The sequence below is a fragment of the Saccharothrix algeriensis genome (assembly GCF_016907655.1).
GTDB classification, from domain to species: domain Bacteria; phylum Actinomycetota; class Actinomycetes; order Mycobacteriales; family Pseudonocardiaceae; genus Actinosynnema; species Actinosynnema algeriense.
Window position 1 is genome coordinate 5,694,226 of record NZ_JAFBCL010000001.1, and the last position, 57,671, is coordinate 5,751,896.

The 57,671-nt window shown below is 68.7% G+C and carries 39 protein-coding genes, 1 tRNA gene and 2 CRISPR repeat arrays (2 of these 42 only partly in view); of the genes, 15 read left to right on the forward strand and 25 right to left on the reverse strand.

Annotated features, from left to right (window positions below; translation table 11 throughout):
• Positions 1-29, reverse strand: partial view of a hypothetical protein gene (locus JOE68_RS26025; protein WP_204844911.1) — the beginning only. The gene continues 202 nt to the left of window position 1, outside the view; 29 of the gene's 231 nt are visible here — the first part of the coding sequence; its start codon is at positions 27-29; its stop codon lies beyond the left edge, outside the window.
• A 32-nt stretch (positions 30-61) separates the two neighbouring features.
• Entirely contained in the window at positions 62-1,387 is a 1,326-nt protein-coding gene (locus tag JOE68_RS26030; RefSeq protein ID WP_204844912.1) for a M20/M25/M40 family metallo-hydrolase, read from the reverse strand.
• 160 nt (positions 1,388-1,547) lie between these two features.
• Here JOE68_RS26030 and JOE68_RS26035 point away from each other — a divergent pair, with 160 nt between their 5' ends.
• The 3 genes from JOE68_RS26035 (at position 1,548) to dnaE (ending at position 8,437) form a co-directional block, all read left to right on the forward strand.
• A complete protein-coding gene (locus tag JOE68_RS26035) occupies positions 1,548-3,836 on the forward strand; it encodes an Orn/Lys/Arg family decarboxylase (RefSeq protein WP_204844913.1) in 2,289 nt (762 codons plus the stop codon).
• Positions 3,837-3,897: 61 nt separating this feature from the next.
• Positions 3,898-4,740, forward strand: a complete 843-nt coding sequence (locus JOE68_RS26040) for a hypothetical protein (RefSeq protein WP_204844914.1) — start codon at positions 3,898-3,900, stop codon at positions 4,738-4,740.
• Between the two features lie 151 nt (positions 4,741-4,891).
• Positions 4,892-8,437: a DNA polymerase III subunit alpha gene (gene dnaE / locus JOE68_RS26045; protein WP_204844915.1), complete on the forward strand. Its 3,546-nt coding sequence runs from the start codon at positions 4,892-4,894 to the stop codon at positions 8,435-8,437.
• 273 nt (positions 8,438-8,710) lie between these two features.
• On the opposite strand, the gene JOE68_RS26050 is transcribed toward dnaE, so the two are convergent.
• A complete protein-coding gene (locus tag JOE68_RS26050) occupies positions 8,711-8,989 on the reverse strand; it encodes a hypothetical protein (protein WP_307819902.1) in 279 nt (92 codons plus the stop codon).
• Between the two features lie 454 nt (positions 8,990-9,443).
• The gene (locus JOE68_RS26055; RefSeq protein ID WP_204844917.1) at positions 9,444-11,072 is read right to left on the reverse strand and encodes a S8 family serine peptidase; all 1,629 of its coding nucleotides are present in this window, start codon (positions 11,070-11,072) and stop codon (positions 9,444-9,446) included.
• A 767-nt stretch (positions 11,073-11,839) separates the two neighbouring features.
• On the opposite strand from JOE68_RS26055, the gene JOE68_RS26060 reads away from it, so the two are divergent.
• Positions 11,840-11,922, forward strand: a tRNA-Leu gene (locus tag JOE68_RS26060).
• A gap of 340 nt (positions 11,923-12,262) precedes the next feature.
• Here the strand turns inward: JOE68_RS26060 and JOE68_RS31960 are convergent.
• Positions 12,263-12,514 (reverse strand): helix-turn-helix transcriptional regulator, encoded by a 252-nt coding sequence (locus JOE68_RS31960; protein ID WP_204844918.1) that lies wholly within the window; start codon positions 12,512-12,514, stop codon positions 12,263-12,265.
• A 134-nt stretch (positions 12,515-12,648) separates the two neighbouring features.
• Between JOE68_RS31960 and JOE68_RS26070 the strand changes: the two genes are divergently transcribed.
• Entirely contained in the window at positions 12,649-13,713 is a 1,065-nt protein-coding gene (locus tag JOE68_RS26070; protein WP_239562356.1) for a tyrosine-type recombinase/integrase, read from the forward strand.
• Positions 13,710-14,156 carry a hypothetical protein gene (locus tag JOE68_RS26075; protein WP_204844919.1) on the forward strand — a complete coding sequence of 149 codons (447 nt, stop codon included), beginning with the start codon at positions 13,710-13,712 and terminating at the stop codon, positions 14,154-14,156. Before JOE68_RS26070 ends, JOE68_RS26075 begins: the two co-directional genes overlap by 4 nt.
• A 135-nt stretch (positions 14,157-14,291) precedes the next feature.
• Here the strand turns inward: JOE68_RS26075 and JOE68_RS26080 are convergent, their stop codons facing one another.
• The 4 genes from JOE68_RS26080 to JOE68_RS26095 are packed head-to-tail and all read right to left on the reverse strand — an operon-like array spanning position 14,292 to position 21,829.
• Positions 14,292-15,347, reverse strand: coding sequence for a Wadjet anti-phage system protein JetD domain-containing protein (locus JOE68_RS26080; protein ID WP_204844920.1), 1,056 nt, complete (start codon positions 15,345-15,347; stop codon positions 14,292-14,294).
• A complete protein-coding gene (locus tag JOE68_RS26085) occupies positions 15,337-19,668 on the reverse strand; it encodes a coiled-coil domain-containing protein (RefSeq protein ID WP_204844921.1) in 4,332 nt (1,443 codons plus the stop codon). The genes JOE68_RS26080 and JOE68_RS26085 overlap by 11 nt, the downstream gene beginning before the upstream one ends.
• On the reverse strand, positions 19,668-20,402 hold the full coding sequence (locus JOE68_RS26090; RefSeq protein ID WP_204844922.1) for a hypothetical protein: 735 nt from the start codon (positions 20,400-20,402) through the stop codon (positions 19,668-19,670). The genes JOE68_RS26085 and JOE68_RS26090 overlap by 1 nt, the downstream gene beginning before the upstream one ends.
• Entirely contained in the window at positions 20,399-21,829 is a 1,431-nt protein-coding gene (locus JOE68_RS26095; RefSeq protein WP_204844923.1) for a hypothetical protein, read from the reverse strand. Before JOE68_RS26095 ends, JOE68_RS26090 begins: the two co-directional genes overlap by 4 nt.
• A gap of 355 nt (positions 21,830-22,184) precedes the next feature.
• On the opposite strand from JOE68_RS26095, the gene JOE68_RS26100 reads away from it, so the two are divergent.
• The 3 genes from JOE68_RS26100 (at position 22,185) to JOE68_RS26110 (ending at position 27,025) form a co-directional block, all read left to right on the forward strand.
• The gene (locus JOE68_RS26100; RefSeq protein WP_204844924.1) at positions 22,185-23,225 is read left to right on the forward strand and encodes a hypothetical protein; all 1,041 of its coding nucleotides are present in this window, start codon (positions 22,185-22,187) and stop codon (positions 23,223-23,225) included.
• A gap of 597 nt (positions 23,226-23,822) precedes the next feature.
• Entirely contained in the window at positions 23,823-26,543 is a 2,721-nt protein-coding gene (locus JOE68_RS26105) for a DUF4365 domain-containing protein (protein ID WP_204844925.1), read from the forward strand.
• A 287-nt stretch (positions 26,544-26,830) separates the two neighbouring features.
• On the forward strand, positions 26,831-27,025 hold the full coding sequence (locus tag JOE68_RS26110; RefSeq protein WP_204844926.1) for a hypothetical protein: 195 nt from the start codon (positions 26,831-26,833) through the stop codon (positions 27,023-27,025).
• A gap of 191 nt (positions 27,026-27,216) precedes the next feature.
• Here the strand turns inward: JOE68_RS26110 and JOE68_RS26115 are convergent, their stop codons facing one another.
• The 5 genes from JOE68_RS26115 to JOE68_RS26135 all read right to left on the reverse strand — a co-directional run bounded on the left by JOE68_RS26115 (position 27,217) and on the right by JOE68_RS26135 (position 32,061).
• Positions 27,217-29,022 carry a recombinase family protein gene (locus tag JOE68_RS26115; RefSeq protein ID WP_307819904.1) on the reverse strand — a complete coding sequence of 602 codons (1,806 nt, stop codon included), beginning with the start codon at positions 29,020-29,022 and terminating at the stop codon, positions 27,217-27,219.
• 138 nt (positions 29,023-29,160) lie between these two features.
• Positions 29,161-31,239 (reverse strand): cell division protein FtsK, encoded by a 2,079-nt coding sequence (locus JOE68_RS26120; RefSeq protein ID WP_204844928.1) that lies wholly within the window; start codon positions 31,237-31,239, stop codon positions 29,161-29,163.
• Positions 31,236-31,421 carry a hypothetical protein gene (locus tag JOE68_RS32480; RefSeq protein ID WP_346038683.1) on the reverse strand — a complete coding sequence of 62 codons (186 nt, stop codon included), beginning with the start codon at positions 31,419-31,421 and terminating at the stop codon, positions 31,236-31,238. Before JOE68_RS32480 ends, JOE68_RS26120 begins: the two co-directional genes overlap by 4 nt.
• A 128-nt stretch (positions 31,422-31,549) precedes the next feature.
• Positions 31,550-31,810 (reverse strand): WhiB family transcriptional regulator, encoded by a 261-nt coding sequence (locus JOE68_RS26130; protein ID WP_307819905.1) that lies wholly within the window; start codon positions 31,808-31,810, stop codon positions 31,550-31,552.
• Between the two features lie 65 nt (positions 31,811-31,875).
• Positions 31,876-32,061, reverse strand: a complete 186-nt coding sequence (locus tag JOE68_RS26135; protein WP_204844930.1) for a helix-turn-helix domain-containing protein — start codon at positions 32,059-32,061, stop codon at positions 31,876-31,878.
• Positions 32,062-32,217: 156 nt separating this feature from the next.
• Between JOE68_RS26135 and JOE68_RS26140 the strand changes: the two genes are divergently transcribed.
• From JOE68_RS26140 to JOE68_RS26150, 3 genes are all read left to right on the forward strand, one after another.
• Positions 32,218-32,601, forward strand: a complete 384-nt coding sequence (locus JOE68_RS26140) for a helix-turn-helix domain-containing protein (RefSeq protein ID WP_204844931.1) — start codon at positions 32,218-32,220, stop codon at positions 32,599-32,601.
• Between the two features lie 137 nt (positions 32,602-32,738).
• Positions 32,739-34,307 (forward strand): helix-turn-helix domain-containing protein, encoded by a 1,569-nt coding sequence (locus JOE68_RS26145; RefSeq protein WP_204844932.1) that lies wholly within the window; start codon positions 32,739-32,741, stop codon positions 34,305-34,307.
• Entirely contained in the window at positions 34,304-34,654 is a 351-nt protein-coding gene (locus tag JOE68_RS26150; RefSeq protein ID WP_307819906.1) for a signal peptidase I, read from the forward strand. The genes JOE68_RS26145 and JOE68_RS26150 overlap by 4 nt, the downstream gene beginning before the upstream one ends.
• On the opposite strand, the gene JOE68_RS26155 is transcribed toward JOE68_RS26150, so the two are convergent.
• On the reverse strand, positions 34,643-36,262 hold the full coding sequence (locus JOE68_RS26155; protein WP_239562358.1) for a transcriptional regulator: 1,620 nt from the start codon (positions 36,260-36,262) through the stop codon (positions 34,643-34,645). The two genes, JOE68_RS26150 and JOE68_RS26155, sit on opposite strands and share 12 nt — an antisense overlap.
• Positions 36,263-36,583: 321 nt before the next feature.
• The gene (locus JOE68_RS26160) at positions 36,584-36,967 is read right to left on the reverse strand and encodes a hypothetical protein (protein WP_204844934.1); all 384 of its coding nucleotides are present in this window, start codon (positions 36,965-36,967) and stop codon (positions 36,584-36,586) included.
• A gap of 600 nt (positions 36,968-37,567) precedes the next feature.
• Here JOE68_RS26160 and JOE68_RS26165 point away from each other — a divergent pair.
• From JOE68_RS26165 to JOE68_RS26175, 3 genes are all read left to right on the forward strand, one after another.
• Positions 37,568-39,349, forward strand: a complete 1,782-nt coding sequence (locus JOE68_RS26165; protein ID WP_204844935.1) for a GmrSD restriction endonuclease domain-containing protein — start codon at positions 37,568-37,570, stop codon at positions 39,347-39,349.
• A 359-nt stretch (positions 39,350-39,708) separates the two neighbouring features.
• Entirely contained in the window at positions 39,709-40,200 is a 492-nt protein-coding gene (locus JOE68_RS26170) for a winged helix-turn-helix domain-containing protein (RefSeq protein ID WP_204840485.1), read from the forward strand.
• Positions 40,179-40,790: a transposase gene (locus JOE68_RS26175; RefSeq protein WP_307819415.1), complete on the forward strand. Its 612-nt coding sequence runs from the start codon at positions 40,179-40,181 to the stop codon at positions 40,788-40,790. The genes JOE68_RS26170 and JOE68_RS26175 overlap by 22 nt, the downstream gene beginning before the upstream one ends.
• A 16-nt stretch (positions 40,791-40,806) precedes the next feature.
• Here JOE68_RS26175 and JOE68_RS26180 read toward each other — a convergent pair whose 3' ends face one another.
• The 9 genes from JOE68_RS26180 to cas3 form a co-directional block, all read right to left on the reverse strand.
• A complete protein-coding gene (locus JOE68_RS26180; protein WP_307819907.1) occupies positions 40,807-41,388 on the reverse strand; it encodes a recombinase family protein in 582 nt (193 codons plus the stop codon).
• Between the two features lie 131 nt (positions 41,389-41,519).
• A CRISPR array of direct repeats spans positions 41,520-43,618; the repeat unit is 28 nt; unit sequence GGACCACCCCCGCTCGCGCGGGGAAGAC.
• A 613-nt stretch (positions 43,619-44,231) separates the two neighbouring features.
• Entirely contained in the window at positions 44,232-44,591 is a 360-nt protein-coding gene (gene cas2e, locus JOE68_RS26185) for a type I-E CRISPR-associated endoribonuclease Cas2e (protein ID WP_204844936.1), read from the reverse strand.
• Complete coding sequence (gene cas1e / locus JOE68_RS26190; protein WP_204844937.1) at positions 44,588-45,571, reverse strand: type I-E CRISPR-associated endonuclease Cas1e; 984 nt, start codon at positions 45,569-45,571, stop codon at positions 44,588-44,590. The genes cas2e and cas1e overlap by 4 nt, the downstream gene beginning before the upstream one ends.
• 53 nt (positions 45,572-45,624) lie before the next feature.
• Entirely contained in the window at positions 45,625-46,290 is a 666-nt protein-coding gene (gene cas6e, locus JOE68_RS26195; RefSeq protein ID WP_204844938.1) for a type I-E CRISPR-associated protein Cas6/Cse3/CasE, read from the reverse strand.
• On the reverse strand, positions 46,290-47,024 hold the full coding sequence (gene cas5e, locus JOE68_RS26200) for a type I-E CRISPR-associated protein Cas5/CasD (protein ID WP_204844939.1): 735 nt from the start codon (positions 47,022-47,024) through the stop codon (positions 46,290-46,292). Before cas5e ends, cas6e begins: the two co-directional genes overlap by 1 nt.
• Positions 47,021-48,160 (reverse strand): type I-E CRISPR-associated protein Cas7/Cse4/CasC, encoded by a 1,140-nt coding sequence (cas7e, locus tag JOE68_RS26205; protein ID WP_204844940.1) that lies wholly within the window; start codon positions 48,158-48,160, stop codon positions 47,021-47,023. The genes cas5e and cas7e overlap by 4 nt, the downstream gene beginning before the upstream one ends.
• Positions 48,161-48,189: 29 nt before the next feature.
• Entirely contained in the window at positions 48,190-48,870 is a 681-nt protein-coding gene (gene casB / locus JOE68_RS26210; RefSeq protein WP_307819909.1) for a type I-E CRISPR-associated protein Cse2/CasB, read from the reverse strand.
• A complete protein-coding gene (gene casA / locus JOE68_RS26215) occupies positions 48,867-50,516 on the reverse strand; it encodes a type I-E CRISPR-associated protein Cse1/CasA (RefSeq protein ID WP_204844941.1) in 1,650 nt (549 codons plus the stop codon). Before casA ends, casB begins: the two co-directional genes overlap by 4 nt.
• On the reverse strand, positions 50,503-53,286 hold the full coding sequence (cas3, locus tag JOE68_RS26220) for a CRISPR-associated helicase Cas3' (RefSeq protein ID WP_275584950.1): 2,784 nt from the start codon (positions 53,284-53,286) through the stop codon (positions 50,503-50,505). The genes casA and cas3 overlap by 14 nt, the downstream gene beginning before the upstream one ends.
• 1,213 nt (positions 53,287-54,499) lie before the next feature.
• Positions 54,500-57,671: direct repeats of the CRISPR family, unit length 28 nt; unit sequence GGACCACCCCCGCTCGCGCGGGGAAGAC (it continues 824 nt past the right edge of the window).

The following is a 57,671-nucleotide window of genomic DNA, read 5'->3' on the forward strand; positions in this document are numbered from 1 at the left end:
TCCCGCCGCCGGGCCCCGCGTGCTCCCACGACCGGACCAGCCCCGGCGGCGCGGCGCGCGGTCAGGAGCTGCGCAGGAACCGGTCGAGCACGCGGACGCCGAAGCGCAGCGCGTCGACCGGCACCCGCTCGTCCACCCCGTGGAACAGCGCGGTGAAGTCCAGGTCGGCGGGCAGCTTCAGCGGCGCGAAGCCGAAGTTGCGGATGCCCAGCTGCTGGAAGGACTTCGCGTCCGTGCCGCCCGAGAGCATGTACGGCAGCACGCGCGCGCCCGGGTCCTCGGCCGTGATCGACGCCGTCATCGCGTCCACCAGCGCGCCGTCGAAGGTCGTCTCCACCGGCGGCAGCCCCAGCCACTCCCGCTCCACGTCCGGGCCGAGCAGCTCGGCCAGCTCGCGGTCGAACGCCTCCTCCCGGCCGGGCAGGATGCGGCAGTCCACGGTGGCCTCGGCGGTCGAGGGGATGACGTTGGCCTTGTAGCCGGCCGACAGCATGGTCGGGTTGGCGGTGTCGCGGATGGTCGCCCCGATCATCCGCGACAGCGCGCCCAGCTTGCCGATCGAGCCCTCCAGGTCGTCCTCGGGGAACTCCAGCCCGGTGATCTCCGAGACGCCCGCCAGGAACTCCCGCACCGACGGCGTGAGCACGACCGGGAACCGGTGCTGCCCCAGCCTGGTCACCGCCGCGGCCAGCTTCGCCACCGCGTTGTCGCGGTGGATCATCGACCCGTGCCCGGCGGTGCCGCGCACCCGCAGCTTGAGCCACCGGATGCCCTTCTCCGCGGTCTCCACCAGGTAGGCCCGCACGTCGTCCTTCAGCGTGATGGAGAACCCGCCCACCTCGCTGACCGCCTCGGTGACCCCCTCGAACAGCTCGGGCCGGTTGTCCACCAGCCACTTGGCCCCGTACACCCCGCCCGCCTCCTCGTCGGCGAGGAACGCGAAGACCAGGTCGCGCGGCGGCGTCACGCCGTCCCGCTTGAACCGCCGGGCCACGGCCAGCGTCATCGCGACCATGTCCTTCATGTCGACCGCGCCGCGGCCCCACACGTAGCCGTCCTGCACGGCCCCCGAGAACGGGTGCACCGACCACTCCGACGGGTCGGCCGGCACCACGTCCAGGTGACCGTGCACCAGCAGCGCGCCCCGCGAGGGGTCGGCGCCGGCCAGCCGCGCCACGACGTTGCCGCGGCCCTTGGCGCCGGACTCGACGTAGGTCGTCTCGTAGCCGACCTCGGCCAGCTTGTCCGCCACCCACTCGGCGGCGGCGCGCTCCCCGACCAGCGTCTCCGGATCCCCGGTGTTGGTCGTGTCGATCCTGATCAACTCACTGGCGAGGGCGACGACCTCGTCCTGCGCCACCCGGAGGCCCTCTTCGACGTTGCTCACCGGGCTTTCCTACCACTGCCGCCGGCCGGCGGGCCGCCCAGGCGCGCGCCGCGGCCCCCCGGGCCGCCGGCCCCGGTCATCCGTTCGATGCATCGACAACAGGGCCATTCGGACGCACAGTGTGTGTTCGTCCCATCCCGCGAGTGGCGAGGAGCCCGCCGTGGCGCGTTCGACGATCCTGGTGGCGGTGGACGACGAGGCGGACGGCTCGGTGCCGGCCGACCAGCTGCGGGCGCTGTGCGGGCGGCTGGGCGAGCAGGGGCACGCCGTGGCGCGGGCGCGCACCGCCCGCGACGCGCTCGCGCTGACCCAGTCCCGCGCCGACCTCGCCGCGGCGGTGGTCGGGTGGGACCTGGGCGCGGCCGACGGGCGCCGCCCCGCCGAGGAGGTGCTCAGGGCGCTGATGGCCCGGTTCACCCGGCTGCCGGTGTTCCTGGTGCCCACCGGCGACGCCGTGGACGAGGTGCCGCTGTGGGTCTCGGAGGTCGTCAGCGGGTACGTCTGGCTGCTGGAGGACACCCCGGACTTCATCGCGGGCCGCATCGGCTTCGCGGCCACCCGCTACCTCGACGAGGTCCTGCCGCCGTTCTTCCGGGAGCTGCGCCGCTTCGACGACACCCACGAGTACTCGTGGCACACCCCGGCGCACGCGGGCGGGGTCGCGTTCCTGAAGTCGCCGGTCGGCCGGGCCTTCTTCGACTACTACGGCGAGCGGCTGCTGCGCACCGACCTGTCGATCTCGGTCGGGGAGCTGGGCTCGCTGTTCGAGCACACCGGCCCGATCGGCGACGCCGAGCGCAACGCCGCCCGCGTCTTCGGCGCGGACGCGACCTACTTCGTGGTGCACGGCTGCTCGACGGCCGACCGGATGGTCTGCCACGCCAGCGTCGCCGCCGACGAGGTGGTGCTGGTCGACCGCAACTGCCACAAGGCGATCTACCACGGCCTGACCATCACCGGCGGCCGGCCGGTGTACCTGGTGCCCACGCGCAACGGCTACGGCCTGATGGGCCCGATCCCGCCCGCCGCCCTGGCCGCGGGCGCGGTCGCCGACGGCGTCCGCGCCAGCCCGCTGGCCCGCGGCGCGGTCGGCCCCGACCCGGTCTACGCGGTGATCACCAACTCCACCTACGACGGGCTGTGCTACGACGCCGTTCGGGTGGCCGAGCTGCTCGGCGCGAGCGTGCCGCGGCTGCACCTGGACGAGGCGTGGTTCGCCTACGCCCGGTTCAACCCGCTCTACGCGCGCCGGTACGGCATGTCGGTCGGCGAGGTGCCCGACGAGGTGCGGCCGACGGTGTTCTCCACCCAGTCCACGCACAAGCTGCTGGCCGCCCTGTCGCAGGGCTCCATGGTGCACGTCAAGAACTCGCCGCGCTCGCCGGTGGAGCACCGGCAGTTCAACGAGACGTTCATGATGCACGCGACGACCTCCCCGCTGTACCCGATGCTCGCCTCGCTCGACGTCGCGGCGGGCATGATGGACGGCCCCGCCGGGCGGTGGCTCACCGACGAGGCGATCACCGAGGCCGTCCGGTTCCGGCAGGCCGTCGCGCGGCTGGGCAGGCGGATCGCCGAGGCCGGCGACCGGCCCGACTGGTTCTTCGGCACCTGGCAGCCGGACGTGGTCACCGACCCGGCCACCGGGCGGGTCCACGCGTTCGCCGACGCGCCGCTGGACCTGCTGCGCACCGAGCCGACGTGCTGGCAGCTCGCGCCCGGCGCCGACTGGCACGGCTTCGACGGCCTGGCGGAGGGCTACTGCCTGCTCGACCCGATCAAGGTGACCATCACCTGCCCCGGCGCCGACGCCAGGGGCGCCCCGGCCGCCACCGGCATCCCGGCGCGCGTGCTGACCGCCTACCTGGAGACCCGCCGCATCGTCGTGGAGAAGACCGACGCCTACACCTGCCTGGTGCTGTTCTCGATGGGCATCACCAAGGGCAAGTGGGGCACCCTGCTGGACGCCCTGACGGACTTCAAGCTCCTCTACGACTCCGCCGCGCCGCTGGGCGAGGTGCTGCCCGCGCTGGTGCGCGCCCACCCGGACCGGTACGGGGGGCTGACCCTGCCCGAGCTGTGCGACCAGGTGCACGCCCAACTCAGCGGCGGTGACCTGGTCCCGCTGCTGGACGAGGCGTTCACCCACCCGCCGCACCCCGCGCTGACCCCGGGCCAGACCTACCAGCGCCTGATCCGCGGCGGCGCGGAACCGGTGCGGCTGGCCGACCTCGCCGACCGCGTGGTGGCCACGATGGTCGTCACCACGCCGCCCGGCATCCCGGTCCTCATGCCCGGCGAGTCGGCCGGCGCCGCCGACAGCGCGACCCTGCGCTACCTGCGTACGCTCGAGGCGTTCGACCGGCGGTTCCCCGGTTTCGCCAGCGAGACCCACGGCGTCACCCGGGACGCCGCGGGCGACTACTGGATCACCTGCCTGCGGCGGTAGCCGGCGGCGGGCGCCCGCCGCCGACCGGGAGGGCGCCCGGCCGGGGGAGTGGAGGTGCGCGATGGCCGGCAAGCGGGTGCTCGCCGCGGCGGCGGTGGGCGCGCTGCTCGCGGCGGGGTGCTCCGCCGAGCGCGGCCGACCGTCGCCCGCCCCGCCGTCGCAGGAGATCCGGGCCACCGACTTCGCCGACGCCGAGTGGCACGACGCGGTCTTCGGGACCACCGTCCGCCTGGTCGGCGGCCGGGCCGAGGTCGACCTCGACCCGGTGTTCTACCCCGGCGGCGTCTCGTGGCGGCTGCTCGACGCGCCCGCCTACACCGACATCGACGGCGACGGCGACGAGGACGCCGCGGTCGGCCTGCGCAGCGCGGGCGGGCAGACCGCCGCCACCAGCTGGTACCTGTGGCTGTGGCAGGACGGCCGCGCGGTGCAGGTGCGCCGCCCCGCCGTCTCGGTCTCGCGGTGCGAGGGGCCCATCGAGTCGGTGACGGCGAAACCCGGCGCCATCGGCGTCCGGCTGCTCGTCGCCGGGTCCCCGCAGGACACCTGCGCCAGCGGCGGCAGCGTGCCGGTCACCTTCGAGGTGGGCCTGCGCGACGGGTGGCCGGTGCGCACCAGCCCCGCGTTCGGCCCGGTCGAGACGTGCAACCCCCGCGACCTGACCACGGAGCTGACCCCGCCCGGCGAGGTGCAGCTGCGGGTGGCGGGCGACCCGTCGGCCCCCGCGGTCGCCGACCGCACCCGCTACCCCGCGGTGCTGGTCGACGACCTCGTGGTCAACCCCTACCGGCTGCCCGGCCGCAAGCCGACCGACTGGCACCTCGTGCTGGCCCTCCTGCCCGCCGACAGCGGCCCCCGCGAGGTGTGCGGCTGGGCGCACGTCGACGAGCTCCTGCCGCGCTGAGCGGTCCCGCCCCCGTGCCGCCCGGCGGCCTCTTCCCGGTCTGACAACCGGCGGTTGTGGGAAATGGGCGTGTCGGTTGTTGGACACGGCCGACCGGACTCGGGTCGAATGCCCGAGGAATCCGCGAGACCGTTCCGAGGGGAGTCGGCGATTGTCCTCGTTCGTCCACCTGCACGTCCACACCGAGTACTCGATGCTCGACGGCGCGGCCAAGGTCGCTCCGCTGTTCGCCGAGGTGGAACGCCTGGGCATGCCGGCGGTGGCGATGACCGACCACGGCAACGCGTACGGCGCGGACGATTTCTACCGGACCGCCGGGAAAACGGGCATCAAGCCGATCATCGGTATCGAGGCTTATGTCGCTCCGGGCAGCCGGACGCACCGGAAACCGGTTTTCTGGGGTCGGTCGAACCAGCGCGCGACGACCGACGAGGGAATCGGCGGGGACGTTTCCGGCGGCGGCGCGTACACCCACCTGACCATGCTCGCGCGGGACGCGACCGGCCTGCGCAACCTGTTCCGGCTGTCCTCGCTGGCCAGCCTGGAGGGCCACTACCGCAAGCCCCGGATGGACCGCGAGCTGATCGCCGCGCACGCCGAGGGCGTCATCGCCACCACCGGCTGCCCGTCCGGCGAGGTGCAGACCCGGCTGCGGCTCGGGCAGCGGGCCGAGGCGCTGCGCGCCGCCGCCGACTACCGCGACATCTTCGGCCCGGAGAACTTCTTCCTGGAGCTGATGGACCACGGCCTCGCCGTCGAGCGGTCGGTCCGCGACGGCCTGCTGGAGATCGGCGCCCGGCTGGGCCTGCGGCCGGTGGCGACCAACGACTCGCACTACGTCACCCGCGAGCAGGCCGACGCGCACGCCGCGCTGCTGTGCGTGCAGGCGGGCAAGACCCTCGACGACCCGACCCGGTTCAAGTTCGACGGCGAGGGCTACCACCTCAAGCCGGCCGAGGAGATGCGCGCCTACTGGGACGCGCAGGTGCCCGGCGCGGCGGACACGACGCTGCTGATCGCCGAGCGGGTCGAGTCCTACGCCGAGGTGTGGCGGCACCGCGACCGGATGCCGGTCCTCCGGGCGCCCGAGGGCCACGACGTGGACTCGTGGTTCCGCGAGCAGGTCCTGCGCGGCCTGGCGCGGCGGCTGCCCGGCGGCGTGCCAGGGGAGTACCTGAGCCGCGCCGAGTTCGAGGTCGACGTCATCGTGCGCAAGGGCTTCCCGGCCTACTTCCTGATCACCGCCGACCTGATGGACCACGCCCGGGAGGTCGGCATCCGCGTCGGGCCGGGCCGCGGGTCGGCGGCCGGGTCGCTGGTGGCCTACGCGCTGGGCATCACCAACCTCGACCCCATCGAGCACGGCCTGCTGTTCGAGCGCTTCCTCAACCCCGAGCGGGTCTCCATGCCCGACATCGACATGGACTTCGACGACCGGCGGCGCGGCGAGATGGTCCGCTACGCCACCGAGAAGTACGGCGCGGACCGGGTCGCGCAGGTCATCACGTTCGGCCGGATCAAGACCAAGGCGGCGATCAAGGACGCCGCGCGGGTGCACTTCGGGCAGTCCGGCTACGCGCTGGCCGACCGGATCTCCAAGGCGCTGCCGCCGCCCGTCGCGGCCAAGGACATCCCGCTGGCGGGCATCACCGACCCGGCCCACGAGCGCCACCCGGAAGCCGCCGAGGTCCGCGCGCTGATCGAGGCGGACCGGGACGTGGCCACGGTCCTCGACACCGCCCGCGGGCTGGAGGGCCTGGTGCGCAACGCGGGCGTGCACGCGTGCGCGGTCATCATGTCCTCCCAGCCGCTGATCGACGTGATCCCGCTGTGGCGGCGCGACGACGGCGCGGTGATCACCGGCTGGGACTACCCGTCGTGCGAGGCCATCGGCCTGCTCAAGATGGACTTCCTGGGGCTGCGCAACCTGACCGTCATCGGCGACGCCATCGACGACATCCACGCCAACCGCGGCGAGCGGGTCGACCTCGACGCGCTGGGCACCGACGACCCCGGGACCTACGAGCTGCTGGCGCGCGGCGACAGCCTCGGGGTGTTCCAGCTCGACGGCGGGGCCATGCGCGACCTGCTGCGCCGGATGCGCCCCACCGGCTTCGAGGACATCGTCGCGGTCAACGCGCTGTACCGGCCGGGCCCCATGGCGATGAACACCCACAACAACTACGCCGACCGCAAGAACGGCCGGCAGCCGGTCGAGCCGATCCACCCCGAGCTGGCCGAACCGCTGCGCGACATCCTGGCCGAGACCCACGGCCTGGTGGTGTACCAGGAGCAGATCATGCAGATCGCCCAGCGCGTCGCGGGCTTCTCCATGGGGCGCGCGGACGTGCTGCGCCGGGCCATGGGCAAGAAGAAGAAGGACGTGCTGGAGGAGGAGTTCGAGGGCTTCCGCGCCGGGATGCGCGCCAACGGCTTCTCCGACGGGGCCGTGCGCGCGCTGTGGGACACGGTCCTGCCGTTCGCCGGCTACGCGTTCAACAAGTCCCACGCGGCGGGCTACGCGCTGGTCGGCTACTGGACCGCCTACCTCAAGGCCAACTACCCGGCCGAGTACATGGCCGCGCTGCTGACCTCGGTGTCGGACAACAAGGACAAGTCCGCGGTGTACCTGTCCGAGTGCCGCGCGCTGGGCATCCGGGTCATGCCGCCGGACGTCAACGAGTCCTCGCTGCGGTTCTCGGCGGTCGGTGACGACATCCGCTTCGGGCTCGGCGCGGTGCGCAACGTCGGCGCGAACGTCGTCGACTCGATCATCGCGACCCGGGCGGCGAAGGGGGGCTACACCTCGTTCGCCGACTTCATCGAGAAGTCCGAGCTGGTGTGCTGCAACAAGCGCGCGGTCGAGTCGCTGATCAAGGCCGGCGCGTTCGACTCGTTCGGCCACCGCCGGCGCGCGCTGGCGGAGGTGCACGAGGAGGCCGTCGACGCGGTGGTGGGCCTCAAGCGCCGGCGGGCCACGGGCCAGTTCGACCTGTTCGGCGAGGCCGGTGACGCGACCGCCGGCGCGTCGCCGCTGGCCCACCTGCGGTTCGACGCCGAGGAGTGGCCGCGCGGGCAGCTGCTGGGGCTGGAGCGGGAGATGCTGGGCCTGTACGTGTCGGCGCACCCGCTGGACGGGGCCGACCGGCTGCTGCGCCGGCACGCGCCCAGGTCCATCGGGGCGCTGCTGGCCGACCCGCCGCGCGAGGGCGAGGTCGTGGTCGCCGGCATGGTGTCGGCGCTGGAGCGCCGGGTGAACAAGAGGGGCGAGCCCTGGGCCGTCGCGTCGGTCGAGGACCTGGACGCCTCGATCGAGGTGCTGTTCTTCCCGAAGACCTACGCGGCCCTGGCCGGCGGCCTGGCGGAGGACGCCGCGGTCGTGGTGCGCGGCCGGATCAACCGGCGGGAGGACAGGGTGTCGGTCTTCGCCGCCGACCTGACCCCGCTGGACGTGGCCGCCGCCGGGCCGGGGGAACCCCCGCTGGTGCTGGAGCTGGACGCGGCGGAGGTGGACCGGGACGTGGTGGTGGAGCTGCGCACGGCGTTGCAGGCCCACCGGGGCCCGTCACCGGTGCGCATCGAGCTGCGCCACGGGCTGCGCCGCACCGCGCTGGCGGTGGACGACTTCCCGGTGTCGGTCACCTCGGCGCTGCTGGCCGAGCTGCGCTGGCTGCGCGGCGTGCGCGTGCTGCCGTGAGCCGGTCTTCGGTCCGAAGTGGACGGTTGTTCGGGCCGAACGCGCGGATCCGCTGCGGGAGCCCGGTTCCCCGGTCTCCCGCAGCGGATCGTCAAGGCGTCCACCACCGGACCTGCTCCGGGCCGCGACGAGGAACGATCGCGGGGGAGCCTGCCGCTGCCGGGCAACCGCTGCCGGTCAGCGGACTACGACCGGGTCCCGGCCGTCGTCCGCGCCTGGGCCGCCGTGGCGCACGGCGCCCGGTCAGGTGGACCGCCGACCCGACGGGCGATGTCAGTCGTCGTCCTCGTGGTCGCCGTGGTTGTCGCCGGCCGAGGCGTGGGTGTCGCTGGTGTAGGCGCCCTGCGGACCGGCCCAGGACAGGTTCTCATGGTAGTACGTGCCACCGTGGCCATCGGTGCCGGAGACGACGCAGTAGTTCCACGCCCCGTCAGGACCGGCAGCCGAGCTGCTGTGGTGGTAGTGGGTGTCCGCGGACGCGATGCCGGCGGCGCCGATCACGAGAGGGGCCGAAAGAGCGCCGGCGACGAGGAAACGGTACAAGGTACGCACGAGAAAACCTCCATACATAGTGGACCGTGCCATCCCATAGTCGCCATGGATCCGCGGACACGCCGCTTGGATACCGGATCGTGTGACACCGCCTGAGACGCGCCCGACGTGCCCGAAACCTCCACCCCGGAGGGTTTTCGCACGTGGCGGCCGGGTGGCGGGTCGTGCCGGGCCTTCCGGTCGGCCGTGGTCGACAGCGTGCCCCGCGCGGTGCGGGCACGCGCCCCGCCGAGCTGCGGTCCTTTGTGGACTGCCCTCGCGCCGGGTGATCGAGCTGCCCACTCGTTCGAGTGGGCGGTGCGCCGTCATCGCGGTTCGACCGATCAGCGCAAACCCCGAGCGTGTCCGGCTGTCCCGGAAAAGGTCGCCCCTGACCCGATCGGCTGCATCCGAACGGCCGAGGGCCCGCGGACGGGGAACGTCCGCGGGCCCTCGGCGGTGGTGTGCCGGGTGACTAGGAAACGGTCCAGGTGAACGTGGTCTGCGCCGGCCCGGTGTAGCTGTCGCTGGCGTACACGCTGACGGTGTAGGTGCCCGCGACCACCGGGGTGCCCGAGATCTGGCCGGTGGTGCCCGAGATGCCCAGGCCCGGCGGCAGGCCGGTGGCCCAGTAGACCAGCGGGTCGTCGTTGCCGTCCCACGCCTGCATGATCAGGCCCGTCGGCACGCCCACGCTCGACTGCCGCGGCCCGGGGTAGGCGACCCGCTCCGGGAAGTTCACCCCGGCCAGGTAGTTGCCGATGGCCGTGTACAGGTTCGGCAGCGGGCCGATGTGCTGCGTGCCGCTCTGCGCGGTGCCGGTGGCGATCAGGATCTCCCGGGCCTCGGCGGGCGTGAGCACCTCGCCGTCGGCCTCGGCCGCGCTGAGCAGCGACGCCAGCGCGGACGCCACGATCGGCGAGGCGCTCGACGTGCCGCTGAAGTACGCGGTGTAGTTGTCGTTCGGCCCGGTGCCGTGCAGGCCGCCGTAGCCGGTGGTGGTGACGCACTCGCCCCAGCCCTGCAGGTCGACCCGGGTGCCGTAGTTGGAGAAGCCCAGCTTGGACCGCGGGGTGCCGGTGCAGCCGGGCGCGGCGCCGGCGCCGACCAGGATCGCGCCCGAGTCGGGCTTGTCGCTCGGGAAGCGCGGGCCGAAGCACGAGGTGTCGTTGAGGTCCTGGTTGCCGTTGCCGGCGGCCTCCACGACGTGCCGACCGGACTGCACCACGGTGACGATCGCGTCGTACACCGAGTCCCAGACCTCCATGGGCGCCCAGTCGTTGCAGAACGGGACGTGCTGCTCGATCAGGAGGATGTCACCGACGTCCACGCCCGCGCCCGCCGTGAGGATCGCGTTGGCCAGGTCGTAGCCGTTCTCCTGGCTGACGACGTTGGTGTAGTGCAGACCCGCGTCGGGGACCAGGCCGGTCACGCCGAAACCGTTGTCGTCGGCGCCGATCACGCCGGTGACGGCGGTGCCGTGCTCCTTGCTGGACGCGATGATGTCCGGGGTGCCGTTGGGGATGAGCGCGCCGCTCAGCCGCAGCTTGGACAGGTCCTCGTGCTGGGTGTTCCAGCCCTGCTCGAGGTCGACGACCTTGACGTTGCCGCCCTTGCCGCCGGGGACGGTGTGCGCGTAGTCGACGTCGATGCCGCTGCTGGTCACCGAGTCGCCGTAGGTCTGCCCGGCCGACAGGTCCGGCGTGGTGGTGTCGCTGCCCACCGGCTGCGGGTAGGCGACCTCGACGTCGGGCAGCGCGGTCAGCTCCCGCGCGGCGGCCTGGGCGTCCACGCCGGGGGCGAGCCGGACGCGGTGCCACCGCTCCAGGCCCGGCGCCTGCGCCTGCGGCGCCTGGGTGCTGACCGGCCGCAGGACGTTGAGCCGGTTGCCCAGCTGCGCGAACAACGGGGTCGTTCTGGTGATCTCGCGGTCGCTCAACGCCTGCCGCACGGCGGAGATGCCGACCCCGGAGGCCAGCTTGACCTCCAGGACCGCTCCCGCGCCCGCGGGGGCCGCCGCGGCGGCGGGCGCGGACAGCGCCGCGCACCCCGTGCCCGCCAGCAGCGCGGCGGCGAGCAGCGGTAAGGACTTCCTCTTCGTCACAGAAGTTCCCCCTTCTTAGAAGGTCACCGGGAGAGGGCGAGCGGAACCGTCGAGAACTCGCACTGACGCGCGGGCGAACAACGCCGTTCGCCCGGCGGTGCACGGACAAGGGCCGCCTTGGAAATCCCCCAGTGATGTCCCAGCGCCTTCACTCCAGCGCACATCGGCGTCGATGTCCAGCGCCCGGGAACAACGGCCCGTTCCGCCGTCGTGTTCAAGTACGCGTTACCGAATCCTCAAGTCAGGTCAAGGACTTGTTGTGCTGACAGGAACTCCGCGACAACCCCGTCATCCGGCCCACCACCGGGTCCACCGCCGCCAGTGGTCCTGTCCCACTGCGAGACCGAGCCGTTCAGGCCGCCTCCCGGATCGTTGCCGCGCAAACCAGTCCACAAAGGACCACTTCGCCGACGCCCTTCCCGGCGCCCGGCCGACAACGGACCGTTCCCATTGATACCCGCACCCCCGACCGCCACCCGGAACCGGTCCGTCCGGCCGATCGCCCATACGGCCGGCTGCCCACCCGGCGCCCAGCCGCGCGGGGCCGGCACCACGGCTTCCCCGGCCGGTGATTACGCAATGCGTCGACGCCCTTCGCGGTGGGTAACAGGCAGACCGCTCCCTGCGTCAACTTCCCACCTCTCGCCGACGAGCGCCCCGAACCAGCCCTGAACAGCAAAAACCCAGGCCAGAGCCCTGCCCGGGACCCCGATTTGGACCGCGAAAGACGATCATGTAATCTATCCGCACACCACGGCGACAGCCGAGTCCGGGTGGCGGAATGGCAGACGCGCTAGCTTGAGGTGCTAGTCCCCGAAAGGGGGTGGGGGTTCAAGTCCCCCCTCGGACACAAAATGAGCTGATATCTCAGCCTCACCCCCAGTGATCTTCGCAGGTCACTGGGGGTTTTGTGTGTCAACGTGAGATAACTTCAGCGCCTAGATGATCTTCTTTTCGGCGCGTGTTCAAGGTGACACTCGAACACGCGCCGTTGCATAGTCGCTGGTCAGCGCGTTATGCGATGAATGTCTACTGTGGACATTGAAGCCCCATCGGCGCGCACCCGGAAAAAATCACCAGCCGCTTATTACCGTCAGTAACGGACGTAGCGCGCGGCTCGGCATACGGCACAGACCGGACGGCGGAGCATGCTCGAGGCATCGCCCCGCAGAACCGGGCCGTGCCGGAAGTCAGACTTGGTCGTCCGTAGGCCGGAACAGTTCGAACGGCTCCACCTGCAAGGCATCCGCCAAGACGAAGACCCGGTCGAGACTCGGCGAATGACGACCGTTCTCGATGCGGTTGATCGTCTTGCGGTCGAACCCGCTCGCCTCCGCCAGTTGCTCCTGCGTCAGGTCGCGTTCCAAACGCAGCGCGGCAAGGCGGTGCCCAAAGCGCGCACGGTAGTCCGCGAGGCGCGGATGAACCGGGGACGCTGGCACGGGGGCAACGTTGGTACGTTTGGCCGTGCGAGTCCGTACCAACACTGGTACAACATGCGGCACCGGAATCCGGACCGGCGACGTTCACGCTGGTCAGCCCACCACCGCCGCAGCATCATGACTCGAGGACACCGTTGAGCACCGACCCCAAGACCGTCCAGGCCGCACGACTGCTGATCGCCCAGCTCGGCCTCACTCCCCAGGACCTGATGTGGGTCCCGGCGGACATCCCGACCTTCGCGCAGTACGTGCCCAAGGTGGTAGCGGCCTCCGGCCCAGGCGCCGCCCGCACCTACGGCACCTACTGGACCCGCATCACCGAGACCTTCGGCCACCGGCGCCTTGACGAGGTCACCGCCACCGACATCGAAATCCTCAAGCGACACCTGGTCGCCAATCGACGCATCAGGCGCAACGACCGCGGCGGCCAGTCCGTGGCCGAACACCTCGTCTCAGCCATGCGAGCCATCTACACCCAAGCCATCAACGACAACCTCCTGCCCCCTCACCACAACCCCGCCCTCAAGGTCGCCAAACCCCGCCCTCGCCCCACCACCCGCTACGCCTTGGCGTCCAATGAAGTGGCCGCCCTGTCCGACGCGCTAACCACCAGCGGCCACGACGCCGTGCTGGACACTCTGCTGTTCCGCCTGCACCTGGAATCCGCCTGCCGACGTGGCGGTGCACTGGCCCTTCGAGAGGAGGACATCGAACCGACCTCCTGCCTCATCCGCCTGCGCGAGAAGAACAACACCGTACGCCTGCAACCGATCAGCCCCACCCTGATCGCCTCACTACTGGCCCACCGCGAACACCGCGGGAACGGCAAACCAACCACCGAACCACTACTGCGCCACCACAACGGGACCCCGATCAACCGCCGCCGCTACGACCGCATGTGGCAACGCCTGGCCGTCCGCATCCCCTGGGTAGCCGCCCGCAACATCTCCACCCACTGGCTGCGCCACACCACTTTGACCTGGGTCGACCGCCACTACGGCCCTTCAGTCACCCGCGGCTACGCAGGCCACAGCCATCCGCGCGGCGACAACGTCACCGGCACCTACACCAAAGCCACCCTGCCCGAGATCGCCACCGCCCTGGCCGCCTACACCCGCGAACCCCACCCCTTGGCCACCACACCACCGCCCAATGGTGGACTGCCCTTGTTCCCTACCTTCACGCCGGTGCGTCCGTGACCGAGCGGCCCACGCGACTCTTCGTCCCACCGACAAACCGCCCGCAGGCGCCGCTGCAGACCATCGCCCCACCACCGGCACTTTCCAGGAAGGCCGACCTCCTGCTCGCCACTGCGGCCATCGACCACTCCGGCCGCATCCCCGCCCGCAGACTTCTGCGTGCACTGGCCTGGAGCCCAGGCGACCCCACCAGTACCCAACTACGTGGTGACGTGATCACACTGCGCCTCGACCCGAAGAGCCCGCGTCGGATTGACAGTCGGCACCACGTCTTCGTCCCCCTCGGTCTACGTGATCTGACAGGCATCCGCACCGCCGACCACATCGCACTCCTCGCCGTGCCCCAAGAACAGGTGCTCCTCATCTGTCCTGCGCGGGTCCTACGCTCGCTGATGGCAGATCATTTGGCGCTGGAGGACGACGCTGTAGTAAGCCAATCCTGATCAATGCCCTCAGCGTGAGGTCGCAATGGGTGCCTCTCGCAACGCGCTCGATCACGCATCGCTGCAACTAGGAGTGCACCTTGCTACGGATCCGAGTCCGATACGCCGACATGGCTGGTGAGCGCACTACACCCCTTACGTCAACGACTCGGGCTCGTCGAACCAGTCAGCCAGCGTGGTCCCGGACAGCACCTCGACCCCGACATACTCTTGGACCAAGCGTTTACCATCAGCGACCGCAGAAGTCGCGGCCTCCCCCAGTGGCTCGTCGAACCACGCTCGCGCCCACGCGACGAGGGCGGCCGTCGGGCGTGCTGTGTTCGACGGTCGTGAGGCTCCGTGGTGAAGCAGGAGTCGATAGAGCCCACGTGCGGGTATGACCGGTGGCAGGGCCAGTTCCGCAGCACGGCTCTCGGCCAGCTTGGCGACTCGCAGACCTCCCGTGTCGATGTCGCCGAAGTACCAGCAGGCCGTGGGCGCAGGTGCCATCGTGCTCAAGGCCGCGAGGCGGGTCCCGACCTGGTTGCCCGAGCCCCAAACGACCCGACCGTCGAACCCCAACTGTTCCGCTCGGTCGCTGATTGAGCGGTAAGTGGTGTAGTTCTCGATCACCAACCACGATCGGTCGCCAAGCGTTGTCTGCTCCACCGGCGGCCAGCATGCGTAGGTTTCGAGCAGTTCGAGGGTGAGCCTCCCTGGACTGAAAAGCGGGCCGAGCATCCAGGCTTCCAACTCCTTCTCGTCGCCCAGAACCTCCAAGGAGCGCTCGCGCACCGGTACCCGTACTGCCCTGCGCTTCGGTAGCCAGTTGTTGACCGCCTCGAGGAACGACAACTCGGCAGGGCTCAGGAGGTCCTCGTCGAAGAGCCGGGCCGCCCACGCCAACTCCGCATGCCAGACCACGGGTGGTCTCGGAGTTCGCTCGGGACGGAGCGGCGCGGGCCTCGTCACGTAGAGGGGGAGTGGAGGATGGGCTGAGCGATCCAGCTTGGTCCGTGGCAGTTCAACTCGCCCCTCAGCAGCCAGAGTGGCGAGAGCCGTGAGCACACGGCTCCTCCATCCCACTGTGGCGGCAGCAGTTCGATCGACCGACGCGGCGGCGACGAGGATGGCTTGGAGGGGTACGCGACGGACACGTGACTTCTCCACCGCCAGAGCGATGGCGTCCGCGATGGCCTTCTCAGGGTTCATGCCGTACCGCCGACACCACGTCGACGACCTGCGAGTTGTTGTCATCGACCTGCACGTACGCGCGACCTTCACGCGTGGTGGACGACCGTTTGTGCATGGCTGCGATCCGGGGGAAGGTCGTAACGGCCCCAAGGTCGCCGATACCCGTCCAGAACACCAACTGGACGCCGTTGGCCCGGGCGACCTTGCGCTGGAGTTCGAGGAAGGGCAGGTAGTTGGCCTTGCCGAGGGGGTTGTCCAAGGGCACCACGCCACCCGCGGAGCCGGCTTTGGCGCCGGTGCGCTGCTCGGCGCGCAGTCGGGCGAGGACGCAGAAGAGCACCAGCGAGGCGGTGAGGTTCTCACCACCGGACCACTTGCGCATCTCCTCCACCGGGGTTCGCCCGATTGGCTGATCGGGCGAAGGCTTGAGCACGGTTGCCTTGAATCCCTCGACGACTGATGCCTCCGTCGCACGCCACAGCAGCTCCACGGCGTCCAACTCGATGCGGCCACTCCGGACCATGCGGTCCACCAGTTCCCCGACCCGGAGGACGACCTGTTCCCGGTTGGGGCGGTTGCGTGCTTCGACCACCAGGAACTTCCGGTGTTCCCAGCGGCCGATGCCCTCCGGCAGTTCGGACAGGGCGGAGGCGCGGTTGAGCAGGGCGAGGGCATCGGCGACCAGGTCGCTCAACCTCACCACGACGTTGTTCTTGTGGGTCTCGACCTGGTCGAGCTGCTGGGCGATGGCCTTCTCTCTCGTTTCCAGGTCGAAGGCCAGCTCACCGGCCAGCGCCGCCACGCGTTCGATGACGTGCTCGCCCCGGAACATCTCGCGCAGGCGGTGCACGGCCTGCCCGTGTTCGTCCTCCGCGACCGTGGCGAAGCGGTCCTGCCCGGCCCAAGTCCGCAGGTCGTGCACGGCCGCAGTGCGGGCGTGATCAGCTGCCACATATGCCTCCTGCACCTTCTCCAGCTCCGCGACGAGGTTTCCGACGACGGTCCGGGTCTCCTCGTCGTCGTCGGGAACCGTTCCGGACGGCTGGTCGGCCGCGGCGACCTGGCGCAGCTTGTCGGCCTGGTCGCGCAGGAGACCGGCGCGGGTCTCGGCCTCGCGGACCGCGTCGGCCGCAGCATCACGGTCCTTCTCGGTCTGTCCCAGCTTCAACTGCCCCTCCGACGCCTCCGCCTCCGCCTCCGCGGCCAACCGCTCGGCGTGCTCCTGGTCAACGGGCTGCTCGATCTCGTCCGTGCTGCGGAGCTTGCTCACGGGCGCTTCGGCTTGTTTCCGCCTGGCGGTATCGAGATCAGTCCGAGCGGCACCGACCGCCTGGTTGGCGCGTTCGAGGCGCTCGGCGGCGCGGGCGGCGGCGCGGGCGCGGAGGTCGTGATCCGCAGATGCCTCACCGGCGACCAGTTCGAGGGCAGATCGCTGCACCTTCTCCGGGTGCATGTTCCACGCCCTGCCGACCTTGACGACCTCCCGTTCGGCGTCCTCCACTGCCCTGCGCAGCTCTCGTTCCGGGAACTCCTCCCGCAACTGGCGCTGGGCTTCGGCATCGACGGTCTCGGCTGCCTCCAGCGCCAGGTCGGTAGGGGTGGCCGGTCGGGGCAGTCCTTCACGTCGTCCCGTCCACTCGGTTCGCCGCCGGTCCAGCTCACGGATGTCCGTGGCAAGTTGCTCGATGATCTGAGCCGCGTCCTCGCGGTGCCTCTCGGCCTGGCCGGCCTGGGCCGCGGCCCGGGAGCGCTCGTCCGGGATCGCCGCCAGCCTGGCTTTCGCGGGTTCCGCGACGTCCCGTTCACCAGCGGCCAACGCCGCCACCCGTGGAAGGACCGCCCCGATCCGCGCGAGCTGCTCCCTTCGGTCAGCGAGCAGGCCGGCGACCTCGTCCGCGCCCTCCCGGATCGTTCGCAGCTCCTCCGACACGGTGTCCTCGTGCTCACGGGCTCGTGCCAGTGCGGACTCGGCGGCGGAGGTGCGCTCGCGCAGGCCGTCAATGCCGTCAGCGGGCAGGTCGCCGACGAACGCCTCGATTCGCGCGATCCGGGCCGCGTCGCGCCCGCGCTGCTCGGTCAACCCCGCCAGGAGCTCGCCGTCCGCGGTGTGGCGGCCGCGTCGACGCTCCAGTTCCGCTGACGCCGCGTCGGGGTCGTGTTGGGCCCGCGCCGGGCCAAGGACGACACGTGGCTCTCCGCGGTGGGCGAAGGCCGTCGCCGGAGCCAGGACGACCACGTCCTCCACCGCCGTGGTGATCTTGGCTGCGGCACCGGCGGGGTCGCCGTAGACCACCACACCGTCGACCACGTCGGGCAATTCCGCGATGACGGCGGTGTGCTCGTCTGCCGGCACGTGTTTGGCGAGGTAGTGCCACCCGGAGTGCGCCGTGATCCCCTGCCGGTTCAACTCGTGGAGCACCTTCTCGACCTCGGGGCGCGGTGGCAGCAGGTCTGTTTGCTCAAGGCTGAGAATCGCGCGCTCGTCCCGTGCCCGTTCCTCCCGAACGTTGATCACTCGGTGATCGGCAGCGGCGATGGCACCGGCGAGCACATCCAGGACGTCGTCGACACCGTGTGTCAGGTCCACCAGGTCGGTTTGGAGCAGTTCCCGCAGGCGTGCGTCATCAGCCAACTCCGCAGCTCGCCGCGTCAGCCAGCGGAGGTCCTCCGCGAGGGGCTGATGCACGTCGCGGGCTTTGGTCGTCCCGGCCCGGGCCAGTGTCAACCGCTTCTCGCAGGCACTGATCTTCTCCAGTGCGGTCACCTGAGCAGCCCGCAGCCGCTCGACGTCCTGCCGAGCGGCTCGTTCCTCCTCACGCCACCGGACTTCGGCCGCGTCGATGCCCTCGTCCCGGGTGATGATCCCCTCGGTCACCAGCTGCTGCTTCTCGGCCTGGAAACGCGCAATGTGGTCGTGGAGCGAATCTTCTTCACTCTTCAGTGCGGCGAGCCGCTCGTTCGCGGCGTCGAGTTCCGCCTGCGCGTTGACCCTGATGCTGCGAGCGTCACCGAGAGCGGATCTCATCGTTTCGAGTGAGCGATCGGCCTTGGCAATCTCGTTCTCCAGCGCACCGGCCACGAGGGCCTTCGCGGCCTCCGCCCTGCGGACGAGCGGTTCGACCTGATCGGCCGTGTCGAGCAGGGCGTCCTTCGTCGTGGCCAACCTGGCCTTCGCGACTTCCAGGACGAGATGGTCCTCCACCGCGCCCCAAGCGCGCACTTCCAAACCTGCCGCGTCCACCTCGCCCTGCGCTTCAGCGAGCCGGGTCTTCGCGGAGCGGACGAGGAAGTCCACGGCGATCCTGCGGTATTCGTCGCGCCGCCTGCGGGCGGCGTCGACGCCACCTTTCAGGTCGGTCAACCTCCCGCTGAGATCCTCAACCAACCGGGCCGCCTCGTCACGCCTGCCCTGGGCGACTTCCTCCGCCTGGTGCAGAGCGCGCTTGAAGCCTGCGGCACGTACCCATACCCCATCGCGGTTGTTCGAGGCTTTCACCACGGCCTGGTGGGCCTCACCCAGCGCTACGACCTTGGGCGCGGCCGTGGTGCAGAACTCCTTCTCGGCCTGGTAGACCGGACGCTTGGCGATCTCGGCGGCGGTGTCGGCGAGCAATTCGCGCACCGGGGCCACCCGCTGCTTGTCGCCGACGAAGCGCAACAGGTAGCGCACGAACGCGCCGGGGGAGTCGATCTCGGCGAACAGCCCGTCGATACCACCTTCGGCAGCGTTCACCTCGGTGAAGTAGTGGAACAGATCGGGGTCGAAGTTGCGCTCGCGCAGCGCGTTGTGCCACTCGCCGATGGTCTGGTCGGCCACCACGGCGTTCGCGCCGAGTGCGGCCAGCTCGTTGACGTGCGACCGGAATCGCTCGCGGTCGTACCTTCCGCCAGTGCGCAGGGTGAACGGCAGGTCGTCGAGGGTCGAGCCTTCCACGGAAGGGTCGGGGTGGACGCACCACCAACTGCGCCGGAGCTTGTCCTTCCCGGGGCCGTTGTAGTCGCGCGGCCGCACCCGGCCATCCCACTCGTAGACGGCGCCGGTCAACAGCAGGTTGCCGGCCGGGTCCGCCCACTCGGCCACCACGTGCGCCGTGTCCTTCGCCTGGACCAGATCCTCCAACGTGCGCTTCTTCGTCCGAGTGGCGAGGAAGTCGCGCCGGTCGGGCAGAATCAGTGCGAGCAGCAGTGAGAGCATCGTGGTCTTGCCCGCGCCGTTGCGCAGCCACACGATGGCGTCGCAGGGTTCGCCGGCCACGTCGGTGAGGTCGACCAACAGGTCGGAGAACCGGTTCTCGGGAACACCGATGGAGTCCAGGTACAGCCTTCGCAGCCGGAACATCAGTCGCTCTCCTGCTCGGAGCCGCGCGCCAGGGCCGCGAACACCAACGATTCGGTCGTCTCGGCCAGCCCCACCCGGAACCGGTCGTTGAGCATGTACGCCTTGCCCCGCTCGTCGTCGAGGGAGGGCTCCCGACGTGCCCGCCCCGTCGTGACCAGGAATTCGAGGGTGCGGAGCACGTAGTCGCGACGGCAATCGCGCTTGAGACCGCCGTGCTGGGCCGGCAGCACCTCCGGCAGGTCCTGCCACATCCGTGCGGCTTCGCCGAGCTGCCCGTCCAACTCATCCTCGACGCCGGCTGCGGCCTCGACGACCGCGCCGATGTTGCGGTCGAGGAAGCGCTCCAGGTCGACCGGGCGGACGGTCGGGCTGCCGGTCTCGATCAATGCCTCACCGTTCGGGTAGGCGAAGGCCGCGACGGCCACCAGTACGAGGCCGAAGCAACGCCGGTCCTGGAGCCGGTTCTGGCCGGTGCGGATAGGCAGACCGGAGTTCTCCAGGGTGACCGCGAACGGGCCGTCCCCGCGTCCGGATACGAGCAGGCCCAGCGGTGTGGGCTGTCGCAGGTCCAGTCCGAGGCCGTCGGCGACGCGCGACACGATCTCGGCGAACCCGGTGTCCGTTACGTAGCGGTCCAGCAACGCGCGGTACGGGCTGCCCGTCGTCGGGCGTTCCTTTGGACCGAGCGCGAATCGAATGAGCAGTGCGGCGCTGGTTACGTCGGCGAGGTTCATGCGGCTCCGCTCGCATCGAGGTCCATCCGGTCGAGCGCCACCGATGTGGCGAGCACGAGGTCGGGACCGCGGTAGCGGTCGTCTACCAGAGGGATGCCTTGGTCGAGCGCGACCAAGGGTGCCAGAGCGGCTGCGAGGTCTTCACTGCGCGGCCGGTCGTCGGGCGCGGTGTCGTCTCCTGTGACGAACACCCACAGCGAAGCGCCCCACACCACGTCCAGCAGCCGGGTCGGGTCGTCGACCTCCGCCGCTCGGGAACGTGCGACGGCGAGCAGCTCGGACAGCCGCGTCGGGCGGTGCGCCGCCGCAGCGAGGATGTCGGCCGCGCACCTGGCCACGTCGTCGGGAACCGAGTCGCCGACGGTGTCTCCGAGATCACCGGGATCGTCGACCTCCGGCTCGGGTTGTTCCCGGATCGCCGGGGCGCGCAGCAGCACTGAGCACAGCTCGTCGATCCCCCAGCAGGAAGGGACAACAGGTGGTGCGACGCCCGCCGCCACCTCGTCCGCAGAGACCGCGAACGAGTCGTCGTCCGCAGTGAGGAGTGGCCGCAGCACGTCTCGCGCAAGGTCAATTGCCGCTGCGAGGCCACGCGGCTGGAACCGCTGAACCTCTTGGGCGGCGAGGAACACCGGAATCGCCCGTTGGACGTACCGCTCCAACCGCAACCACACGTCTTCTCCGCGCCTGACCTCGCGCACGATCTCCCGGCACGTGTCCCGTGCCGCCGGGTCGGCGCTGGACCGCTCGGCCAGGTCGCGAAGCTGTCGATCCCGTTCGAGCTGCGTCGACAGCTGGGCCAGAACGTCCGTCAGCCACGTCGGCATCTCGCCGCGCCAGTCCACGGCCCGGATGTCGCGGCGGGTGTCCTCCAGCCTCTCCCGCAGGCTCGCCGACAGCCCCTGGGCCGTTCTGGTCGCCTGCCGCGCCGACGCGAGCGCCTTGGCGAATTCGCCCGCCTTCATCTGAATCTCGACCATCAGCTTGAGCGCCAGTGCACGGTCGGCGAGGTCGGTGTTGAGCGCTTGCAGGTAGAGCACGATCGCCTGATCGGTGGCCGTGATGGCGGCACCCTCATCACCGTCGGTCAGGCGTAACAGCCGGAACCGGAACGCCTCGGTCCGCTCACCGGTCTCGTCGTCGGCGGCGGGCTCCACCCACGTCGCCTGATGCGGTCGACCATCGTTCAGCACGGTGCCCAGCACCAACTTCGCCACCTTGGCCCATGGCCGACGGGGATCGGACGGGTTCATCCGCCGCGCCACCTGCGTCAGGTGGTCCACGACAGCGGCCGGGCTGACCGAGCCGTCGAGACTCGCCTGGTGGAGGACCACGTAGTCGATCAACCGGAGGGCGAGCTGGGCCAAGTCGTAGCCCCGGTGTTCGAAGTCCGCCCTGGGCGCGGCGCGGTTGAGGAGTTCGAACACGGGCCCGAGCAACTGCAACGTCTGCCATCGTCCGTACAGCTCTGTGGTCGAGCGGGGGTCGGGCGGTCGGCTCATGCTCCGCAGGTCCATTCGTCCTGTGACGTCGCTTCTGATCAGTCAGGTCGTTCACCGCACCAACAGCGTTACACGATGGCCGCTCCCACTTCAATGCCGTTGAAGTGGGTCCGGAGTCGTCATTGTCGGGCAGTTCACACATACCGCCCAAGCCGAGTTGGGACAACTGCGCCGGGGTGACAGCATCGAGGTGGCCTGGCCGTCGTCGTGGACTTGTCTGGCTGCTGTCGCCCGTAGCCGAGGTCTGCTGGCCAAGCCCTCGGAAGCCGGCCTTGCCGCGGTGACGCTGCTCCACGCGCTGGGATCGATCGACGAGGTGGGATGGCTACTGCATCCACCACTGATCGACCTGCTCTACCGGCTCGGTGAACGCAGCGGCATGTCGTGGTGGAAAAAGCGATGGACCTACGCCCACAAGCAATTACGTGCCCTCGGCGTCGAGGACGCAGTGCTGGAGCAGGCAGCCCGGGACCTGGGCCGCGACGATCCTGCCATCGCCCCTTCCGGAGAAGGGCGCGACCTGGCGTTCACCGAGTTCCGCACCGCTCTCGGCGGAGACGCCGAGGCAGCCTCGCGCTGGGTGCAGTGGGCCGAGCGTCGACACCTGCTGGTGCGAGGGGCGCCCGTGACGTGCACAGCATGCAGCGCACGCTCCTGGCTGCCCATGGGAGCACTTCCACCACCCGTGGTGTGCATCGGATGCGGCCGCGAGATCGACCAACCGTTCCCGCCGAACGGACTGAGCTTCACCTACCGCCTCGGCGAACCGTTGCGCCGGGTGCTGGAGACCGACAGCCTGGGCCACCTCCTCGTCCTGCGCTGGTTCGCCGAACTGTTCGACTACACCGGCCTCGTCGGGGCACACCCTGGCGTCACCTTCACCGATCCCACAACCGGCAAGGACGTCGGCGAGGCCGACGTGATCCTGCTGTTCCCCAACGGAGACTTGGTACCGGTGGAGGTCAAACGACGCATCGCCGGAGTGGATCCTCGGACGCTGAGCCTCATGGACACCCTCACGGAGGCCCTGGAAGCCCCATGGGACGCATTGGCCGTAACCCAACCTGCGCGCGACTGCCCCGAACTGACACCCCATCGACGCGACATGCCGGCTCGATGCCGCTTCCTGCTCACCGACGACCAACTACACGACGACGACGTCTTCTGGTCGATGGGTACCGATCCTTTCGCCTGGGCACCGCGTACCGCAGAAGAGGACCGAGAACGGCAACGCAAGTTCGTTCGCACTATCCGAGAATCCTCCATGGAAATTCCACGCGACTTCACGACCCAGCTACTACTGAAAACCGACATTGAATAATTGGATCAGGCATCCAGCACCATGCGTTACGAGGGCTACAAATCGTTCTTCAGTCAACGAAGGCTGGTTGAGCACTTGAGGCGCCGGTTCACAGGGCGACCGCAGCCAGGTAACAACCGCCTCGGGCCATGGGGAAACTCAATCACACGCGAGGCCGCAATCGTGCACTGCGAAGATCATGCCGACGCGACTCCGATTTCAGTCGCCGCGTTGGATCCGTGGTCGTTGTCGGATACGCCCAGCCCGTTTGCTGCTCACGCCGCCACAGGTGCGGTAGGCGACCGCTCCCATGCGAGCCGGAGGCACAGGCTGCGGCGAGCCTCCCGCATTCCACGACGCGAGCTGGAACCTGCGACCTTATCCACCACGAGTTGAGCCTGCCCGGCGACCTGGGCGGCCGCTTTTGCGGCGAGCACTCGGAGGGGCACTACCGCACCCACCCGGTCGGGAACGGTCGGCGGACACGCCGCTGCCGAACCGCCACTGTAGGGGATGTCCGTGGTATTGACTGTTCGATGCGGCAGCCGGAGAGGAAACAAAGGGGCGTTCGGGGTGAGCTCGCGGTCGAGGCCGCGTTCGTGGATCTCGGCTGGGGGGGTGGCCAAGGCACCGGACCACGATCTGGGCACCGACCTGTTCCTGCTCGTGCGCGATGATCGGCTGCTCGACCTTGGCTTGGTGGCGGGTGTTCAGGTCAAGACCGGCGAGAGTTGGTTCGGCGAGTCTCGGCGGGATCGGTCCGGCGAGGTCACCGGCTGGTGGTTTCGTGACGACGACCGGAAGCACGTCGACTACTGGCTGGCCCACACGCTGCCGCACCTGCTGGTCCTGCACGATCTGGACAGCGCCACCTCGTACTGGGTGCATGTCACCTCGGAGGCGGTCGTGTCCACCGGCAGTGGCGCGAAGATCCTTGTCCCCCGGCACAGCACAGTCGACGAGGCACATCGCGATGCCCTGCTCGCGGCAGCCGGCACCGTACGACCGCCCGCGGTCTGGGAGGGCAGCGCGTGGGCCGGATCCGACGCGATCCTTCCAAAGAACTTGTTGCGGCACGCGCTGCTCACCCCCCGACTCGTGGCCCCGCACCCCAACGCCGGGGTGACACAGGCGATCGGTCCCGAGCAGGCCGTCGCCCTGATCGTCGAGGCACGATCACAGATGATCGAGGAGTTCGCCGCCCGCCACCCTCCGGTCCCTGGTCTCGAGCTGGCGGGCAGCTCATCGGATTGGGGATGGCGCTTCGCGGCGGCCTTGGCCGAACGCACCCTGACAGGTGCGATCGACGACCTCCTGTCCTGCGTGGACACCGCCGACACACCGTTCACCCGTGCGGCGGCGACCGCGGCCGCCGCCGCGGCGCTGCTGGAGCGGGCACAGCCGGATCAGGCACTGGAACTGCTGGACGCGGCACTGGCCCGTGACGACAGCCTCCCTGTCGACCACGCCTGGTTGACCGTGCAGCACGCTCGGGCCTGCATGGAGATCGGTCGGATCGACCAGGCACGTGAGGATGCCGTCCACGTCCAGCGAGTCCGGCTGGGTAACGGCGAGGACGTGACGGCGACAGCGATCGCCGGTGTCGCGACCCAAATGCTGTTCAACCTCGCCGACTGGGGCACCCGCGACGTCCAAGAGGTGATCACCGGCTCGGACACCATCTCCGTGTGGTGGCGCTACCAGCGGATCGCGGCCGGCGCCACGTCCGTGATCGATCGCGAGTTCACCACCTGGAGCCGACGCTCGGCCCTGGTATTCGGTGCCGAGGACGTCGCGAACAATCGTCTGTTCACCGCCTCACTCATGGCCAGCCACACGGGCGATCACGCCGCCTGGCGACGCCTGCACAGCCTCAACACCAAGCAGGCCCTGCTGCGAGTCGGTCGCACCACCGACCCGGAGCAGGCACGTATCCTCCTTGACGCACTGCGGGTTGACGGCGATCACAAGGCGCTCGACATCGCCGTCAAGCGCCTGGTCAGCGACGGTCCCGCGCCAGCCGTCACCGCCGCCGCGACCGAGATCGACTTTGCGCACTGGACCCGCACCACCGCACCCGCCAACCTGACTCTGCTGCAGCGCGGCGGCGATGTCCTTGACTCCCCCACCGCCTCCGCCACCGTCGGCTGGCTGCTCGCAACTCTCCACGCACCACAGGAATTTCTCGAGCGCACCACTCCCACCTTCCGCCCCGGCCACCGCCTGATCGACACACTCGCCGCAGTCGTGCCGGCAGCCGCACCGGCGGAGCAGCTCACGGTCATCGACACCGTGCTGACCATGCCCCCACAGCCCGACCAACTGACCGCCACCTCCTGGGCCCGCGTGGTCCACGCACTGCCCGAGAACATGTGGACTCCTGCCCTCGCCGCCCATGCCACCACGACCGCGGCCTCACACCACGACGTCCTGCGTCTCGCGTTGCTCGCCGTAGCCGCACCGGTCGACGAGACTGCCCGCCAGCAACTGCTCACCGAAATCCGGGACGAGCACTCCCTGGACGCGCTGGCAGCCCTGCGCGACGTCACCGCCCTACCCGATGATGTCGTCGCCGACCTGATCAGCATGCTCGAACCCCGGATCCACGGGTTGATCGACGGCGCGCTGCACGGTTCCTACTCCACCTACATTCACGACTTCGGCCGTGCGCTGGCAGTGCTGAACACCACCCACCCCGAGGTCGCACGCTGGGAACCGCTCTACGCACTGCTGTCCGAGCCACAGGTCACCGCCGACGACAAAACCGGCGCCTGCATCGTCCTGGCACGCCGTGCCGACCATGTGCCCCAGGAAGTCCGGGAACGCCTGGTCGACATCGTGACCGTCATGCTCGACCATCCCATCGCGCCGATCGACCGGATCGAGAACCACCCCGGCGTTCTCGGTCCCGCCGCCGAACTGGCCACCGCACTCGGCCATCACCTCGCCACACCCCACGACCTGGTCACAAAGCTGCTGGCTGGCCGCCCCGAACAGCGTGCCTGGAGCGCTTCCACAGCCGCTCACCTGCCTACCTCTGCGGCGGTCGGTGTCCTGACCGTGCTCGCCCAGGACCTCCACCCCACAGTCCGCGCTTCCGCCGCCGCCATGCTGGCTCGCCTCGTGGCCACCGGCACCCAGGACACACTCGCCATCTCCGCCCTGCAGAACTGCCTTGTCGACACCGGAACGCTGGTACCCCTGGCAATCGCCGACACCCTGGCCAACACACCGAACCCCAGCGACGCGGTCACCGACATCCGACAAACGCTGACCACACACCGGTCGGCCAGGGTCCGCGCAACCGCGGGCCGCAGAGAAACCCAGCACACGGGGTGACCGACATTCGCATGTCGCCGTGCCGATCGTCCACCCGCACCGTTCTGCCACCTTGTCGACCTCCGGAGCTCGGTAATCCAGCGGGGCGCTGTCAACAGACCAGGTACGACCGTCCGGATACGACCTCATGGTTGATCTACTGCGGCGGACCAGACGCCGCTGTAGACCTTTACGACCGGTACCTGCTGCCACCTCCACCGGTCTGTTCCAGGTCGTGCCCGACACCAGCAGCCCAGGCCACATGACCTTCAGGCGGAACACGCCCTCGCCCTCACGGGTGGTAGCACGTGGGCTTCGTGATTCGCTCGACCAACTCGACCGGATGCCATGTTGCCAATATCCAGGCTGCAACGCCCCGAACCGGCGGCCCGGTCACTCCGATCAAAGCCCACACCCATGCGTTGCTGAACGAACTTGAAGATCACCCGCTGACCATCGTCCAGCACACCGTCAACGCTGCGGTCGGTCGCGAGTCGGGCTGAGACGACGCTTCTTCGCTTACCTACAGGCGCGATGCGAGATTTGGTAGCAGTCCACAAAGGATTGAAGGTAACTTAATCCCGGAATATCCAAAAGTTCGACCCGCATGCGTGATGGACGGGACATTCACGTCGCATCGGAGGTGGGCTGTGGCCCACCTGGAAAGTGGGCGGAAGTTGTTGCTATGCTTGACTTATGCGGCACCGTGGCGGTGTCCGGGATGGGCTGAAGCCCACATTTGGGGGTTCAACAAGCCCTCTCGGACACGCTCGTTAACCACACGCGGTGAGGCCGTCACTACGACGGCCTTTTCTGCATGGTCGTACAACAGCTCTACCTGCAGTTTTGCGTAGAGCTGGGCCAGTCGCTCCGGCTTGGCGTCCTCCAGCGCGGCCCCGATGTCGCCGAGCGAGTCGATCATCGCGTACACCTCGGCAGCGTCCAGCTTCCCGCTGCTCCTGACCTTGGCCAGCTCCGCGCGGGCCGCTTCCCTGGCCGCCTGAGCCTCGTTGATCACTTCGACCAGCGCCGCCGGGTCGACGCCCGCTTTGATCGCCTGCTGATAGCGGCTCAACTGCTCCTCGGCCGTCGCGAGCCGTTTCTTCGCGCTGTTCGCACCGGCCGCCTGCGTGCTTTCCTGCGAGCCGAGCAAGGTGGCGATGGTGGTATCCAGGTTCTCCGGGTCGAACAACCAGCCGATCCAGTTGTTGAGCGCGGGCAACACCACGTCTTCACGGAGGTTCACCGTCTTGGGGTGGTCGGCGAGCGCCGGTGAGCCCGGTGCCAGGGTGCGAGCCGTGCACCGGTAGTAGGTCCCCTTGCGGATCGGCTCGCCCTGCATCTTCCGACCGCAGGCAGAGCACCGGATCAACCCGCGAAGCGGGTAGGGCCGCCTGCCGCTCGTCCGCACGCGTTCCAACTTGGCGATGCCGCGCATTCCTCCTGCCGCACGCGACCGCCGGAGGAGCTGGGCTTCGGTGAAGGTCTCCACGGGCACGATCCCGGGATGCGCCGGGTGCCGTGACCGGACGATGCGGTCCGGGCTCGACCGGCGGAAGCGGGTGACGTGGCCGGCAGCGACGTCCTCCGGGTCGAGCAGCATCTCGTGCCGGGTCCACCGACCGAACACCGCGTAACCGGTGTACCGGGGATTTTCCAGGATGGCGCGTACGGTGCTGCCCTGCCAGCCGTCGGCCAACCGGTGCCTGTTCTGGTCCGGCCGCCGCAGTGACGGGCACGGGATGCCGTCGCGGTTGAGGATCGCGGCGATGGCACGGTCGCCGTTGCCGTCCAGGTACTCGGCGAAGATGCGCCGGACCACTTCCGCGCTGGGCTCATCCAGGGCGAGCAGCCGCAGCCGGAACCCTTCAGCCGCCTTCTTGGGGTTCGGGTGCGGTCCGCCGTCCACGACCGTGTAACCGTAGGGGGCACGCCCACCCTGGTGTCGCCCTTCGTTGACCACCTGGGCGTCCATCGCCGCTCGGACACGTGCCTGGACGTGCTGGCGCTCGGACTCGCTCATGCCGCCGAGCACGCTCATCAGCATCTTGTGGGAGGGATTCCGCGGGTCGTACTTCCCGCCCAACTCCGGCACCCAGAGGTCGACTCCGTACGCGGCGAACTTCGGCGCGATAAGGGAGAACTGGTTGCCGAACCAGCATCGCGTGCCCTCACCGACCACAACGGCGTTCCACCCGCGATGAGGGTCCTTGAGCGCAGTCAGCAACCGTGCCGCCTGGCTCCGCCGCTCCCAGGGCACGGACCGCGACTGGCCGATGTCGAAGAATTCCTCGACCACCACCCCGCCGAGCGGTTCCACGAACTTCCTGGCGTTGCCGAACTGCCACCCGCGTGAGGTTTCCGGGTCCTGGTTGTCCTCGGTCGAGCACCGGCCGTAGCCCGCTACCGGCCCGATACCGTCCTCGACGGCGTCCGCCACCTCGACACCCAGCAACTCGTCCAGCGTCGCCCACGGGTCTCGGCTGATTTCATCAACCACGGTCACCTCTTCCCGGAGGTCCGTCCAGGACCTCCACCTCGGCCAGCTCAACCAGTATGGCAAGCAGAACACGGCTACTAGCAGGTGTAAGTGCTGGAAGTTGGTCCGGCACCCTGACCGTGACCTCATCGTCCCTGCTCACGGCCGTCTCTCCTCTGGCAAGCCGATTTCATCAGAGTTGGTGTGCTCTACCGCCGCACGGATGTCTGCCGTGAGGTAGCCACGCACCCGCCGCACGCCATCCCCATCGGGCACGTACCGCCGCACCGGCCGGCACCCCAGCTCGCTCATGTCCCGGCCGAACGCGGTGGCCTCGACCTCCAGCGCCTCGATCAGCTCGGCGGTGGGCACGAACTCCCGTTCGTCCAGCCCGTCCCCGAGGTAGTCCACGACCGACGCCAACGGTTCGGGTAGCTCGGCCGCCCACCCGTCCGCCGTTTCGCTCCCGAGCACCTGGACCACGGCGGAGGAGTCGACCGGTCGGGCGGTGTCGTCGCCGATGGCATGACCGGCCAGCGTCCCGGCGGCCTCCCGCAGCGCGCGGCCCCGGTCGCAGATCACCCGCCAGTCGGTGTTCGGCATGTAGTACGTCCGCACGGTCATGGCGACCAGATCGGCCCCGGCGTCGGTCTCCCCGTCCGGTCGCAGGATGCCGACGCCCTTGTGACTGGGCAGCAAGGTGGAAGCGTCGAACCCGCGGGTGTTCATCTGCTCGCCGAGGACGATGTTGGAGTCCCGCCAGTCCATCACCCGCAGGGCGAACCGCGACCCCAACACCGCCCGCAACCGCGACGGGATCGTGTTGGAGTCCGGCCGCTGGGTCGCCAGGATGACCACCACCCCGGCCGCCGGACCCTTGCGCACGAGGTAGGTCAACAGATCGGCGATATACGCGCCGAGCGTGGTCTTCCTCCCGCCGACCTGCTCCCGCGTCGGGTTCTCCAGGTAGACCTGAACCTCATCGATGACCACCGCCGTGATCGGCATCCCCAGGTCAACGTCCCGCGAGAGAGCTGGAGTGATCTTGGATTCCGGGCACACCTCGTCGTCCACTGTGGCCATCCGGGCATACCGGGACTGCACCTCAGCCACCAACCCAACGAGGTGATCACGCACGGCGTAGGCATGGTGCAGCTCATCCCCGCACACGTACCGGTACGCAAGCTGTTCGACAGCGTCCCAGTCCTTACCGCCCTTGCCGTCGAACACGTACAGCCGCGCGTACGGGTCCAGCACCAACCCAGCGGCGGCAAGCCGAGCAGCGAACGTCTTGCCCTGCCGAGGGATCGCCCCAACGAGCAGCGACGTCCACACCAACGGCAGATCAACCCGCCGCCCCCGAGCGTCACGCCCGAACGGCACCGGCCGCCACGCGTCCCACCGCTCCACGTCCAGCAACGGCGTCCGGACGGGCGGACCCGCGTACGGGTCCTCATCCGCCACCCAGAAGAACACCCGCCCGGCGTGCCCACCCCGGCCACGCACCCGCTCCACGATGAGTTGGACCTCATCCACCGCCAGAGCCGAAGCCAGCGCGTCCCGGTTCCTGATCACATCGGCCGCCTTGCGGGTAGCCGGCAGGTCGACCGTGACCGCCCACCCGTCACCCACCCGTTGAGCCCGCTCGACCAGGCGCAAGGACTCGTCCTTGCCGATGAGCTTCGCGTCCCGGAACGCATCCACCAACACCTGCGCGTCCATCGTCCACGTCAGCGTGCGAGGACCGGCAAGCACAGCCTTCCGCCCCGGAGACCCGTCCTTGCGCCTGCCCGCTACCGCCAACACCACCGCCGCCACAGCACCCGCGCCCCACAACGCAAGCGCGCCGTACAGCACGTGCAACACCGCCAGAGCAGCCGCCATGCCACCAAGAACGGCGCCAGTCACCTTCCACCGGAACAACGTCAGCGCACGGATCTCCACGAACTTGTCCGCCAACTTCTCCGACTGCTCGGCAGCCTCCCGGTAGTCCCGCACCCGAACCCACCGACGCCAAGCCCGAGCGGCAACCACCAGACCCCGGACAACCGCACCACTCAACCGCGCCGGCGACCGAACCAGCCACGCAACCGCACCCCGAAGCGCCCACCACTTCGACCCACGCGGCACACCCCGCGACCGCCGCCAACGAGCCTCGACCCGCCGAACCAACCCCACCCGCTCGGCAACAAGCTCGCCCTCGTACACCGGCTCAGCCGGCACCAGCTCTCCGTTCATGACCGGCCCCGCCGACGCGGTTCGTACACCGTCAGCGCCCGAGTCAGCGAGTACGACGCGAACAGCGCCGGCCCGACCAACACGGCCAGGAGCAGCCACCCGTCCGCCCGGTACGTGATCAGCACCCACTGAACACCGACGATCAACGCCGCGTTGAGCACCACCCGACCGGCCAACGACACCAGCCCACCACCCCGCGCAGCGCCGGCCTTCGCCTTCCCTCGCCGAGCGCCTGCACGCCACACCCACAGCAGCATCAAGAGCACACCCGCACCGACCATGAGCTGAGTCGGAGTAAAACCGAGAGCGTTCATGAACGCGGCCCCCTCTCGACCCGTTCACCGCGTTGCAACCAGTGCGGGTACAGCGCCCGCCGGTCATCCGCCGACAGCCCGCCCCACACCCCAACGGTGTCCGCGCCGGCCGTGCGCAACTCCAGCTCCAAGCACTCGTCCCGCACCGAGCACCCCGCGCACATCCGCGCGGCCAACTCCCGGTCGGTCATCTCGTCATCGGCCCACGGGGGAGGCCCGGCGGACGACCACATGCACGAGCCGTCACGCTCGACCACCACGGCAAGCACAGCGGTAGGCACCCACCGCAGCCGATCAAGCACCCAAGCGATCAACACCAGGTTCACGGCGCGCCCCCGGTGCGGGGTTCGCCGAGCAGCCGGACCAGCGCGCGAGCCGGAACGACGTACCGGCCGCGCCGGCACACCAGCGGCAACGTCCCGACGCGGATGGCCCGGTGAACGGTGGCCGGCTCGACACCGAGCAGCCAAGCGGCCTGACGAACGGTGTAGCCCCAAGAAGTACGCATAAGAAAAGCCCTTCGACACGAATTCCTAATGATTTCAGCTCTAATATGCTGATTTCAGCTCACGCAAAGACAGGTTTGATCCCGCGTTGCGTGTACGCGCCACGCACCAGCGCAAAGCGGCTAATCTCGGCGCTGAGGCGGAGCGCGGAGGAATACGTGTCGGAGGACTGGGCGGCAGTCGCCAAGGCCATCAACCAGCGGGTGAACGAGCTTGGCTGGCGTCAGAGGGAGCTTGCGGAACGCTCGCACGTCTCCCAGGCCATCGTCCGCGAAGTGCAGCACCACACGGTCGAGCGCCGTCGCAGCCCGCGAACCTTGGAGTCGCTGTCCACCGCGCTCGGCTGGCACCCGCAACACCTCGATGCCGTGTTGCACAACCGAAAGCCACCGGAAGCCGACGAGCCGGTGACCGACCCGGCCGACAGCCTCTGGTCCCGTTTGGACAGTGTCGAACAGCGCCTGAGCGAGATCACCGAGCGCCTGGACGACCTCAAGTCGGGCCTGGCAACCGTGCTCGACCACATCCGCGAACGCCGGTAGGCCGATGCATTTCCGCTGGTTGGACCGCTTGTTTCCCATGCCGCTAATTCCACTGCGATTAGCGGTGACAACCCATGCATCACCGATGCACAACCAGTGCAGGTTCACTGCATATCGCGTGCGGAGGTAGCGACGAGATGAACCTGAACGACGGCTGGACCGGCCGCACCGCGTCCGCGCTCCAAGCCGCCCTGCGCCTCACCCATGAAGCGTTCGCCGAACACCTGGGCGTCGGTGTTCGCACGGTCGCGTCCTGGCACCAGAAGCCGGACCTCCGACCGAAGTCGGAGATGCAGCAGCTCCTGGACACTGCGCTGGACCGAGCGGCACCAGCGGTCAAGGACAGGTTCGCCGCGCTCATCAACGAGTCACCCCTCGACCTCCCGGAAGGCGCGGCGGCCGACGCGGAGATCCGCCTCAGCGCGGACCCGACCATCGTCGCCGCGCTGGACTGGCTGGACGAGCACGCCAACTGGCAACCAGGAACCGCCCGCCGGGAAGTCGCCGCGCGCCTCGTGCGCCTGGACGTCCCAGCGCTGCACGATCGGGGCGTCCGGCGCGGCAGGGTCAACCAACGCGACACAGCCCGAGCACTCTCCGCGTACTACGGCGAGCCCCCCGACGCGCACGGCCGCTACACGGCCCGATTCGGCACGGTGGAAGCGTCCACCACGGTCCTGACCCGCCCGGACTGGCTCGACCTCGACTGCCCGCTGCTCCCCAGTAACGACCGTCTCAGGCTCACGGGCGTAACTCCCGGCGATGACCTGACGATGGACGAGGAGACCGCCGGGCGTGCCGCTCAGCGGTTGGCCGAAGCGCTGGCACTGGGCAACCGCATGGTCAACATGCCCCTGTTCCGGCTGCTCGACGTGGACGTGCGCAAGCGCTCCATCGCGGGTTCCGTTGGGGTGACGAGCTTTGTGGGGTACGCGGTGACGATGGACCTGCTCGAAGGAGAGCTGGTCGACGCGCTCACCACCGGCCAACCGACCACCTGCGGAACGCTGCCCCTCCGAGACGCCTACCTCCCGGACCTGTCCACCGCGCTCGACGTGTCGAACCGCATGTGCGCCGGTGGCGCCCTCGCCCTAACGGCGATTGCGCGCCCCGCGGACCCCTTCCGAGGGGGACCGGACTACCTCCTACTGGTCCAGGAACGCTCAGGCCACGTCATCAACGCCGCGCGCCGGCTGGCCGTGATCCCGAAGGGCTTCCACCAACCGCTGACGGACTTCCGCGCCGACGCCCAGATCGGCGCGACGCTCCGCCGGGAGATGGAAGAGGAGCTGTTCGGCCGCGAGGACATCGACAACACGGTGGGGGAGCAGCGCCACGCGGACCCGATGCACCCCAGCCGCCTGTCCGATCCGATGCGCTGGCTCACGGCCGAACCCGGCCGCCTGCGCATGGAGTGCACCGGCTTCGGTCTCAACCTGGTGAGCGGCAACTTCGAGTTCGCCAGCCTGATCGTCATCGAAGACGAGGAATTCTGGACCCGCTACGGCGGCCAGGTACGTGCCAATTGGGAGTCCTCGAACCTGCGCCAGTATTCCAGCCTCGACGCGGAGCTGCTGGAAGAACTGGCCAACGATGTAGCGTGGAGCAACGAAGGGCTGTTCGCGCTCCTTCAAGGTCTCCGCCGCCTACAGGAAATCGGTGGGGACCGCATCAACCTGCCAACCGTCGAATGGGAGATCAAGTGACCGCCAACTGGCAGGCCGGAAACGCCAACGAGGACACCAGCGGAACACGGGGCTGGCTGGTCGGCCACTTCATCGACCCTTCCCAGGGCGTCCGCTCCCAGAAGGACGTTGAGGTCAAGTGGGCGAACCACCCCGCCGGCGACAAGCGCCCCGACTGGACGGCCGACGACCAGCGCACGACCCTGGTCTTCCTCGTCCAGGGTCACTTCCGCGTGGACACCACCGAAGGCAACTCCACCATGACCCGCCCCGGTGACTACATCATGTGGGGTCCGGGCGTTGACCACTCGTGGGAAGCCTTGGCGGACTCCACGGTCATGACCGTCCGCTGGCCGTCACAGACCTGACAGCTCAACGGCAGGAAGGTCCACCCGCTTCCCGCCGATCTCCCGAAGCCGCCGCAGTCCTTGGAGCAACGCGAACAACCCTTCGTTGCTCCAGGACTCGCGCGCCACCAGGTCGCCGATCAGCTCACCATCGAGGCTCGAATACAGCTGCAAACCAGCCGCTTCCCAGTTCGCCTCGACCTGCCCACCGAACCGCGGCCAGAATTCCTCGTCCTCGACAACCACGAGGCCGGCAACCTCGTAGTTGCCACTCACCAGGTTGAACCCGAACCCTGTGCGCTCCACCCGCATCCGCCCAGGCTCCGCCGCAAGCCACTTCATCGGCTCGGACCACCGCCCAGGGTGCATCGGCGCAGCCGCACGACTTCCCCCGACCGTCGTGTCCACCTCGGCCCGCCCGAACAGCTCCTCTTCCAGCTCCCTGCGCAACGTGGCTCCAAGCGCCACATCCCCCTGCACGTCGTTGAGCGGCTGGTGGAACCCCTTCGGGATGACAGCAAGCCGCCCCGCAGCGTTCAGCACGCTCCCGGACCGCTCCTGCACCAACAATGCGAAGTCGGGCTCTCCGCGGAACCGGTCCCTAGGCCGAGCGATCGCGCACAACGCCACCACCCCACCCGCACACACCCGCCCAGGCAGGTTGAGCACCGCCCCGAGATCCGGTAGGTACTCGTCCCGCAACGGCAACCCACCGTGCCGACGACTCACCGCGTCGACCAGCTCCCGTTCAAGCAGATCAACCGTCAACGCATACTCGGCGAACGGCACCAACCCCACCGTTCCCGCCAACACGTCAGAAACCCGCACGTCCAACAGCCGGTACAGCGGAAGGTTGGCAACCCGCACATCAAGCGCGGCGAATTCGGCAAGCCGCGAGACCGCCGCCTCTGCTCCACCACCACTCAACACCCCACCCGGTACAAACCCGTTGGTGTTCAACACCAACCGATCACCGCCACCACCCAGTGAGGAAACCCCGTCCCACCAACCAGCCTGCCCAAAGATCGTCGTCACGACCTCTTCACTCCCATAACGCGCCCGGTACAACCCGTGCCCGTCCACCCCATCGCCGTAGTACCGGCCAAGCGCCCCCACGAGCTGCCGACGTCCGACCTTCGCCCGCCAAGCCCGTTGATCGAGTAGGGCGCCAGCCTCGAACTCCCGCAGCCGCGCCCGAACCTTGCTCCGACCGGTGCCAACCGCCCACCCGGCCCGCACGTCCAACCACTCCAGCGCCGCCGCCATCTCCAGTTCGGCACGGCCAGGCGGTTCGGCCTTCGCCACCAGGCCGGCCGCCTCGTCCGCAGGAGGAACCGACAGCAGCTCCTCAATGCCCACCTCGAAGATGCTCTCCAAGAGCCGAGCGGTCACCTGCCGCACCGGCCCCAACGGCTCACCGGACGACTTCCGCCCGGCCACCAACCGCTGAAGGTGCCGCAGCCCGAGCGTCCCCGGTTCGCCCCGCTCCCGCGCGAACGTCTCCGCGTACTCGGCGAACTCCTCCAAGGTCATCCGTCGTTCGCGGATCTTCTGCTCAAGCACCGTGCGAGGCGTCCGCATAGCGGCGTCCTTCCGTGTCGCTGACTCGAAGATCAGCAAGCTGACCAAGCGCTGACTACTCCTTGATTTCAGTCTGACACGCGCCGAGCAAGCGTTCATTCCGACTCACGGGCCAGCCCACGCCACAGGCAGCCACGACCAAGACAGCACCTCCAACCTGTCCCGAGCCCGCGGACCCCGTCCCACGCGCCCTCAAGTCCGGGACACCCCACATAGCCCCGCAGCCTGCACAAACTCCATTCCGGGACAGGGGACAGGTAGGCCGGCGACCCGTCCCAGAGACGCCAAAACGGCTGTGGGCCGCACATCACGAGGATGTGCGGCCCACAGCCGTCCCGTCCCGCCCGCCTCAGCAGTCGGGCGCGGTCGCTACTTCGTAAGCAACTTCTGCAACACCAGGTCGGGCGTCACCCACACGATCCGCCCCTGCACATCCTCCGACGAGATGTAGGGCTTCAACGCTTCCTGAGGGGTGGCGTACTGACCACGCGCCTTGCCGTCGATCGACACCACCTCGACCCAGCCGTCGAACGCCATGCCGAAGCCCACCACCTGAGCGATCTCCGGGTCGTTCACCTCCTGCTCGACCAGGGCGAACATGTTGGGCGCGGCGAACATGACCATGTCCACCACCACCGCGTCATACGCCTCCGGGCTGAGCAACCCCGCCGCCCGCCGCTGCTCCGCAACCCGCTCCTTTTCCGTGCCGTCGTCCGGGTTCACCACAGCCGCCACAGCCGCCATGCCCATCACGTCCCTTCCAACCGATGCCGACCAACAGACGGCAGCTCCTCAAGCGCGGCCCGAAGCTCCTCCCGCGCCCAAACAGCCGCCGCAGCGCTCTCTACGCACTGACGCACATACCGCCGACCAAGGACGACGACGTAGAGCGGAGGCAGCACCAACCAGACCAGGAACAACACGATCCCACTCACGTCAACGCTCAGAGCACTCCACATCGTCACCGCCACCTAAGTCAAACCAAATGCGTGATGACAAAACTGACTGGTTCGTCGTATCGACTGAACGACATGCACACGCCACAAGGCGACATGCGGTGACATCGGCATAGCTAAAGCAGTTCAGAATCTGCTGCGTAAATGACTTTCGTCATCCCTTAATGTTTGGTGAAGATTCGGGGCATGCGCATTAGCTCCACCAACAGGGCTGATGGTCAATTCAGTCGCCCGGAATCCAATGTTGTAGGGAACTTCAGCCGCTTACTCTGTCGATCAAAGCCAGGCTACGAATTCGGCGAGCGACACGCCGAAGGGGGTCTGCCAGTCGCTATCAACGTGCTGATCATGTACACTATCTGCTGCTAAACGCCGCGAAATATAGGAGACCTGAAGCGTGCAATCTTCAGAGCTGTCTGTCCAGGGGCAGACGCTTCAAACACTGTATAACTTTTACTTCAATGGCTATTTGCAGGTAAATCGGAGATATCAACGTAAGCTCGTCTGGAGCGTTGATGAAAAGCAAAAGCTGATCGACTCTGTTGTGAATAAACTTCCGATTCCTTTGGTGCTTATTGCAGAACGCCCTCGCGGAACTATCGGAAAATATGAAATCATCGACGGGCTCCAACGGCTAGAGGCTTTTTTCTCGTTCATGGAGAACGCGTATGATTACAATGGTGAGTACTTTGATCTGGAGACCATTGGAGACACTAAAGACCGTCTGGATTCAGGTCGAATTAAGCAGAAACGCCCAAAGCTCTCTCGTTCAACATCACTGGCTATAGCCAACTATCAAATTCCCGTATCGATTTACCGTGAAGCGACTACATCGTCTATTGACGAGGTATTTCGCCGTATCAACAGTGGCGGCAGGAGGCTTAGTCTGCATGAGATCAGGCAAGCCGGCTCTTCCGGGCCATTGCCGGATCTAGTGCGTAGAGTCAGCGCCTCAATTAGAGGTGACGGCACATTCTCGGACATCGTAGCGTTTAGTGAAATGCCGAAACTTAGCATATCTCGCAAGGAACTCCAGTATGGATTATCGATTGATGATATTTTTTGGGTAAGACATGACGTTCTGGCTCAGGAAGATGTTAGGGCCTCGAGCGACGAAGAACTTGTTCTCGATCTAGTTCTCGACATTGTTCTCGAACAGCGTCCAACAACAGGTTGGCAAAATCGTGACGTCGCGTATGGCCTTCCTAGGAAGATCAACACCGCCTCGCTTGAAGATGTAAATAAGGCGGTTGCTAACGCCAACCCCGAAATGCTGCATCAGCAAATACTCGCCATAATTAAGTTGTGCGACGAGGTGATGGCTGGTCATGGATCGCTTGGGCGACACATGGTCAAGCTGGAAACTTATGAAAAGGGGACCCGGAGGCAATTTCAAGCAATATTTTCCGCTCTGTATGAGCTAACTTTCAAACAGAACATGGCACCTAAATCGCATGAAGCCGTGCGAGTCGTTCTCGACAACTTCTGGAGTAAAGGGTTGTCCATCCCCACCGGCGGAAGCGCTTGGGGCAAACAGGACAAGGAGAAGTTGTATCCTCAAACTCAAAAATCACTTCGTCGCGCTTTTTACGTCCGCGAGCCTAGGAAAAACTTTATCGAACTAAATTCACGGATGTACCTAGAAAACTTGCTTCAAGGACACTCCCTTGAACACCCTCTGGTGGAAATGAAGCAGGGCTTTTGCACTCTCTCCGATCCGCCTATTCAGGACGTAACCCTATTCGACGATGTTCTCACTACAGCAGTGGCTATGGCGAACCATGACCGTCAGGCCGAAGGTCTGATCCTGGTGGGGATAGCCGACAAGCCTGGAGATGCTGAGCGAGCGGCAAAGTTTTTCAATATTAAGCCACTTTCAATCAATAACCGAATTGCCATCGGCACGGAAGAGCAGATAGAGTATTTAGGGTACGATGTGGATAGATGGTGGCGGCGTTGGCAACAGAAGATCGAGGCAGCTCCCGTAAGTAACGACTTCGCTCGCAGTCTTGCGATGTCGCTCAAGCCTGTTTACTGCGATGGACTTCTTCTGTGGGAACTCCGCCCAAAGTCAATCGGTTCACCATTGACGTATAACGGGAAGTTTTACATCCGGATCGGATCTTCGACTAAAGAAATTCCCGCTGATGAATTTTTATCCTTGATGACTAGGTGGTAATGTAGACACCTTGTCGAAGTAAATTACTGTAGGGCCGCGTACCGTCCTATTTCTCACGGCCCACATTCTGACTTATCGATTTCGGGCGAAGCGCGTATGCGATTCAAATTTCACACGTTCCAGATTTTTAGCTGTCGCAGTTGCTACAGGTAGAGCTCAGTCGGGGTTGTCCTGGGGGTGTCCCATCAGGCGATTGATGGGACACCCCCAGGACAACATCATGCCGATGCTCCGAATTTGAAGCGTGTGGATAGTGCGCAAGTCGCTCCACGGTCTCGTAGCCATACTGATCTTCAATTGTTGGGGTCTGTGGTGGCTTGTGTCGGTGGGTGGGGCTGTCCCGGGGGTACCCGTGGGGTATGCGCTATCCCGATGGTGGTGGCCTGACCGGACGGGAACGGGCCCGACGTGAGGCGGTGCGGATGCAGGCCGCCGACTGGTTCGAGCGTGGTGTGGGCGCCTGCGAGGTCGCTCGTGGTCTGCGGGTGTCGACCAAGTCCGCCTATGCCTGGCGGCGTTTGTGGCGTGCCGGGGGCCGGCAGGCCCTGCGCTCCAGGGGGCCGGGCGGGCCGGACTGCCGTCTGGACCGGGCCCGGCTCGACCGGCTGGTCCAGGCCCTGGAGCAGGGGCCGGCCGCCCACGGGTACACCGAGGATCGACGCTGGACCCTGGCCAGGGTCGCGGAGCTGGTCGCGCGGTTGTTCGCGGTGCGCTACACCCCGGCCGGGATGTCGCTGGTGCTGCACCGCATCGGTTACAGCCCCCAGGTGCCGGCCCGGCGGGCCGACCGCCGTGACGAGGCCGCGGTCACCGCCTGGCGGCGGGAGTCGTGGGCGCGGGGAAAACCCTAGCCGCGGACCTGGGCGCCTGGTTGTGCTTCGAGGACGAGACCGGCTGCAACACCCGCCCGCACAAGGCCCGCACCTGGGCAAGGCGCGGCCACACCCCGGTCCTGCCCTACTGGGCCGGTTCCCAGGGTCGGATCTCGGTGGCCGGCCTGCTCTGCGTCAAACCCGGCGAACGCACCCGGCTGCTGCACCGGGTGCTCGTGCACCACCGCCGCCGCAGCCCGCCGGCCCCGCGCAGCTTCCTCGAGCGGCACTACCTCGCGCTGCTGGACGACGCCCACCGTCGCCTGGGCGGCCCGATCGTGCTGATCTGGGACAACCTCGACCGGCACATCAGCGCCCGGATACGGCCCGCCCTCGCCGCCCGGGACTGGCTGCACGTGATCCGACTACCCGCCTACGCCCCGGAACTCAACCCGGTGGAAGGGGTGTGGTCACACCTCAAACGCGGTCTGGCCAACCTCGCCCCCGTCGGTCTGAACGACCTGGTCCCGATCGTGCGCCGCCGACTCCGCCTCATCCGGAACCGGCCCGACCTGCTCGACGGATTCCTCGCCCACACCGGCCTGACCCTCACCCCCGAACCAACCTGACCCCAACAATTGAAGATCAGTACGGCGCGCGCCCGCCCTGGTGTCGCCCTTCGTTGATCACCTGGGCATCCATCGCCGCTCGGACCCGTGCCTGGACGTGCTGGCGCTCGGACTCGCTCATGCCGCCGAGCACGCTCATCAGCATCTTGTGCGACGGGTTGCGCGGGTCGTACTTCCCGCCCAGCTCCGGCACCCACAGATCCACCCCGTACGCGGCGAAGCGGGGTGCGATCAGGGAGAACTGGTTGCCGAACCAGCACCGGGTTCCCTCGCCCACGACCACGGCGTTCCACCCGCGATACGGGTTCTTCAACGCCGCCAGCAACCGCGACGCCTCCTCCCGCCGGTCCCAGGGCACGGACCGGGACTGCCCCACGTCGAAGAACTCCTCCGTGACCACTCCACCGAACGGCTCCACGAACTTCCTGGCGTTCCCGAACTGCCACCCGCGTGACGTCTCCGGATCTTGGTTGTCCTCGGTCGAGCACCGGCCGTAGCCGGCCATCGGCCCGATGCCGTCCTCTACCGCCTCGGCTACCTCGATACGTAGCAGCCCATCCAGCGTCGCCCACGGGTCTCGGCTGATTTCAGCAGTCACGGCCGCCCCCTTCGCGAGGCCCGTCCAAGACCTGGACTGTGGTCAGTTCGACCAGTATGGCAAGGAGTGCACGACTGGTCACAGGCGTGAGCGGTGGTAGCTCAACCTTCAGCTGCTGTGCCCCGACCTGGGACCACCCCCCGCTCGCGCGGGGAAGACGGCGTGCCTGAAGTCGAAGGCCCGCTTGGGCGGGGACCACCCTCGCTCGCGCGGGGAAGACCATCGCGCTGGCCATCGCGGACGGCACGGTGCGGGACCACCCCCGCTCGCGCAGGGAAGACTCGCCGCGCTCGCCGGCCAGCTCCGCAGCGGCGGGACCATCCCCGCTCGCGCGGGGAAGACACGGCGTGGCCGTAGTTCGCCATCGCCAAGTCCGGACCACCCCCGCTCGCGCGGGGAAGACGGCCTGGACCACCTGGACGGGCGGTGGCACCACGGACCACCCCCACTCGCGCGGGGAAGACCAGCGCGGTGACGGTGTCGGCGTCCAGCGCCGCGGACCACCCCCGCTCGCGCGGGGAAGACGACTCCGGCAGGGCGATCCGCGGGTCGCTCAGCGGACCACCCCCGCTCGCGCGGGAAAGACGTGACCTTGACCGCCGTGGACGCGGCCGACGGGGGACCACCCCCGCTCGCGCGGGGAAGACAACACCGCCACCGGGCCGCGCTGCGCGCGCAGCGGACCACCCCCGCTCGCGCGGGGAAGACAGGGTGCGTACGGTGCCGTACGTGCGGCGGGTCGGACCACCCCCGCTCGCGCGGGGAAGACGTGCCGGAGTGGCGGCATGAGGGACCTGGCGAGGACCACCCCCGCTCGCGCGGGGAAGACCCCATGACCACCGACACCCCCGACCTGCGCGGCGGACCACCCCCGCTCGCGCGGGGAAGACGACGAGCAGTTCGCCAGCGCGGCCGCGACGGCGGGACCACCCCCGCTTGCGCGGGGAAGACTAGGAGCCGCACTTGCCGTAGGGGCTGACGCAGGGACCACCCCCGCTCGCGCGGGGAAGACTCGTCGGTGGGCACCGACAGCGCTCCGACCGGGGACTACCCCCGCTCGCGCGGGGAAGACGCGAGGCCGGACATAGAAGTCCCGATGCGCCGGGGACCGCCCCCGCTCGCGCGGGGAAGACACCAAGTCGTCGGTGCCGCCGACGCGGGTGACCGGACCACCCCCGCTCGCGCGGGGAAGACAACAGCCTGGCGAGTGCGTCGGCGGGCTGGGCCGGACCACCCCCCGCTCGCGCGGGGAAGACATCAACGGCGATGTCGCGGTGGACGACGCCGGGGGACCACCCCCGCTCGCGCGGGGAAGACACGGCCTTCTGCTCGGGGTTGTCGCGCCGGTGCGGACCACCCCCGCTCGTGCGGGGAAGACCAGCACGTCGGGCTCACCCCCTCCGCCGGGGAGGGACCACCCCCGCTCGCGCGGGGAAGACAGCCTGGTGGTCAGCGACCAGCGGCCGACCGCGGGACCACCCCGGCTCGCGCAGGGAAGACGAGGTGGTTGCGCTGCGGCTGCTGGCCGCCGTGGGACCACCCCCGTTCGCGCGGGGAAGACCGCGACCCGGCGCGGGTGCGCGACGCGGGCCTGGGACCACCCCCGCTCGCGCGGGGAAGACCGCAGAAGCCCCAGCGTCCTGGTGACCTGGGGTGGACCACCCCCGCTCGCGCGGGGAAGACGATGTCGCGGGCAAGGTCACCTCGGGCCTCCGGGGACCACCCCCGCTCGCGCGGGGAAGACAACGTGGTGAGCACGCTCTACCCCTCGGCCGACGGACCACCCCCGCTCGCGCGGGGAAGACCGGGTGACACCCGGCGGCGAGCCTGTCTGCGTGGGACCACCCCCGCTCGCGCGGGGAAGACCGGCCCAGGTAGTCGATCCAGCGGAGCGTGGGGGACCACCCCCGCTCGCGCGGGGAAGACCTCGTCCGACTGGCGCTGAGCAGGCCCGCCCGGACCACCCCCGCTCGCGCGGGGAAGACGCGCTCGTGGGTTGGTTCCGGTCGCTGTTCGGGGGACCACCCCCGCTCGCGCGGGGAAGACGGTCAGGGCGTCGTTGTAGAGCGCGACATACCCGGACCACCCCCGCTCGCGCGGGGAAGACATTACCCGATCGGAGCAGTCGTCAGCGGTTCTCCGGACCACCCCCGCTCGCGCGGGGAAGACCGCGTTGCGCGCGGTCGCGATCCCAAGCGCCCGGGACCACCCCCGCTCGCGCGGGGAAGACACTCCTTGACCAGGCAGTTTGCAGGGTGACCATGTGTTTTACATTCGGTTCATTACCGTTCCGTTAATGGCTCAGGTAGGTGTGGTGCTGACAGGCTGGACGGAGGATGTTCGCAGCAGTCAAGGAGCGGGCACGTCCCGGGCGTGTGTAGCCGGACTGCCGGCCTAAGCTCGTCTTCTGTAGTGGTGCCTGGCGGAGGCGATCTCGAATGAGATTGAGGGGCGTCTCTGCGTGATCAGAGTCTTTGGGTCGTTGATGCAGTACCCGGTGAGCCCCATCGGGTACCTCACCTTCCGTCGGTTTCGTGACCGTCGGGGCAAGAAAAAGCATATCTGCGCCGTCGAGTGCGGCCGGTCGCTCCTGCTCCTGTGGAGGTCTGTCATGGCGGAGTGGCTGAGGGTTGGCCGGGTGAGGGTCATCTGATCGCTGGAAAAGCACGTCTTGGTGCTCGTTCTGCGATCGGATGGTGGCGAAATTGCCCGTGCTCCACGGGTGCGCCTTCAACTGAAGGGATCACGGAGGGTGAGTTTATCTAACTCCTCCTTCTCGCGAGTGAAGAAAAGTCGACATATCCATAGATTGCAAATTTATTTTTGCCGGTGCTGGCGATCGGTTATCTTTTGCCGTAGCGGCGTCGGCGGGCTGCGTTGCTCCAGTTGCGGCCACCGGTGGCCTGGGCTGTGCCGTCGGCGTCTCCCGGATCTGCTGGGCGGAGCATGAGTTGGATGCCGTCGAAGTCGACGGGTTTCCAGTTGTGGTGGTGGACCTTGAAGTCCAGTCCTTGCTCGTTCTGGGCCTGGAAGACCATGATCGCCCGTCCGGATTTGACCATTTCGATCACCCGGACCCATAGGAGGTCGCGGACGCGGCTGGTGACCTTTCCGACGAAGACGCCGGGCGAGATCTCCAGCAGCCAGCGGGTGAGGTGACCGCGCAGACCGACTGGGCAGGCCGCTACGACGATGACGGTCATAAGTCGTCCTGGTCGTAGTCGTCGTAGCTGGTGCCACCTGCAACGGCGCGGCCTTTGTCGTCCCAGAGCATGACGACGTTGCGGGCTTCGAAGTCGGGGTCTTCGAAGGCTTCGGGGCCGTACTCGATCAGGCCGTCGTCTTCGCGCAGCAGAGTTTTGATGTCGCGGACGCAGGTGTCGAGGAAGGCCCCGTTGCGCATGCGATCGCGGACGGCGCGGCGGGTTTCGGTGCCGATGTCGGCGACATCACGAGCGGCGACGTCGAAGGCGATGGGGATGGTGACGTCGGCTTTGTAGAGGTCGGCGATGTCGTAGACGAAGGACTTGACGTGCCCGGTGTGCACGAAGCCCAGTCCTGGCGCGCAGCCGAGGGCGACGATGACGGCGTGCACGACGCCGTAGAGGCTGGTGTTGGCCGCGGACAGGGCTTTGTTGACCGCGGTGCCGGAGTCGAAGTCGGTGGGATCGTAGTCGCGCCGCTGCCACTCGACCCCGGTGCGCTGGGCGTGCTGGCGGTACAGGCGGCGTACGCGGGCGCCTTCACGTCCGCGTAGCTGCTGCATGGTCAGGGTGCTGGTGTCCTCGTCGGGGAAGCGCATCGCGTACATCTCGCGGGCCACGCGCAACCGGGTACGAGTGCTCGAAACGAGGCCGGCCTGGATTTCCAGCAGTCGGGAGGAGGCGGCCAGGGTGCGGCCGTGGGCGTAGTAGCGCACACCGTGTTCACCGACCCACACGGCGGTGGAGCCGCTTTCGGCCAGCAGCACCATGGCCTGCTGGCTGACGTTGGTCCCGGGGCCCAGCAGGAGCGCGCCGAGGGTGGCGGCAGGGACGTGCACGGTGCCGCGTTTGTCGGTGGCGGTGATGGCGTTGTCATCGCGGCCGATCACGCAGTGTTCCAGGTAGAGGAATGACAGGCGGTCCTGGGCGCGGACGAGTTGGGACAACGGGACCGGTTTGGCGCCAGGGATGTCAGGCACGGAACTCCTCGGACACGGGCACCTCGGCCGCGGTGGTCTCGGGCACAGGTGTGTCAGGCACGGCGGACCGGGGCGAGGGTGAGCAGGCCGCAGCCGTACCCCTTGGCGGGGCCGATGCCGTTGACCAGGGCGGCGCGCAGCAGGTCGGCGTCGAGGACTTCCAGGTGTCCTTCGAACACCGCGGTGGACAAGGTGACGTTGGCGGCCTGGCGCTTGAACGTGACCTGCTCACGTCCGCGGACGGCGACGTCGGGTTCTTTGTGCTCGCCGAGGGGCACGGTGAAGCCGTGGCGTTCGGTGCGGGTGAGCAGCCAGTCGGTCTGCTGAGCGACGGTGACGTGCCCGAAGCGCTGGGACCGGGTCGAGTCGGTGCTCTTGCGGCGATTGCTGACGGGATTGGCGCGCAGTCGGAAGGCCCACTGCTGGCCGGTGGTGATGTGGTCGAGCAGGGGCCGGTAGTCGCGGGTGTCCCAGGTGCCGGTGGTGGGCCAGCCGACCTGCTCGACCAGGTGGGTCAGGTCCGGGCGGTGGGGACTGACCAGGTAGAGCAGGACTTGGTGCTGGTGGCGGTCCACTCGCCACAACACCCGCCCTGCGGTTGCCGTCGAGGCGGTGGTGGGGAAGGCGGCCATGACCGCGGCGTGCAGCTTCTGCGGTGAGGCCAGCAGGGCGCGGGCGTCACGGCGGGCTGGGTTGATCTCGAAGCGGGTCAGGTGCATCAGGCGATTCCCTCGAAGGCCGCCATCGGGTCGAGTGGATCCGCTGCGACCGGCGGCGCGGTCGCGTCCTGCGGTGCGCGGTAGCCGGGGTTGGGCACCGTGACCGGGTAGCGGTGCACCGAGCGCCACCCGTAGCGGCGTTCGCGCGGGTCGAAGCTGATCGGCTCGTCACGCACCAACTCGGCCTCGGGGTCGTCGGCCGGGCAGTCGACCACGATGTCGAGGTCCTTGGTCGGGGCTTGGTGACGACGCTGCACCCAGGGCGAGGCCAGCCACGGGTGTGATTCCAGGCGTTCCCGTACGGTGCCCTCGGCCAGTCCGTGCAGCAACCGGCCTGCCGGTGGACAGGAACGGCGACCGAGGAACAGCGGGAACACCGGCGTGCGCAGTGCCTGCTGCAGGCTTTCCAACAACGCTGGTTCGCCTTCGACGGCCACGGCGAACACGGCGTCGGACAGGTAGAAGCGGTAGGACAGCGGCATGGAGGTCGACCCGTCGCGGGTGCGGGCGGTGTGGAAGTCGCGCTCCAGCTGTCCGGGCTGGTCGATGCGCACCCCGATGCGCAGATCGAGCAGTTCCTCCAGCGGGTCGGTGCGGCGGCGGCCCTGGGCGGCGGCCAACAGACCGAGGACACCGCTGCGGCTGGGCGCGCGATCGGTGTTGCGGCGGGTGAAGCGGCTGCTGGTGCCCCAGGACTGCAACGGGGCGCTCAGCCGCAGCAACAGGGTGGTCACGCCCGCTCCGCCAACTGCTGGGCCACCAGGGCGCCCACCTCGCGCACGGCCGGGTCGAAGGTGGTGCGCCGGGCCAGTTCCGCCAGCGGGGAAACCTTTTTCTCCCCCACTCCGACTACCCAGGCGTCGACCGGTTGTTCGTCGAACGCCTCGTGCAGCTCCCGAGCGTGCTCGGCCAGCCGGCTGATGGCCATGACCACCCGACCGCCCTCGGCGTCGTCGGGCACGACCTCCTCGAACGCCCCGACCAGGTTGATCGACTGGGTCCGGCGGACCACGATCAGCACCGCGTCGGGCAGGGTGCGGTTGGCGAAGGTGTTCTGCTTGCCGGTGGGCATACTGGAGACGAATGCCCGCAAGAACGCCTCCACCGCTCGCCGCGTGACCTCCACATCCCCCAGGTTGTCCTGCAGCCGGTCGACGTCGATGGTGGCGTAGCGGTAAAGAGTGGAGGAGTTGAACTCCACCGTGCCGATCATCCCCGCGCCGGCGTCCTCCTCCTCGTCGGCGCGTTTGTGGTCGTCCACGGCGGTGAAGTAGTCGTACTCGTTGTCCACCGCGTGCACGCTCAGCGCGTGGGCTACCTGGCAGGCAGCGTCGACGTTGAGGTCGGTGGCATCGGCGACCATGCGCCCGAACAGCGCCACATCCACCGAGTGCGCCTGGTCGGCCCGTGCCCGCGCCTCCGACTTGCTGATCTCCAACTTGCCCTCACCGGCCGCCTCGACGGCCTGGAGCACCAGCTCGGCCAGGCTCTGCACCTGCCGGTTGCTCAGGAACAGCAGGTAGCCCGACTCGGGCAGCGCGTCCTTCTTCCGCGCAGCGCTGATCTTGATGCCGGCGGCGGTGAGCACTGCCTCGGCCAGCTCCGCCGACCGCTGTGCCAGCGCCGGCTGCTGCCGGGCGATCTCCTCGCCCACTAGCTCCACCACTCGCTTGGTCCGCACTCCCAGCTCGGCGTGGTCGAGAAGGTGCTCGAAAGCGTCCCGTGTGGCGCGCTTCCAAGCTTGGCTCGACACCCGCGCCCGCCGCCGACCTCCGTAGACGGCGGTCTTGGGGCTGCCGGTGTCGTCACGGTTGATGTTGCTGGGCGGGACGGTCTGGATGACGTGGACGTCGACGATGGTGCGAGACATGAACGGGTCCTTCGAAACGGGGGAGAAGGTCACTGGGAGTCGGTTGCCTGATCGGTATCGGCTTGACCGGGGTCGGCGGGGAGGGGGCCGGGCTCGTCGGTGGGGGAGGGAGTGCGGTAGAACTCGCGGCCCCAGCGCAGGCGCACGACCGACGCACCGCCACGGCGTTGCCACCGGATCAACTCGTCGGTCAGCAGCGCGTAGTCCAACGGGATGCCCGCTCCGCGCAGCAGTTGCACCACGCCGCGCAGGTGGTGCACGAGCTCCTCCAGGCTTTGCGCGGTGCCCAACGCCTGGAATCGGCGCAGCACCGGCGGCACGATCGCGCCGAATTCCCCGGGGTGCAGCAACCGCACCGCCCGGCCCAGGCCGTAGCCGCGCTGGTGCATCCGCTTGCGCTGGGACTGCTGGTGCACCGCGTACAAAGTCATCGCCACATGCGCGGCGGTCTCCGCCGCGGTCGGTCCGTCTCCGGCTGTGGGGCCGGCGAACTTCTCCGACACGGTGTGCTGCAGGATCTCGTTCACGCTGCCCGCGGGCTTGCCGGCGCCGCGTCGCAGCCTTGCCAATCCCGCCACCGCCGCTGATCGGTTGGCCAGCACACCTTCCTGCAGCGCCGTGACCCTGGCGTGGACCTCTGCACCGATGTCAGTCAGTTCTGCCCACCTCGGCTGCTTCGAGGCAGCCGTCGCCTGTCCCACGATGGTCACGATGCCACCTCGTCCTTGTCGGTGCCGGCCTTGTCGATCTTGGGGTACGCGTAGCGCAGTGCGGCGCGCAGTGCTATGCGGAACCACCGATCGGCGTGTGCCGAGGTGACCAGTCGACCGCCCGCCGTCCGGCCCGACCACGCTTTCATGGGCGCTTGCCGCAGCAGGTCGGCGCCCAGCGCCCGGACAGCCCGGTCGGCGGCGCAGTGCCACTGGGTCGCGGCGGCTACCGGGTCGGTGTTCGGGCGCAGGGTACGAAGCCATGTGCGGAACAGCGGGTCCAACTCGGCGTAGGCCAGTTCGGTGGCCCTTGTCCGCGGCGCTTCTCTCTCGTACTTGCCCGCGCCGGCTGCGACGGCGAGGTTCTCGGCGAGCCTGCCCAGCGCCTGTGCGGCCTCCTCCGCGGCGCGGACGCCGGTCACCGCCGTCCTGGCCAGTTGGGCGTCTTGAGCGCGCAGCAGCACCACCCGCAAGGACAGCACGTCGTCGACGATGTCGGTGGTCGTCGCACTTTGGGCGCCGTAGCTCATGCCGAAGGTGCGCAGGCGCACGGGAAAGTCCCCACCGATGACCTGCTCGACCTCGGCGATCCACTCCAGCACCCGAGGCGCCAGAAATTGGGCGGCTTCACCGTCCTGGGCTCGCACCGCGCCGGGCAACATCGCTTGCAGACCTCGCCACACAGCCTTCTGCGGCTCGTGTTCACGAGGCATGTACACCAGGTTCGCGCGGAGCTTCTTCTCCTGGGCCTTGCTGCGCCGCCACCCGGAGTGCGGCTCCAACCCGTGCTTGTCCTGCGGTGTGATGCGATCACCGTTGCAGATCAGCACACCGGTCACGCGACCACCCTCGCGAACCAGACGCAGGCGTCGGCTCTGCCAGGTGTAGAGATCGACCGGGCCTGCCGGGCGGTCGGCCAGGTCGTCCTCGCGGGCACCGAGTGGACTGCGTTCCCACGGCGGCAAGTCCGACGCGGACCGCTGCATCGACTCCGTCAGGGACGGGATCAGGTTCAGCAGGAGGGTGTCACGCAGCGTCGGCCCCTCGGGCAGCACGCCACCCAGGTACCCGGCCCACCCGGTGCCGATCGGGTAGCCCTTGCCGCTCTTGACCCGGTCGTCACCCACCGCCCCGGACTTGATCCCGGACGGGTCGAAGGCGTGGCAGTGCACCACCCACCGGGCGGCCTCGGCATACGACAGCGACACCCGCCCGCCCCGGGTGGTGAAAAACGGATGACCGTTGGGCATGTCGGCAATCAGCTTGTTCAGCTCCGACACCTCGCCCTTCTGCGTGCGCAGACCGGCTACCTGCAGGAACGGAGTCCGTTCCTCGAACAGGTCGAACCGGGCGCGATGGCGCTCCAAGTAGGCGCGCACCTCCCGATGAGGGAGTTCGTCCTGCAGCCACAGCTGTTCCCACTCGTCCAGATCACCCGGCCCGTCCACCGCACCGTGCAGCACGGCCAGCAACAACCGCGTCAACGCGAACACTTGGGTCGGTACGTCACCGGTCAACCCCGCCAACCTGTGGGCGTTTTCGAACACCCCCACCAGCGACAGCTCGGCGGGATCGCCGCCCACGGTCCGTACCGTCAGCCATGGTTGGTCGATCAGGTTGAACGACCTCGGCTCATAGTTTGTCATGTACCAATCCCCTGCGAGGGTCGTAAGTCAACCCGAAGTGCGCCTTGCCGTGCTTGATCACGGCGCGGCGCTCGCCGTCGAGCACCAACACCAGTTGCCCGCGCAGCAACGGTGACAACTCGAAGCTGGAGAAGTAGTTCTGCTGCAAGGCGTCGATCACGTCGAGGTCCACGCCCGGATGGCTCATCGCCAACGGCAACCTCAACCCGCACGCCGCGACCACCCTGGCCTGCGCCGGCTCCATCTCCAGATCGGTGGGAATCGGCATCCCACCGCCGTGCCCGATCCACTCGGGCGTCAGCAGGCTGCCGGCTGTGTCGTGTTGCACGACCAGGACTTCCAGCGACTCGGCGCCGTCACGTACCTGTGCCACACCACGAGGGGACTCGTCGGCGTCACCGACCCCGGCTCGCACCCAGCCGACGAGCGACAACCTGTTCGAGCCGACCTCGTCGAGCAGGAAGGCCCGGGCAGCGGTAACCCGGTCGGCTGCCTGACGGGTGGCCTTCGCCGCCGCGTCGACCATCGCCGCCTGCCAGGAACCAGGACCCAGGGCTTCGACACCGTAAGCCGTCTGCACCAGTGGGGCGATGTCGGCGGGTAGTTCCAGCACGTCGCGGTCCACCAGGAGCGCAGCCGATCGCAACAACAGGTGATCGCCGTAAACACGTCGTGAACCCGGCACCGCCCGCACAGGCTCGTCCGCCCAATCCTCTACTCCCACCAAGGCGCACCGCGCCTGCTGCACGGGCACGGGACGCGCACGACGATGCCGGTGCAGTCGGCCCAACCGCTGCAGCACCAGGTCCATCGGCGCCACATCGGTGATCACCAGGTCGAAGTCCACGTCCAGGGACTGCTCGACCACCTGGGAGGCCACCACGATGTGCAGATCGGGACGCGTGCCCTCGGGACCGAACCTGTCCAGCAGCTCTCTGTCGATGCGCGCCCGGTCGCAGGCCAGGAAACGCGAGTGGTTGATCGTGACGTTGTCCCGGCCGAACTCCACTTCCAACCGCTGGGCGGTTTCCTGCACCCGCGTCACCGTGTTGCGCACGACGACTGCGCAGCCGCCCCCCTCCAGGTGGGTGCGCAGGTAGGACACCAGCGTGTCGAGGTCGTCGGGCAGGCGGTCCAACACCACCGTCGTGCCGGTGTCCGGCAGCGGTAATTCCAGGGCCGGGGAGCCACCGGACGTGGAAATGACGGGATATCCCAGATCGGGTCGAACCTCGTGGGCGCCACCGTCATAGGCGGCAAGCAGTTCAGCACGCCGTTCGGCGGGCAGCGTCGCTGACAGCAGCACCACAGGGACCCCGTAGGCACCGAGCCAGTGCAGCACGCGATTGAGGTACTGCGACATGTACACGTCGTAGGCGTGCACCTCGTCGATGATCACGACCTTGCCCGCCAAGCCGAGGTGGCGCAGCATCAAGTGCCGACTCTTCAGACCCGCGAACAGCACTTGGTCGATGGTGCCCACGACGAAAGAGGCGAGCACGCCCTTCTTCCGGCCGCTGAGCCAGTAGTGGGCCACAACCGGTGTCTCGTCGCTGTCGTACGCGGGCGCGAACGCCCCTCGGCGTACCAGCCCGGCGAACTTGTCGTTCAACGACGCCTTGCCGTGGGCAAGCGTCACGCTCGCCGACCCGTCACGACCCGGCACAGCATCCAACCACTTGCGCACCCGGCCGAACATGGCATCGGTGGTCGCCTGCGTGGGAAGCGCGACGAAGACCCCGTCGGCCCCGGACGCAGCGGCGAGTTCCTCCGCGGCCAACAACGCCGCCTCGGTCTTGCCGGCGCCCATCGGGGCCTCGATGACCATCAATCCCGGCCCGGCCATGGCCGCCGCGCTCCGCACCGCCGCTGCCTGCACCGGCCGCGCCCCGGCGGCCTCGGCGTTGAACCGGGAGCGGAAGGCCGAGTCCACATCGCAGCCAACGCGCTGCGGACGCCACCGAGAGGGCAGACCCAGTTCCTCCCAACCGGACTGCAGGCGGGACTGCAGGTCGAAGTCCTCCGGCGGTTCGTGTGCCTCCAGCAGCGGGAAGAACTCGGCGTTGGACGCGATCCAGTCGGCCAGGATGACGATCGAGGTCAGCAACACCTGACTGGGCCGGCTCAACCGCACGTCGCGGTACCGCTCCAGCGGAACGCCCGCCGAAGCGCGCTCCAGGAAGAACAACCGGGCCTGCTCCCAGGCGCCCTCGCCGACCAGTTCGCGCTCCTGGCCGATCTCTTGAAGCATCAGCCTTTCCGGCGGAACGCCGTGGTGACTGCCCACCACTCCGGCCAGCTGATCGGCGATCGGGGCGCGCCGCGAGCCGTAGCGAGAGGCCAGGAAGTCGTGAACCACCAAGTGGCCCACCAATTCGTGCCGCACCCGGCGCCGTTCGGTATGGGACAACAGAGCCTGCCGAACGAACAGGCCGGCCTCCTGCATCCTGTCCGCCAGAACCGGCACCTGGATGGAGAAGGCAGGAGAAGCTTTGCCCACGTCGTGCACCCCGGCGAGCCAGCAGGCAAGGAAACGCACGCCTTCGACACCATCGGGAAGTTCGCGCGCGACCCGACCGACCACTTGCGGCGACACCCACCGGTCAACCAGCAGACCCGCGACCGCCGCAGAGTCGTCAAGATGCTGCTGCAAGGGCAACCAGTGAGTCAACCGGCCTTGTCCATCACAGACGGACTTCGCCCAGATCAGGCGCCAGTCGGCCGGCATACGGATAGCCCTTCCTGCGAACGGTGGAGACGGAGGGACCATATCCTCGGCTTCGAGGAGTGTTACCTGCCTGCTTACGAGTACACCCATATGGAGTAGATCGGAACCCGTAGTCCGCAATAGTGGGGTAAAAAGGGCCGAGGTGTAGCCTCGGCCCTTTGTCGGCCTATCCGATCGTTGACCTATCCGGCTCGGCAGCGCAGCACGTCGACGGCCGACACGAACACGGTGGGGTCCAAGACGACTGCGGCACCGGTCGCAAGGGGCGGATGGGCCGGCCTGTGTCCGTCTGTGCAAGCGTCCGCTAGGGTGCCCACCCCGCTCCCGGGGGCGAGATGCGCCGCCCACACCAAGATCGACAGATGACACGGGGCGGTGGCACCGATTGGTCGACCGGTGGGTCATTGGTGGTGCTCGTTAAGATTGTGCCCACCTTCCTCTCTGTGCGCGTGGAGTTGGAGGTAAGGCGGCCTCGAGGACCAGTCGAAGGCCGCACCGTCTGCGGCGAGCGGTCAGCCGCTCGCCGCAGACCTGGTAGACGACGGTGCCGCTACCAACCCCGCTCAGGCGGGGAATACTGTTAGCTCCAGCCGGTGCGATGTGCTGCATGCCCCGCTGGATCACCCAGCCTGTGGGCTGGACTGAGCACGCTCGGCTTATGGCCAAGATCGCGATCAGTGGCGAGAAGTCTACTCATCGGGGCTTCGGTGTCAAACCGGCAGGTAGACTTACTAGAGTAAGCCAGTACGAAGAGCGGCATGACCCGCATTGCATCATGACCGTCCTGGCCTGATTCACTCGTAAGAGCAAGGAGGGGACCTAATTGTCGGTTCGCTGGTGACCTGGCGGGTTCGCACGTGAGGTGGCGGTGCCGGGGGACTGGCCGCCCCTGCGAGGGTGGCCGGAGGACGGGGCGGTAGTCGTCGGGGGCCGCCGCCCAGCCGGGGTAGGTGGCGGATTCTCGGCAAAGGTGGCGAGGCAGGATCACGCGGCATGGTGCCGAGAGGGCGGGAGACGCGGGTGGGATCGGGCACGGAGGGCTCCGAGGCGGTGTTCGTCGCCGAGGACGGCCTGGAGCGGCGGGTGCTGTGGAAGTACGTGCCCGAGGTGGTGGACGAGCTGGGGCGTCCGATGCGGTCGTTCCCGTCGTACAGGGGGCAGCGCAACTACCCGGGTTGGTACTGGTCAGCCACGACGGACCATCCCCGCTCGCGGGGAGGTCTTGAGGTTGGCGCGGGGGAACTGGCTCTTCACCGGACCACCCCCGCTCGCGCGGGGAAGACAACTTCGTCGTGTCCTGCGCGCGGTGCAACGAAGGACCACCCCCGCTCGCGCGGGGAAGACAACTTCGTCGTGTCCTGCGCGCGGTGCAACGAAGGACCACCCCCGCTCGTGCAGGGAAGACCGCCCCGCAACCGCGAACCCTTTCTCGGCGGTGGGACTGCCCCCGCTCGCGCGGGGAAGACGACGGCGGCGGCCTCACGGGCGGCCTCGGTGCCGGACCACCCACGCTCGCGCGGGGAAGACACCCGGTGGTCCACGGCGGAGGAGCGGCTGCGCGGACCACCCCCGCTCACGCGGGGAAGACGCGGGCAGCTGCGCCAACTGCAGCGCGGTACCCGGACCACCCCCCCGCTCGCGCGGGGAAGACCTCGGCTCGAACCGGAGTTCGACGCCGTGATGCGGACCACCCCCGCTCGCGCGGGGAAGACAACGAGGCCAAGGCCCGCCTGGACTTCCGCACCGGACCACCCCCGCTCGCGCGGGGAAGACTCTGCCGCAGCCGCAGCACCTCGTCGGGCTGCAGGACCACCCCCGCTCGCGCGGGGAAGACCTCAACGCGGCGATGGCCGCCAACCCCATCGGGGGACCACCCCCGCTCACGCGGGGAAGACTCCACCAGGCCGCCCAGGGCGGCCGCGAGACGGGGACCACCCCCGCTCGCGCGGGGAAGACGACACGACGGCGTCGATGTCCGCGATCGCCGCCGGACCACCCTCGCTCGCGTGGGGAAGACAACGCTCGAACGTCGGCATCAGACCTTCAGCCCGGACCACCCCCGCTCGCGCGGGGAAGACCAGCTCGGCGGCATGGCAGCTGGCGCGTTCACGGGACCACCCCCGCTCGCGCGGGGAAGACGCACCTGGCCCGGCACGCTGCGCCTGCTCCTGGGGACCACCCCCGCTCGCGCGGGGAAGACGAGCCCCGGTCCTCGGCCAAAGGACCGGGGCTCGGACCACCCCCGCTCGCGCGGGGAAGACGGCGGCTGAGCGGATGGTGGACGGCTCAGCACCGGACCACCCCCGCTCGCGCGGGGAAGACCGCGGCGGTGGGGCGGTTCGCGGCGGTGGCGGGTTTGGACCACCCCCGCTCGCGCGGGGAAGACAAGATCAAAAACCGCCGCCGGCGGCGGCGTTACGGACCACCCCCGCTCGCGCGGGGAAGACGCCACGTCGTCGTCCGGCAGCCGCGACACCGCCGGACCACCCCCGCTCGCGCGGGGAAGACCGTGGTCGCGACGCCCCATCAGGCCGCCACCTCGGACCACCACCGCTCGCGCGGGGAAGACGCCCTTCCCGTGCCGAGTCGTCCCGTCCCCTGCGGACCACCCCCGCTCGCGCGGGGAAGACGCGATCCGGGCGTTCACCTCGGCCCGGGGCACCGGACCACCCCCGCTCGCGCGGGGAAGACGGCCGGGCCAGCGGGTTCGCGGTCCGCGGGACCACCCCCGCTCGCGCGGGGAAGACGAGGTGGCGGCCGAGGTGAGCGTGCCGACCGGGGGACCACCCCCGCTCGCGCGGGGAAGACATGCTGGAGGAGGATCTGCCCAACGCGATCCGCGGACCACCACCGCTCGCGCGGGGAAGACAGTTCGATTCGCAAAACCTCGCCGGTAACCTCGGGACCACCCCCGCTCGCGCGGGGAAGACGCGGGCGTTGTCGACGGTGATGGCCGTGGTGTCGGACCACCCCCGCTCGCGCGGGGAAGACCCAGGCGGCTGGTCTGGTGCTGCATGTCGTCTCGGACCACCCCCGCTCGCGCGGGGAAGACCGGGTTGCCGTGCACCACGGCGAGCCGCGCGTAGGGACCACCCCCGCTCGCGCGGGGAAGACTGCCTCCTGGACCACGGCGGGTTTGGCGTCGGAGGACCACCCCCGCTCGCGCGGGGAAGACCCCGTTGGGCGAAGTCTCAGCTCCTCACCGACCGGACCACCCCCGCTCGCGCGGGGAAGACCTGGCGCAACTGGACGCCAACCTGGGCGCGCTGGGACCACCCCCGCTCGCGCGGGGAAGACCCGCCGCCGTCCCGCCCCCGGATCCCGTCGCGCGGACCACCCCCGCTCGCGCGGGGAAGACTTGAGGGACACGGTGCCGAACGCGGTCACGGTGGGACCACCCCCGCTCGCGCGGGGAAGACCGCGTTCGGCCGCCAACCCGTCACGGCGCGGCCGGACCACCCCCGCTCGCGCGGGGAAGACTTGGGCACGCCTTCGCCGAGGTCGAGGATGCCGGGACCACCCCCGCTCGCGCGGGGAAGACCTACGTCAAGCACCGGGCCTCCGGCCGGCGCAACGGACCACCCCCGCTCGCGCGGGGAAGACCGCCCCGCAGGGCCAGCGCCCGTGCCGCGTCCCGGACCACCCCCGCTCGCGCGGGGAAGACCTGGCGCTCGACGCGCTGCTGCTCGACCTCGGCGGACCACCCCCGCTCGCGCGGGGAAGACGCCGCGGTCGCGCTGGGCCTGGCCTCGGTGGAGGGACCACCCCCGCTCGCGCGGGGAAGACCTGGTCCCGGCCGTGGTGGAGCTCTATACCTACGGACCACCCCCGCTCGCGCGGGGAAGACACGGTCACCGTGCCCGTGTCGGGGTTGACCGAGGGACCACCCCCGCTCGCGCGGGGAAGACCCCTTCCGGCCCTCAGTGGTCAAACTGGGTGCCGGACCACCCCCGCTCGCGCGGGGAAGACTGGGACCGGCTCGTCTCCCGCGGGGTCACCGGGGGACCACCCCCGCTCGCGCGGGGAAGACTCATGCTCTCCCTCGCCGTTGCCGGACTCTATGGGACCACCCCCGCTTGCGCGGGGAAGACAACGTCTCTGGCGGGTGTGGTTACCCCAGATCGTGGACCACCCCCGCTCGCGCGGGGAAGACTGGGACCGGCTCGTCTCCCGCGGGGTCACCGGGGGACCACCCCCGCTCGCGCGGGGAAGACTCATGCTCTCCCTCGCCGTTGCCGGACTCTATGGGACCACCCCCGCTTGCGCGGGGAAGACGCCTTTTCCTAACCATCACTCACCACTCGCCTTGGACCACCCCCGCTCGCGCGGGGAAGACCTTTTCGCGCTCGCCGAGAAGGCCGTCGGTGAAGGACCACCCCCGCTCGCGCGGGGAAGACCGGAGCGCTGACCAACAAGAGCGCCAGCTC

Bases quoted from the DNA above. Each gene is read 5' to 3' on its own strand.
- JOE68_RS26040 (WP_204844914.1), top strand. From the start codon at position 3,898: ATGGCCGGCAAGCGGGTGCTCGCCGCGGCGGCGGTGGGCGCGCTGCTC.
- JOE68_RS26080 (WP_204844920.1), bottom strand. From the start codon at position 15,347: ATGAACCCTGAGAAGGCCATCGCGGACGCCATCGCTCTGGCGGTGGAG.
- JOE68_RS26085 (WP_204844921.1), bottom strand. From the start codon at position 19,668: ATGTTCCGGCTGCGAAGGCTGTACCTGGACTCCATCGGTGTTCCCGAG.
- JOE68_RS26090 (WP_204844922.1), bottom strand. From the start codon at position 20,402: ATGAACCTCGCCGACGTAACCAGCGCCGCACTGCTCATTCGATTCGCG.
- JOE68_RS26120 (WP_204844928.1), bottom strand. From the start codon at position 31,239: ATGAACGGAGAGCTGGTGCCGGCTGAGCCGGTGTACGAGGGCGAGCTT.
- JOE68_RS26135 (WP_204844930.1), bottom strand. From the start codon at position 32,061: ATGCGTACTTCTTGGGGCTACACCGTTCGTCAGGCCGCTTGGCTGCTC.
- JOE68_RS26145 (WP_204844932.1), top strand. From the start codon at position 32,739: ATGAACCTGAACGACGGCTGGACCGGCCGCACCGCGTCCGCGCTCCAA.
- JOE68_RS26170 (WP_204840485.1), top strand. From the start codon at position 39,709: ATGCGCTATCCCGATGGTGGTGGCCTGACCGGACGGGAACGGGCCCGA.
- cas2e (WP_204844936.1), bottom strand. From the start codon at position 44,591: ATGACCGTCATCGTCGTAGCGGCCTGCCCAGTCGGTCTGCGCGGTCAC.
- cas6e (WP_204844938.1), bottom strand. From the start codon at position 46,290: ATGCACCTGACCCGCTTCGAGATCAACCCAGCCCGCCGTGACGCCCGC.
- cas7e (WP_204844940.1), bottom strand. From the start codon at position 48,160: ATGTCTCGCACCATCGTCGACGTCCACGTCATCCAGACCGTCCCGCCC.
- casA (WP_204844941.1), bottom strand. From the start codon at position 50,516: ATGACAAACTATGAGCCGAGGTCGTTCAACCTGATCGACCAACCATGG.
- cas3 (WP_275584950.1), bottom strand. From the start codon at position 53,286: ATGGTCCCTCCGTCTCCACCGTTCGCAGGAAGGGCTATCCGTATGCCG.